This is a genomic window from Pseudomonas sp. KCJK9000 (assembly GCF_046230725.1).
Lineage (GTDB): Bacteria > Pseudomonadota > Gammaproteobacteria > Pseudomonadales > Pseudomonadaceae > Aquipseudomonas > Aquipseudomonas promysalinigenes.
Window position 1 is genome coordinate 1 of sequence record NZ_JBJJLN010000003.1, and the last position, 57,069, is coordinate 57,069.

Below are 57,069 nucleotides of genomic sequence, written 5' to 3' on the forward strand. Positions count from 1 at the left end.
CCCCTCGCCACTGCCCCGGCCTCGGTGAGGTACGGCAGTCAGCATCTGCCTCTGGGCAATGGCCACATACCGACGGCAAGACCGCAGACGGAAAGGGTTGCATCGACTCATCTCATGGATTGGGCCATGACTTTGCGATAGCATTCGTCACCGCCGACGCCGGACCCGGCGGCTGGCGCAAGGCCAAAAGGGGAGAACGCTGAATGGCTCGGATAGGCGCGGAAGAACGCAGACAGGATTTCATTGAAGCGACCATCAAGGTGATCGCAGAACACGGCATAGCCAACGCCACGACGCGGCGCATCGCGGCAGCGGCAGATTCGCCGCTGGCCTCGCTGCATTACGTTTTTCACACCAAGGAAGACTTGTTCTATGCGGTCTACGAGTCCTTGATCAACATGCCGCAGCGATCGCTGCAGGCTCCGGCAAACGCTCTCCCTGCCGAATCGGTAGGGGAAATGCTGCGCCAGTTGGTCAAGTGGTTCATCGCACACCCCGAGCGGGCCATAACCCAGTTCGAGCTGTTCTTCTGGAACCTGCGCAATGACCCGGAAATGGCAGCGAAGATCTATACCGTTTCCATCGAAGCCACCCAACAGGCCATCCAGAAGGCGACCGGCGATGCGCTGGATCAGGCCGCACTCACCACAGTCAGTCGGCTGCTCATCAACCTTTTCGATGGTTTGCTTCTCTCCTGGACCGCCCACGGCAACCTCGAACGCCTGGAGGCTGAGACAGAAACGGCTTGCCAGGCGGTTAAGCTGCTGGTGGCCAGCTACTGAGACGTCATTCAGATTGCCGTGGTCCGGTGTGACACGGCAATCCGGTATCCATAGGGTCTGACAGACAAACGGACTGTCGCCTCTTCCCACACAAACCCACATACGCCCTGTCATAACGACGCCAAAACCTGGAGTCGTCCGACGCGCAATACCCCCTACCCCAATCCCACCAGGTTCAAATCGTCCCAAAAAAATTGCTTCTCGGTGCATTTTGCACCTTGCCCCGGGTAATCTGTCGTCTCATCATGGTCAAATGATCAAGTCAAAAGATCAGCCCTATAACACAATAATGGGAAGCCCTATGTCCTCGCACACTGCTCTTCCGGTTGAGCCACTCGATATATTGATCATGGGAGCCGGTGTGTCTGGCATCGGCGCGGCCGCCTATCTGCGACGCCATCAGCCTCACAAGACCTTCACGATTCTCGAGTCCCGTGAGCGAATGGGCGGCACCTGGGACCTGTTCCGCTATCCCGGCATCCGCTCGGACTCCGACCTGTACACCTTCGGCTTCGACTTCAAGCCCTGGACCAAGGCGAAATCCCTGGCGGACGCCGCAGACATTCTCGAGTACCTGCGTGAAGCGATCGACGAGCATGAGCTGGAATCCTTGATCCAGTACAAGCAGAAAGTCATCTCGGCGAACTGGCAAACGGATAAGGGCTTGTGGGCGGTGCGGGTGGAGGACGGTCACCTGGGGCAGGCCCGCACAATAGAATGTCGCTGGCTGTTCAGCGCGGGCGGCTACTACAGGTACGACCAAGGATTCAGCCCCCGCTTCGAGGGAGCCGAACAGTTCAAGGGGCAGATCGTTCATCCGCAACACTGGCCAGAGAACCTGGATTACACGGGCAAACGTGTCGTAGTGATCGGCAGCGGCGCGACGGCAGTGACCCTGATTCCGGCGATGGCGGACAAAGTCGCCAGCATCACCATGCTGCAGCGTACGCCCTCCTACATCATCAACCAACCAGCCAATGATGCGATTGCGGCGTTTCTGCGCAAGGTCCTGCCCGAGCAAACCGCTTACTCTCTGACACGCTACAAGAACGCCAGGATCACCCTGGCCTTCTGGGCCTTCTGCCAGCGCTTCCCCAAGCTTTCCCGCAAATTGCTGCTGTGGCTGACGCGCAAGGAGCTGCCGAAAGGCTACCCGGTCGACGTCCATTTCAATCCGCCCTACAACCCTTGGGACCAGCGCTTGTGCACGGTACCTGAAGGCGATCTGTTCAAGGCGATCAGCGCGGGTAAGGCCGACATCGTCACCGACCATATCGAGCGGTTCACCGAATCCGGCCTGTTGCTGAAATCCGGCAAGGCGTTGGAAGCTGACATCGTAATTACCGCCACGGGGCTGAATGTGCAGATGTTCGGGGGGATCAGTCTGTACAAGGACGATAAGCCAGTGGTGCTGAGCGACACTCTCGCCTACAAAGGAACCATGCTATCCGGTGTACCCAACTTCGCGTTCGCGGTGGGCTACACCAACTCCTCCTGGACCCTGAAAGTGTGCCTGCTGTGCGATCACTTCTGTCGCTTGCTGGGTTTCATGGACAACCACGGCTACAACGTTTGCGAACCCCGGGCGCCAGACGGTATCCAGACCCGTCCTCTGCTGGATTTCGGTGCCGGTTATGTGCAACGCGCCTTGGACAGCATTCCGCGCCAAGGGCCAAGCGAGCCCTGGGTGATGTCGATGGACTACTTCCGCGATACCAAACTCCTGCGCCGCGGCGCTGTGGCTGACAAGTGCCTGGCGTTCTCCTCCGTACCCAGCACGCCCCTGCGCGCGAACGTCGAGCTGCAACAACAGGGTAGCCGCGGATGAGCCCCGATCGCTTCTGCGAACTGCCTGGCGAGCGCCCCCTTTGCTATCGCAGCCACGGGTCCGAATCAGCGCCAGCGGTGATGCTCATCGTCGGCCTGGGGCTGCAATTGACCTACTGGCCGCAACCGATCATCGCCGGCCTCGTCGAGAGGGGGTTTCGCGTCATCACGCTGGACAACCGAGACTCGGGCCGGTCGTTCTTCACCGACGTGGTGCCTCCCACGGCCATGCAGCAGTTCTTGCGCAAGCGCACCCCCGGCTATGACCTGGGTGACATGGCCAACGACGTGATCGGGCTCATGAACGGCCTGAACCTGGCAACGGCGCACGTGGTGGGTATGTCGATGGGCGGCATGATCGCCCAGACCCTCGCTGCCCGTTACCCCGAGCGTATCAGGACGCTCACCTCGATCTTCTCGACCACCGGATCGCTGCGCGTCGGCCAGCCGGCGTTGAAATCCATTCGGCAGCTGCTGCGCCGCCCGCCGCGCAGCGAGCAGGAAAGCGTTCGCGACTACCTGGACATCATGCGCCTGATCGGCTCGCCCCTGGAGTGGAATGAGCCCGCCTTCCGTGACTATGCCCTGTTGGCCTGGGAGCGAGGCGGTGGCGAGGCCAGCAACATCGGCACGGCCAGGCAGATCGGCGCGATCATCAATTCCGGCGACCGCACCCAGGAACTGCAACGGATTCGTTGCCGGACCCTGGTCATCCATGGCGATGAAGATCTCATGGTCGCGACCAGCGGCGGGTACGCCACGGCTGCAGCTATCCGTGGTTCCAGCCTGGTGCTGCTGCCCGGGATGGGGCACGACTTCCCGCCTTGCCTGTCCGGCACGCTGCTGTCCCTGCTGGCAGGACACATGCTGTAGCACGATCACCCTTTCAGGGGCGTGCAGCTTGGCCGCCCCTCTTTCCCCCCGAAGGAGGCATTTGACCACAGGTTCAAGCAAAACCCAGAACAACAAAATGCTGGCTTGCGCGAAATGCCAGGCCACACATCACCCGCTCGAGCTGTTATCCACGGCCTGGCGCAAGTGCTCCTCTACTGCCCTTTCAACAATGACAACAATTGAGCAAGAGGTACGTATGGACTTCAAGTTTTTACTCCCCAGCAAAGTTGTGATGGAACCTGGTCTGCGCGAGCGCACCGGTGAACACCTGCACTCACTTGGCCTGGCCCGCGTGCTCATCGTGACCGATCCTGGGGTCAAGGCGGCGGGCCTGCTGGACAGCGTCTACGCCAGCCTGAAGAAGGCAGGCATCGCCTTCGAGGAAGTGTCGGACATCAAGGCCAATCCGCGCAGCGAGGACGTCAATCAGATCGCGCAGCGATACCGCGGCAAAGGTATCGATGGCTTGCTAGCCATAGGCGGTGGCAGTGCCATGGATGCGGCCAAGGCCATCAGCGTACTGCTCAGCCATGAGGGTCGGATCGAGGACTACGAAGGGTCGTTCACGCTCACCCATGCCATCCCGCCTATCGTTGCCATTCCGACCACGGCCGGCACCGGCAGCGAAGTAACCTGCTTCTCGGTAATCACCGACACCGCCCGTCATTACAAGATGAGCGTGCATGATTACCGACTCGGGCCAATTCTGGCCTTGCTTGACTCTCATATCCTCGACACGCTGCCCGCGTCGATTGCCGCCGCAACCGGCATGGATGCCCTGACCCACGCCATCGAAGCCTACACCTGCCGCGTGTCGAACCCCATCAGCGACGGCCTGGCGCTGCATGCCATTCGCCTGATCAGCCAACACCTGAGGCCCGCCGTGCTGGAACCCGGCAACCTGCACGCCCGCGAGCAGATGCTGGCGGCCAGCCTGATCGCCGGCATGGCCTTCGGTAATGCGGACGTAGGTAGCGTGCACTGCATTTCCGAAGCCATAGGTGGCATGTACGACACGCCACACGGCGTGGGCAACGCGATCTTCCTGCCCTTCGTGTTCGGCCATAACCGCGATGCCGACATCATTCGCCACGCGCAGGTCGCCTACGCACTGGGCATCGACCCCAACCTCTCGCCGGCCGAGGCCGCCGAGGCCGCCGTCGGCTACCTGTTCCAGATGAGCAAGGACCTGGGCATCCCCCGCTTCGCCGAGGTGAAAGGCGTGCGCGAGGAAGACTTCCTGGCCATCGCTGAAAAGTCGAAGAAGAACTTCTCCGATGGCAGCAATGCGAAGGAGATGACCGTGGAAACCTACCGTGAAATCGTCGCCACTGCTTACCACTTCGTAGCGTGAGGGCTGCCAGTCATGAGCGAATCAACCCCCAGCGCTTCGCTGAAGCGCACCCTGGGCCCGTTTTCGGTCCTGCTGTTCGGCCTGGCCTTCCTCGCCCCGTTGATCGTCTTCGGCACCTATGGCGTGATCTCGCAGGCCAGTGGCAACACCACGGCGATGGCCTACCTGATCGCAGCGACCGGCGTGGTGTTCACGGCGTTGAGCTATGGCCGGCTGGTCAGGGTGTTCCCGGTGGCCGGGTCGGCCTACACCTATACCCGCAAGATGCTCAGCGCCAACCTCGGCTTCATGGTGGGCTGGGCCGCCCTGCTCGATTACTTCTTCATCCCGATGCTGATCTGGCTGCTCGGCGCGAGCTACCTCAACATGGCGTTTCCAGAAGTGCCGCAGTGGGTGTGGATCGTCGGGTTCATCGTCTCCACCTCGCTGCTGAACGTGCTGGGTATCCAGGTTGCCAACCGTTTCAACGTGCTGTTGATGGTCGCGCAACTGGCCATCATCGTCGTGTTCATCGGCCTGTGCGTGCACTACATCGTCGCGGCCAACGGCCCTGGCGGGCTGTTGTCGGCCAAGCCGTTCTTCAACCAGGATGTGCCCTTCGCCACCAGCATGGCCGGCGCCGCCATTGCCGCGTACTCGTTCCTGGGCTTTGACGCGCTGTCCACGCTCAGCGAGGAAACCCGCGACCCGGGCCGCACACTGCCGCGCGCCATCCTGCTGGTCGCGTTGACCGGCGGGGCGGTCTACGTCGGCTCCTCGTACTTCATGTACCTGGCGCACCCCTCCCCCACCTTCGAGTTCGTGGACGGAGCTGCCTTCGAGATCGCCCGCATGATCGGCGGCGACCTGTTCTTCGCCGTGGTCCTGGCGGGGATCATCATCGCCCACTTCGCCGCAGGCATGTCATTCCAGGCCAGCGTGGGCCGGCTGCTGTACGCCCTCGGCCGGGACAACCAACTGCCACGCAAGCTGTTCGGGGCGTTGCACCCTCGCTACAAGACCCCGGTCTTCAACATCCTGCTCTGCGGCATTTTCGGCACCGCAGGTTTTGGCCTGACGATCGCCACCGCGACGTCCCTGGTCAATTTCGGCGCTTTTCTGGCCTTCACCGCCGTCAACCTCTGCGCGTTGCGGCTCACCTTCGACGCACGCGTCAAGGACGGGGCTGGCCTGCTACGCGGCGTGCTCTTCCCACTCATCGGCCTGGTCACGGCCGGCTGGATGCTGGCCAGCCTGGATAAAGACGCACTGATCATGGGTTGTAGCTGGCTCGCCCTGGGCGCGGTTTACCTCGCCTGCCGGACCAGCTTCTTCCGCAACCCAGTGCCTGACGCGCTGGCGTAGCGGCCACCTTTCAATCGAATGCCCTGACGACAACCACAAGGCAAGGCCCTGGCCTTGCCGTTCAATGGCGAGAATCGACATGCAAACCAAACTCTTGATCAACGGTGCCCTGGTGGCCGGCGAAGGCGAAAACCTCGACGTGTACAACCCGTCCCTGGGCAGCGTCCTGGTACAGACCACCGAAGCCAGCCGTGCCCAGGTCCATGCCGCGGTGCAAAGCGCGGATGCGGCCTTCGATGCCTGGTCGCAAACACCGCCCAAGGACCGGGCGGCACTGCTGCTCAAGCTCGCTGACAGCATCGACGCCCAGGCGCCGGTGTTTGCCCGCCTGGAGGCAGACAACTGCGGCAAGCCGTTCACCGCCGTGTTGCAGGATGAACTGCCTGCCGTATCCGACGTGTTCCGCTTCTTTGCCGGTGCCGTGCGCTGCCTGCAGGGCTCGGCGGCGGGCGAGTACATCCCGGGCCACACCTCGATGATCCGCCGCGACCCGGTGGGCGTGGTCGCCTCCATCGCGCCGTGGAACTACCCCCTGCTGATGGCGGCCTGGAAACTGGGCCCGGCCTTGGCCGGCGGCAACACCGTCGTGCTCAAGCCGTCGGAACACACACCGATGAGCACCTTGAAACTGGGCGAGTTGCTCGCCGACATCTTCCCCGCCGGTGTGGTCAACATCGTCCACGGCTGCGGCGCCTCGGTGGGTGAGCCACTGACCAGTCACGCCCAGGTACGCATGGTGTCGCTGACCGGCTCGGTGCGCACCGGTAGCCGCATCATCGAAGGCACCGCCGACAGCGTCAAACGGATGCACATGGAACTCGGTGGCAAGGCGCCGGTGTTGATCTTCGACGATGCCGACATCGACGCCGCCGTCGAAGGCATCCGCGCATTCGGCTTCTACAACGCCGGCCAGGACTGCACCGCCGCGTGCCGCCTCTATGTGCAGAAGGCGGTGTACCCGGCGTTCGTGCGCAAGCTCGGCGAAGCCGTGTCCAGCATCAAGTGCGGGCTTCAGGATGACCCGGCGACCGAGATGGGCCCGCTGATCACCCAAGAGCACCTGGAGCGTGTCGAGGGCTTCGTGAACCGTGCCAAGGAACTGCCTCACATCGAGGTGGTCACCGGCGGCAAGCGCGCTGCGGGTGGCGGCTTCTTCTTCGAGCCGACGGTCCTGGCCGGCGCCACACAGGAGGACGAGGTGGTGTGCCGTGAAATCTTCGGCCCGGTGGTGACGGTTACGCCATTCGAAGACGAAGCCCAGGCACTGGCATGGGCCAATGAATCGGACTACGGCCTGGCCTCGTCGGTGTGGACCGCCGATGTAGGGCGCGCCCACCGCCTGGCCGCCCGCCTGCAATACGGCTGCACCTGGGTCAACACCCACTTCATGCTGGTGAGCGAGATGCCCCATGGCGGCGTGAAGCTGTCCGGCTACGGCAAGGACCTGTCGATGTACGGGTTGGAAGACTACACCGTGGTTCGCCACGTGATGTTCAAGCACTGACTGCCCACGCCCCAGATAGCCCAGATCATTTTTTCAAGAGGTTTGCATGAACAACATCGAGACGTTCGAAAGGCTCGAGTCCAACGTGCGGATGTACTGCCGTGACTTGCCGCTGGTGTTCGATACCGCCCAAGGCAGCAAGATCCGAGGTGAAGACGGCCGCGAGTACCTGGACTTCTTCGCTGGCGCCGGAGCCCTGAACTACGGCCACAACGACCCGCGCATGCGCGATGCCTTGATCGCGTATCTGTCGTCCAACGGCGTGACCCACGCCCTCGACCTGCACACCACCACCAAGCGCCAGTTTCTCGAAGCGATCGAGCGCGACCTGTTCAAGCCACGCGGCTGGGACTACAAGGTGCAGTTCACCGGCCCGACCGGTGCCGACGCCGTCGAGGCGGTGTTGAAACTAGCGCGCAAGGCGACGGGGCGTACCAAGGTCGTCTCGTTCTATGGGGCTTACCACGGAATGACCGCCGGCGCCCTGGCCGTCACCGGCAACCGCACTCGCCGTGGCCCTGGGCTTTCCACCGACGTGGCGTTCGTGCCGTACGAAGACAGCCCCTACGGCGAATTCGACAGCATTGGCTTCCTCGAGCGCCTGGCCAACGACCAGGGCAGCGGCTCGGAGCTGCCAGCTGCGGTGATCGTCGAGTCCGTGCAGATCCAGGCCGGCGTCTACCCGGCTTCCAACGAATGGCTGCAACGCTTGCGCAAGTGGACCAGCGATCACGGCGTGTTGCTCATCTGCGACGAAATCCAGGCCGGCTGCGGGCGCACCGGCGACTTCTTCGGCTTCGAGCGCTCCGGGGTGGTGCCAGACCTGATCACCTGCGCCAAATCGATCGGCGGCTTCGGCCTGCCGATGGCGATCGTGTTGATTCGCGCCGGGCTGGATGTGTGGCAACCGGGCGATCACATCGGCACCTTCCGCGGCAACCAACTGGCCTTCTTGACGGCCCAGATCGCGCTCGGCTATTGGCGCGATGAGTGGTTCCTGAAGTTGCTGGCCACCAACTGCGCGGCCATGGAGCGCGCGGTCGCCGGTTTCGCGGAAATTCCTGGCGTCGCCTCCGCGCGCTGTCGCGGCATGATCGCCGGCATCGACTTCGGTCGCGGCAACGTCGCATTCGCCAAGGATGCCCAGCAGCGTGTGCTGCAGGCGGGTGTGCTGGTCGACCGCTGCGGCCCGAACGGCGAAATCATCAAGCTGATGCCACCGGTGAACACCCCGACCGACCAGCTTGAAGAAGGCCTGAAAGCCTTCGGCGAATCGGTCGCGGCAGCGTTTAGCCAGTAACTGCACGGGCCTGCGGTGCGGCCTGTATCGATACAGCGCCGCATGCAGGCTCATCGCATGCAGTCGACAACCCGTCCGTGGCAGGAAATCACACCAATGAGCAACGTCACTTCAACCATCCAGAATGACTTGGCTTCATTCATACACCCCAACACCAACCTGGCGCAGCACCAGGAAATCGGCCCCCTCGTGATCGCCGGCGGCGACGGCGTGCGGGTCTTCGATGAGCAAGGCAACGCCTACATCGAGGCGATGTCGGGCCTGTGGAGCGTTGCCTTGGGCTTCAGTGAAAAGCGCCTGGTCGACGCCGCCGTCGAGCAGTTCAGGCAACTGCCCTACTACCACAGCTTCAGCCACAAGACCAACGCCCCGGCGGCGGCGCTCGCCGCCAAGCTGGCCGAGCTGGCGCCGGGCGACCTGAACCATGTTTTCTTCACCAATTCAGACTCCGAAGCCAACGACTCGGTGGTGAAGATGCTGTGGTACGTGAACAACGCGCTGGGCAAACCGCACAAGAAGAAATTCATCTCTCGCCAGCAGGCCTATCACGGTGCCACCATCGCTGCCGGGAGCCTTACCGGCATCCCCTCGATTCATCGCGACTTCGACCTGCCGGCCATCCCTGTTCACCACCTGACGTGCCCGAACTTCTACCGGTTCGCCCGGCCAGGGGAAACGCAGGAAGCCTTTTCGGCCCGCCTGGCGAACGAACTGGAGCGCTACATCCTCGCCGAAGGGCCGGAAAGCATTGCCGCCTTCGTCGGCGAACCGGTGATCGCAGCGGGCGGCGTGATCCCTCCTCCCACTGGCTACTGGGCGGCGATCCAGGCAGTGTGCAGGCGCTACGACATTCTTGTGGTGATCGACGAGATCGTCACCGGTTTTGGCAGGCTGGGCACGATGTTCGGGGCTCAGCTGTACGACATCCAGCCCGACATCATGGTGCTCTCCAAGCAGCCCACCTCTTCCTACCAGCCGCTGGCGGCCGTGGTGGTGTCCGATGCCATCAACGATGTACTGGTGAGCCAGAGCCAGCGCCTGGGGGCATTCGCCCATGGCCTGACCTGCACGGGCCACCCCGTCGCCACCGCGATTGCGCTGGAAAACATCCGCATCATCGAAGAGCGCGACCTGGTTGGCCATGTCCAGCGCCTAGCCCCCATGTTCCAGCGCCACCTGCGCGCGTTCGAAGACCACCCGCTGGTCGGCAACGTCCGAGGCGTCGGGCTGATGGGCGGGATCGAACTGGTTGCGAACAAGGCCACCGGCCAACCGTTCGCCCAGCAAGGTGCACTGGGTGGCTACGTGTTCAAACAGGCCCACAAGCATGGGCTGATCATTCGCGCCCTCTACGACACGATCGCGTTCTGCCCGCCGTTGATTACCACGCAGGGCGACATCGAAGCGATCTTCAGCGCCTTCGAGCGCACGTTGGCTGACGCAACAGACTGGGCCCGATCGCAGAACCTGCGGTGAGCAAAGGCTCTCCCGTGGGGCCTCACATAAAACAACAATCAAGAGGCTTTGAACGTGCGCGAACAAAATGATGAAAGTTTCGAGTTTGATGTGTCCGTGGTCGGGCTCGGTGCGATGGGAACGCTCATGGCACACGCGTTGCTCAAGCAAGGCAAACGCGTGGCGATCTGGAATCGATCACCCGGCAAGGCTGCGTCGCTCGTCGCCGCTGGCGCTCACCTGTGCGACAGCGTTGAAACCGCGCTGGTTGCAAGCCCGGCCACGATCTTCGTGCTCCTGGACAACCACGCGACCCACGAGGTGCTCGGGATGCCAGGTGTGATGCATGCACTGGCCAACCGTACGATCGTCGATTACACCACCAACGCCCAGGACGAGGGACCGGCGCTTCAGGGCCTCGTCAATCGGGCGGGCGGCCATTACGTCAAAGGGATGATCGTGGCCTACCCGCGCAACGTCGGCCATCGCGAAAGCCACAGTATTCATACCGGCGATCTTGAGGCCTTCGAGCAGCACCGGTCGCTGCTTGAAGGGCTCGCCGGCCATACGGTGTTCCTTCCCTGGGGCGAAGCATTGGCCTTCGCGAGCGTGCTCCACGCCCATGCGTTTGCCGTGATGGTTGCGTTCTTCGAGGCAGTGGGTGCGAGCGAACGGTTTGGCCTGTCGGTTTCGAGGACAGCCAGGCTCCTGCTCGACACGTCACGCTTTTTCGTCGCCGACGCACTCGAGGAAGCGGCACGCCGGCTCGAAGCGCAGGATTTCGCAGGCGACCAGGCGAGGCTCGATGTACATGTAGATGCCTTCGCGCACATTGCCCAATCCCTGCATGCACAGGGGGCCTGGACGCCAGTGTTCGACGCGGTATGCCAAGTCGCGCAGCGCGCGGCATCAATGGGCTATGGCGACCAGGACATTGCAGTCATCACCCAGTCATTCGCCCACGACAAAGCGCCTGGGCACTAACCGCGTGATACTGGCCTTTCGGATCGAACCTGAAGACAACAACAATAAAAATCGCTGGAGGATCATATGCGCCGATTTGGTTTTCTACTGGCCGTGTTGACGCTGGCCGTTTTCCTGAGTGCCATGCTTGCCCCCAGGCCTTCTCTCGTCAACCGAGCGGCGGCGCAGCACATGGGGCATCCGATCACCAACATCGGCGAGATTTTCAGGGGATATTAACGAGGTATCACCTGGCCGCTGGCACGCATCCGCCAGCGGCCGCAGGTAATCAATGATCGACCGCACCGCTGGCGCCAAGGCCGGTCTGGCCCCTTACGAACTGGTCGGCGAACGCCGCCCTTTCTGCCTTGGCTCGCGCAGTCCGGTCTAGCCGGGAAACGCCATACGCCACCGCAAACGCCAGCGGCATGGAGAACAGCGCAGGCTGGGTATAGGGGAACAGCGGCTCGGCAAAGTGCAACACATCCACCCACACGAGCTTGGAAAGCACCACGAAGCCCATGGCGCTGATCAACCCCACGTAGCCACCGGCCAACGCGCCGCGCGTGGTCAACCCCGACCAGAACATCGACAGGAACAGCACCGGGAAGTTGGCCGACGCTGCGATGCCGAACGCCAGCGCGACCATGAAGGCCACGTTGATGTTTTCGAACACGATGCCCAGAGCTATCGCCACCAACCCAAGCCCGAGGGTGGCCAGCTTGGTCACCCGCAGCTCCTGCGACTCGCTGGCTGCGCCCTTCATGATCACCCGCGCATAGAGATCATGGGCGATGGCGGAAGCACCCGCAAGCGCCAGGCCTGACACCACGGCCAGGATGGTGGCGAAGGTCACGGCAGACAAAAAGCCCAGCAGCAGGTTGCCGCCTACCGCCTTGGCCAGGTGCATGACCACCATGTTGCCCCCGCCCAGCAGCTTGCCACCCACCAGCCCGCCTTCGAAAAACTGAGGCTGCTGGCTGACGATCACGATCGACGCCAGGCCCAGCAGGAAAATGACATTGAAAAAGTAGCCGATGAATCCGGTGGCATAGAGCACCGACTTGCGCGCCTCACGGGCATCGCTCACGGTGAAGAAGCGCATCAGGATATGCGGCAGCCCGGCAGTGCCGAACACCAGCCCCAGGCTCAGCGACAGCGCGGTCAATGGGTCGGCCAGCAGGCTGCCGGGCGCCAGCAGGCGCTCGCCCAGGGTATGGGTGTCCATGGCCTGGGTGACCAGCGTGTCATAGCTGAAGTCGAACTCGCGCAGCGCCAGGAACAGCACCAGCGTACCGCCTACCAGTAGCAGGAACGCCTTGATGATCTGCACCCAGGTAGTTGCCACCATGCCGCCAAAGGTGACATACAGCATCATCAGCGCGCCAACGATCACCAGGGCGATGTGGTAGTCCAGGCCGAACAGCAGCCTGATAGCTGCCCGGCCCCGACCATCTGCGCCACCAGGTAGAAGCACACCACGGTCAGCGAGCCGATGGCGGCCATGGTGCGCACCTTGCCTTGGTCGAGGCGGTACGAGGTGATGTCGGCGAAAGTGAAGCGGCCCAGGTTGCGCAACCGCTCGGTCATCAACAGCAGCAACACCGGCCAGCCCGCGAAGAAGGCGATGAGGTAGATGTAGCCGTCCATGCCGGAGGTGTAGATGAGCGCGGTGATCCCCAGCAACGTCGAGGCGGACATGTAGTCACCGGCCAACGCCAGGCCGTTCTGCCAGCCCAGGATGCCGCCACCGGCGCTGTAGAAGTCCGCCGTCGAGCGGGTGCGCCGCGCTGCCCACCAGGTGATGCACAAAGTGAAGAGCACGAACACCATGAACATGCCGATGGCATGCAGGTTCAGCGGCTGACGTTGACCCGCGTCGAGCGCAGGCGATGCCAACAGCAGGCCGGAGTGCAGCAACAAAGCCAGAGGCAGTAGTGTCTTCATGCGCCCTGCTCCTCTTCCAACCCGGCAACCAACGCCTGCGTCAAGCGGTCGAACTCGCCATTGGCCCGGTACACATAGAACGCCGACAGCGCACAGAAGAACACGAACAGGAAACCGCCGGCCGCGACGCCGAAGGTCATGTTCGACCCCTCGGCCAGGCGCCTGGCGATCAGCTCGGGCCAAAACGATACCAACGCGATGTAGCCATAGAACGTGGTCAGGATCAGCACGAACAGGCTCAGGGTAAAACGGTTTCTGCGCGTCACCAGTTGCTGGAACCGGGCACTGGCGCGAACACGCGCGTATAACAGGCTGGACATGGGACACCTCGATCAATGTACTTGTTGTTATGGGGTGTGCAGGTGTTGCCGCTCGATCATGGCTCGGCGTCGGCGGTCTGCGCCTCCTGTTGCCGGGCCCACTCGCGCAGGACGAACTTCTGGATCTTGCCGGTGGCGGTCTTGGGCAGCTCCGTGAGCGACACATGTCGCGGCGCCTTGAAATGCGCCAGCCGCTCACGGCACCAGCGGATCAGGTCCGCTTCGGTGACCGTGGCCAGCGCATCTGGGCGCAGGGTGACGAACGCATGAGGGGTCTCGCCCCAGCGCGAATCCGGGCGCGCCACCACTGCGGCCTCGACCACATCAGGGTGCTGGTAGAGCACTTCTTCGATCTCCAGCGAGCTGATGTTCTCGCCGCCGGAAATGATGATGTCCTTGGCCCGGTCCTTGATTTCCACGTAGCCATCCGGGTGCAGCACGGCCAGGTCGCCCGTGTGCAGCCAGCCGTTGGCCAATGCGGCCCGGGTGGCCTCTGGGTTGTGCAGGTAGCCTTTCATCACGGTGTTGCCGCGCACCACCAGCTCGCCAAGGGTAAGGCCGTCGGCTGGAACCGGGCGGCCGGTATCGGTATCCAGCACCGTGGCCTCCTCGAGCATCGGGTGGGCGACACCCTGGCGGCTCATGAACTGCGCCCGGGCCTCAAGTGGCAACTCGTCGACCCCCGGCTGCCACAGGCACAATGTGCTGGGGCCGTAGCTTTCGGTCATGCCATAGGCATGGGTGATGTTGAAGCCACGCGCCTCCATCGCCGCGATGACCGCACTGGGCGGGGCAGCACCGCCAGTGATCACCGATACCGGCACCGGAGGGACACTGGCATGCTCGGCGTGGATCAGCATCGACATCACCACCGGGGCGGCGCTCAGGTGAGTCACGGCATGCTCGGCGATGGCGGCGTTGATCGCATCAGGCTGGACCTTGCGCAGACACACGTGGGTGCCACCGGACAACGTCACCGCCCAGGTATGGCTCCAGCCGTTGCAGTGGAACATCGGCAAGGTCCACAGGTAGACGCTGCGCGGCCCCAACTGGAAGATCAGCGCCCCAGCGCAGGCGTTTAGGTAGGCTCCGCGGTGATGCAGCACCACGCCCTTGGGGTTCCCCGTGGTGCCGGAGGTGTAGTTGATGGCGATCGACTGCCATTCGTTCTGTGGCGCACTCAAGGGTCGCGCGGGGTCGCCCTGGGCCAGGAACGCTTCGTAGTCCAGGTCGAGGGCCAGGTCGGCGCGCTCGGCCTGATCATCGTCGATGCCCACCAGCAAAGGCGGCGCATCGAGCATGGCCAGCGCCTGACTGGCCACGGCACCGAACTCGCGATCGCAGATCAATACCTTGGCCGCGCAGTGACGCAGAATGAAGGCAATGCTGCGCACCTCCAGGCGGATGTTGATGCACACCAGCACCGCCCCGGCACCGGGCACGCCATAGTGGGCCTCGAGCATTTCCGGGATATTCGGCGCCAATATCGCCACCCGCTCGCCCGGCTGAACACCGACCCGCTCCAAGGCACTGGCCAGGGCGCGGCTGCGCTCATGCAATTGACGGTAGCTGTAGCGCCTTGCGCCATAAACCACCGCATCGCGCTGCGGGTACACCTGGGCGGCACGCTTGAGGAACGACAGCGGGGACAGCGGGACATGGTTGGCTTCGTTGGGAGCAAGCTCATGTTCGAGGGTTGGAACCATCATGGCAGGCACCTCATCGACACATTGCTCAGATTTTGCACGCACACACCTATCTCCTGTTCTTGTTGTTATTGCGCCAGGGCGCGTTACAGGCTGCTGCACAGATGGCCGCCATCGACCACGATCTCAGCGCCGCTCATTGCCCGCCCAGCATCGCTGGCGAGCAGCAGCAAGGCGCCGTCCAGGTCCGACGGCACGCTGAAGCGTCGGCTGGGGATACGCGAACGCAACTTGTCACCGGCCTCGCTGGCCAGGAAGGCCTCGTTCAAATCAGTCATCACGTAGCCGGGCGCTAGGGCATTCACCCGGATGCCATGGCGCGCCAACTCCAGCGCCATGGCGCGGGTCAGGTGGGCCAAGCCGGCCTTGGCCGCCAGGTAAGGGCCGACGGCACCGGCCACACGGCAGGCGAGGATCGAGGTGACATTAATCAAGCTGCCCCCCTTCCCCGCCACCACCATGCGCCGGGCGCTTTCCTGGGCCACGGCCCAGGCGCCCTTGAGGTTGGTGTCGAGCACGTGGTCCCAGGTTTGATCATCGCAGGCCAGCAAAGGCTGGCTGTCGCTCACCCCCGCATTGTTGACCAGGACATCCAGTGGGCCGGCGGCATCGAGCACCCGGCAGATGTCCTCACGGCTGGTCACATCGAGGGCAAAGGCCCGCGCCCGCCCTCCAGCCACCTCGATGGCCTCCACCAACGCCCGCAGCGGCGCCTGGCGCCTGGAGGTCACCACCACCTCGGCGCCTGCAGCGGCCAGGGTCATAGCGAAGTGACGGCCCAGGCCGCTGGAGGCCCCGGTCACCAGGGCGCGACGCCCGTCAAGGGCGAACAGTCGGACAAGGTTCGGCTGCATCAGTGGACCTCCAGGCGCTGGTCGAGCAGCTTCTTCGCCAGGCTCATGCGGTGCACTTCGCTCGGACCGTCATAGATGCGGAACGGGCGAATGTCGCGGAAGATCCGCTCCACCACGGTGTCCCCGGTCACCCCGCGGCCACCCAATACCTGGACGCAACGATCGACCACCCGCCACAGCGCCTCGGCGCTGATCACCTTGGCCATGCTCGAATCGACATTGGCGCGCCGGCCCTGGTCGAGCACCCAGGCGCAGTGCCAGACCGCCAGTCGCACCACGTGCAGGTCCATCATGTTGTCGGCGAGCATGAAGCCCACGCCCTGGTGCTCGCCCAGCGGCTTGCCGAAGGCGTCACGGGTGCGCGCATAGTCGCAGGCGATGTCGTGGGCGCGGCGCGCGGCACCGAGCCAACGCATGCAATGAGTCAAGCGTGCGGGCGCCAGGCGCACCTGGGCATAACGGAAGCCCTTGCCGATCTCGCCGAGGACATCGCTCGCCGGGATACGCAGGTTGTCGAAACGCAGCTGCCCGTGACCGCCGGTAAAACAGCTGTCCAGCGAGTCCAGCTGACGTTCATGGATGATGCCGTCGCGCTTCATGTCGGTCAGGAACATGGTCGCCGTGCCATCCTCCATGCGCGCCATGATGATGCCGAAGTCGGCGCCTTCGGCCCCGGTAATCAGCCACTTACGGCCATTGATCAGGTAGTCGTCGCCATCGCGGGTGGCGGTGGTGCGCAGCATTGAGGGGTCCGAGCCGGAGCCGGGCGCGGGCTCCGTCATGGCGAAGCAGGAACGGGCATGGCCCTGGACCAGCGGGCGCAACCAGCGGTCTTTCTGCGCCTCGGTGGCGACCACGTCCATCAGGTGGATGTTGCCTTCGTCCGGCGCATGGATATTCAGCGCTACCGGGCCCAGCGGCGAGTAGCCGGCTTCTTCGAAGACGATCGCCTTGGCCACATGGCTCAGTTCCAGACCGCCCATTTCGCGGCTGGCGTGAGGCGTCAGCAAGCCAGCGGCGCGGGCGCGGGCCACCAGGTCCTGGCGCAGTGCGTCGCTGGGGCCGTGGCTGTCCTGGCGGGGGTCGTTCTCGAATGGGATGACCTGTTCGGCAATGAAGTCTCGAGTCGTGGCCTGCAAGGCGAGCAGTTCGTCCGGGAGAGTGAAGTTCATGGCTGTCCTTGTGTGTTCTTGTCTATCGGAGGAATGGGGTGGTCGATTCGGTTTCAGGGCAAGGCCTTGGGGTTGCTGATCGCCAATCGGGCAACGGTGATCTGGCGCAATGTCTCGACCAGGGTGCGCCGGGTTTGCGGGGCGTCATGGCTGCCCTGGCGAATGGCGCGAGCCAGTTGGCGGCGCAGGTCGGGCAATGTCGACGGCGCGTCATCGACCAAGGCGGCCAGACGCGCGTGTTCCTGATCCTCGGCCTGAGCACCCAAGCGGTTTTCGCGGGCCGCAATGGCCATGGCGTTCGCGATCATCAGGGCCGGGTAACGCAACTCGCCAGGCAGCGCTGGCAGCAGTTGTTCCAGAAGCGTCGCGCGGGCAATCTCGAGCAATTCGTGGGCGTTGGGTTGGGTCATGGCGCTTCGGCTCCGGTCATGTGCAGGATGTCGAGTTCGAGCTCCGGCAACAGCCGGGCTGTCAGTGCCAACTCGAGCGACGGTTCTTCACCGGACAGATGGCGCTGCCCTTGCTGCAAGGCAATCACCGCCCAGCGCAGGGTGGCCATGACTTGCCAGTAGTGGAGCTGACTGCGCTCGATGCACAGCGAGGAGACCTCGTGATAACCCCGCAGGAAGTCTTCCAGCTGGCCGATGCCACCGGCTTCGAGGTCTGGGCGGGTGAAGCGCCAGCAGCGGGCGGTGAACCAGCCGAGGTCCTCGCAAGGGTCGCCCCAGCCGGTGAACTCCCAGTCGAGCACGGCCTCCAGCCCGTCTTCGCTGGTCAGGTAGTTGCCGGTGCGGTAGTCACGGTGCAACAGGCACAGGGTGCTGCTGCGCGGCGCATGCAGCTCGCACCAGCGCAGGCCCCATTCCAGCACCGGATAGGCATCGGCGAGGGTGTCGAGGTAGCGGCGGTAGGCATCGATGGTCGCCAGGGCCGGCGAGCTGTCCGGAACGGACAGGAAGCCCAGCGTGGCGCACGGCGGGCGGACCTGATGCAGACGCGCCAGGTTGGCGCCAAGCTGCGCCGCCAGTTGCACCCGGCCCTGAGGGCCGGCGCCGGCGCTGAGCGCGCGACCGGCAGCGATACCCGGCACATACTCCATCAGGAAGAACGCCCGCCCATGCACGCGCACATCGCGGCACAGCCAGAGCGGTCGTGGCACTTTCACGCCGGCCTGGTGAACCACCTGCAGCACGGCGAACTCCTGTTCACGGTCAAGGCTGGCGGGTAGCGCTGAAAGCGCATCGCTGCGCAGTACCCAGCGCCGGGCACCGGCCCACGGGCCGCCTTCGATCAGCAGCTCCAGCAGCCAGTTTTCCTGGATGGCGCCACCGCTCAGGCGCTTGCGCGCCTGGATGACTACCCGCGTTGCCGAGGCCTGCTCGCGGATGAACTCGGCCAGGCGATGATCGTCAGTCATGGCCGCGAACGTATCGCTGGCCTGGGAAATCGTTGGTGAACTGCTCATGGGTCTGTAGGCCCTGCCTTTGGTTTCTGGGTTGGCACAAGCCCAAGAGCAAGGCCTGGGCCAACTCGTCAAGCGTCAGCCACAGGCCGCATGCAGCCTGGGTTCTGACAACTCACCGATGAGCGAAAGTCAGGCTGCTCGTTGCATATTTGCAAGCTATTGATTCATTATCGAAACATTTCAAATATGAACAGGCCCCGTGATGGATGCTCTTGCCTCCCAGGTCGTCGTGCTGATCAGCCACTTGCAGCGCCCCCAACAACGGAGCCGGCTCGCCCATGTGGTGGCCGGGCTCACGACGGACTACCCCGATACCCGTATCGAAGTCCTCGACACCTCGGTGGCTGAAGCACTGCAAACCGCCCGAGAACTGGAGCAGGCAGGCAAGGTCGATGTGTTCGTCTGCGCCGGGGCGACCGCCGCCTACCTGCGCAAACACCTGACACGCCCGGTATTGGCGATGCGCGTGGGCAGTGGCGACCTGCTACGGGCATTGGGGCAGGCCCGCGAACGCTCCTCCCAGGTGGCCGTGCTCAGCTACAACCACATCAACCACGACCTGCAAGCCATGGCCGCGCTCTTCACCGTCCAGGTTCACCAGGCCGCCTACACCTCCCTGGAAGAGGCGCGCCAGGCCGTCGAACAGGCGGCCCAGCTAGGCTGTCGCAGCATCATCGGCTCGTCGACGGTGGTGGAGCTGGCGGAGCAGGCAGGGCTGCATGGCGTGCTGTCGCTGAGCGAAGAAACCGCGCGCAAAGCGCTGGAGGAAGCCCTGGGCATTCTCGACACTCAACGCGTCGAGATCGCCAAACGGCGGCATCTGAATGCCGTGCTGCGGCATATCCCCGACGGCGTTGCAGCGGTCGACAACCAAGGCGTGGTGCAGTCGCTCAACCCGGCCCTTGCGCAGCTGCTGGACCTGCCGGTTAGCGCAGCGTTGGGCCGGCCGCTGCAGCAGCTGTGCCCGGAACTGGACATGCAGCAGGCGCTGCAGGAAGTCACGGGTGAAGAAAATCGCGTGATGCGGCTCGGCTCGCACGTCGTGGTGAGCAATTTACTGCCTATCCTGGAGAACGGCGAACGTACCGGCCTGGTCCTGACCTGCCAGGACATCACTGTTGTGCAACGTGCCGACCAGCGCATCCGATCCACCCGCCGCCCCGGTGCTTTCACTGCCCGTTACCGGCTCGACCAGCTCAACGGCAACAGCAAGGCCAACCGCGAGATGCTGCAGTTGGCCAAGCGTTTTGCCACCAGCCATTCGACCATCCTGATTACCGGTGAAAGCGGCACCGGCAAGGAATTGCTCGCCCAGGGAATCCATAACGAAAGCCCGCGCCGGCAAGGCCCCTTTGTCGCCATCAACTGCGCGGCGTTTCCCGAGTCGTTGCTGGAAAGTGAATTGTTCGGCTATGAGGAAGGCGCCTTCAGCGGCTCGCGCAAAGGTGGCAAGCAAGGCCTGTTCGAAGCGGCACACCGCGGCACGCTGTTCCTCGACGAGATCGGCGACATGCCGGTTTCGCTGCAAACACGCCTGCTGCGCGTGCTGCAAGAGCGCGAAGTCCTACGCCTGGGCAGCACCGAACCGATTGCCATCGACGTGCGCATCATTGCCGCCACCCACCAGGACCTGCGCAGCGCCATGGACGATGGCGATTTCCGTACCGACCTGTATTTCCGGCTCAACATCCTGCGTCTGCAGACCACCCCGCTGCGAGAGCGCCCTGAGGACATTGCCCTGATCTGCCGGGGCATCAGCCAGCGCCTGCTCGTTCAGGGGCAACCACCGGGAGCTGCAGACATCCCCGCCGCACTGCTGCCGTACCTTGAACGCTATGCCTGGCCGGGCAATGTCCGGGAACTGGAGAATGTGATCGAGCGCGCGATGCTCTCGGCACGCGAACTGCTTGAAGAACACCGCGTGAACGAGCAGTACCTGGCACGCGTGCTACCTGAACTTTGCGAAGGCCCTCCCCCTTCACCCGCCCGGAAAAAGTCGTCAGGCGAAACGGACCTGCACACCATCGGCAAGGTCGCGCAACTACGCTATGTAAAGGAAACGTTGGAAAGCTGCCACGGCAACCTCGACGAAGCCGCCCGCCGTCTCGGCATCAGCCGCACAACCTTGTGGCGGCGCTTGCGATCTGCCAACTGAATGAAAGCCCCAACCCCATGTTCAACCCATGACGTCTGGTTGGACAGTCTCAAGGCCCGATACCGTCTAATCATCCGCCAACTTGAATGGCTCGACGTACATCGCCGGGTTGCTAGCGACTTTGTTGTGGGGGGCGCTCAACCTGTTTAGTTAACTGGAGATACTCATTCTGCGAGCGCTTCGCCCTATATCAGATCCGGCGACTATGCGCGGTGTGCTGTATCGTCCGGCATTCTTGCTCAGTCACCTGAGGACCATGCTGATGCAGTCGGAGCAGTCGGAGTAGGACAGTATGGCGCCCGGAGGTGCGTTTTCGCGATGTGCATGTTCAGCCGGTCTGGACGCGACTGACCGCTTTCGACCTAGGCTGTGTGAAAACGGGCTGGAGGCAGTTAACTAAACGCAATGCACACTGGTTCCATCTCTATCTGCGCATTTTCACAAGCACCTACGAGATCTCGCACGCAGTAAAGTCTCCATCCCTTACCCGATCCCCACTTTGCCTCGACAGTTTCAAGCGAAGACTCTTCCTCCTTCGTTGCCCGAGCCCAATCATCGTGCCCGATCTCAACGATCAATTGCGCCTGGTAGACCTTTAAAAATGGAAGCAAGCGTTTCGCCTGCTCTACTTCTATAAGGACAAATTCGGCTGTATCGAGTTGCTGTTTGACATTTTCGACTAGTTCGTGAGCCTGCAATGGGAGTGCATCTAACACTGCCTCCAAGGCTGATCCCGATTTGTCGGCACTTTGGAAGGTGCCGCAGATGATGTTCCCTCCTGCCATATCCTTTTCCCTATCGTGGCTTCGAAGCCATCGTTAACGAACTGTTCGGCGCAGTATTCGACCCTGACACCCGCCTGCCGACATCGAACTTCGTAGCTGGCGCTCACATCAGGGTCCTGAAAGCGCCCCCAACGACTTACGTCATAGACCAGAACCACAGAGAACTCGGACTGACCCACGTCAACGTCTCGGAGTAGCTGCTGAAGAGCCTCCCGACCATCCAGGCTCAAGCCACTTTTCCCTGCATCGGTGTACACCCGGACGATCTCCAGCTCATGCGCTGCGGCATAAACGCGAATCGCATCCAGCTGGTTCTCAGTGGAGTACTGCTGGTGTTCCGTCGACATGCGGACGTAGGCAGCGGCTCTATTGCTGCCCTCTGCCAGGGATAGCTGTGCTCGTCTCATTTGTTGATCGATGCCCCCTCAGCGGCTTGGGGTCTACACCCAGGCCAAGCCGTAGATTGCACTACGCCTACCGGCCTTCGTCAGATGCTCCACAAACGAATATAAATAGGAGCCACAGAAAAATGATCGCGAAAATGGGCAATCCTTTTCCAATCAATGCAGAAATCTACGCCGGCGCCGTAGCCGCTGCCTTACGTACCGAATTAGGCACGTCACATCGCGCAATCAAGATGCTGCGCAATTGGACCGATGCCAGTGAACGCACCGCTAAGCACTGGCTGGCGGGCAGCCATGGTCCCAGCGGCCTTCATTTGGTTGAATTAATGCGGCATTCGGACCATGCGCTTCAGGCAGTGCTTGAATTGGCACAGCGGAACTCGTCCGTGGCAGTGGTCTGGCTTCCCGCTTTGCGCGAGCGTTTGCTTGACGTCGCGGAAATGATCGAGGCTTGCCTGGGGCCTGGCAGCCCTCAATGACAACCCTTTGCGCGGTCTCCCGGTCTCTATTGCTGTAGCCTGAATCCTCCGTGCTCAGAAGATTCCAAGCCATTTAGAGTCTGTAGATTCAACATTTGAAGAGTGCGGGATGCCCAAGGCTAAAAGGCTGGTGGCGGGACTGCGTTTCAGCTGAATGATCGCAGTTAGCCGATTGCTGTCGCTCTCCACAGGCAGCTTTGGGTCGATAACGGCCCTTCACGATCATGGATATCGTCATGCCGACCTCTTCGTTATATTAGGCCTGATAAGCCACAGGTTATCCGAACCTATTGCACCGTTGAGCGAGAAGACATTGACAGAACCGATAGCGATGCCCTCCTCCTCGCCTTTAGTGTCGGCGGAACTGGCCGCCAGCACCCGTGCCGCCGCCGACGCATTCATCGCCGCCGGTACTGCGACCAACACTGTGCGCAGCTACCAGAGCGCCCTTGCCTATTGGTCCGCCTGGCTGCAACTGCGCTACCGACGCGCACTCGGTGATGGCGCCTTGCCCCCGGAGGTGGCGGTGCAGTTCATTGTCGACCACCTTGCCCGACCCGACGGCGCGGGCGGCTGGAGCCACCTGCTGCCAGCGAATCTCGATGCCGCGCTGATCGCCGCCGGCGTCAAGGGAAAACCAGGCCCGTTGGCGTTCAGCACGGTCAGCCACCGTCTGGCTGTCCTGGCCAAGTGGCATCGCCTGCAGCAGTGGGAAAACCCGGCAGAGAGTCAGGTCGTAAAAACCCTGTTGCGTGAGGCCCGTAAGGCCCAGGCTCGCCACGGCGTCTCGGTGCGCAAGAAAACCGCCGTGGTGTTGGAACCGCTGCAAGCGATGCTTGCTACCTGTACTGACGGTATTCGCGGCCTCCGCGACCGTGCTCTGTTGCTGTTGGCGTGGAGTGGCGGCGGACGCAGGCGTTCAGAAGTGATTGGCCTGCAGGTTCAGGACCTCCGTCGCTTGGACGCAGACACTTGGCTCTACGCGTTGGGGGCGACGAAGACTGACACCGGTGGCGAGCGGCGGGAAAAGCCCCTGCAAGGGCCTGCGGCCCATGCACTGCAGGCGTGGCTGGAGGCGGCGCCCGCGCAGACCGGCCCACTGTTCCGTCGGCTGTACAGAGGCGGCCGGGTCAGTAGCACCGGTCTATCAGGCGATCAGGTGGCGCGTATCGTCAAGCGTCGAGCGCAATTGGCCGGGCTTGAAGGGGATTGGGCAGCGCACAGCCTGCGCTCGGGCTTTGTCACCGAGGCCGGGCGCCAGGGAGTGCCACTGGGAGAGGTGATGGCGATGACCGAGCACCGCAGCGTCAATACCGTGATGGGCTATTTCCAGGCCGGCACCCTGCTGGGCAGTCGTGCAACCAACCTACTTGGCCAGGCCCTCACACCTCAAGCGAACGTCAGCGCGCCTTCCGATGAATAATCGCCTCGATCAGTGACATCCTTCATCCCGCACAGTGCACTGAACTCAAAATACAAAGGCGCTCGCCAGGATTTCGAAACCGAACAGGAACTTTGGCTGGGCATCGGTATGAACTGAAACGGTGCCGGCAACGTGGGAAATCCGCAGCAACGCATCGGTGCGCCCGTGGTTCATGAGCTTGCGGAGCACCGGCAGCCCGGCAGGCAAGTCGATAATGATTTCATGGACCCGTCCTCGGATGCTCTCACCGAGGTAGTCGCTAAGCGATGGCGTTCTGCTCAGAAAGGGCGTGAAGAAGAAGCGAGAATCAACACGGACAGAAAAACCGTTGCTATGGGCACTGCGATACCACAGCCGGGAAAGCAACCGATAAAACATTACTTTGAAATAACTGCGTAGGCTACTACGCGTGAAGCCCAACTCACTTAGACACTCCAGAGCCGCGTCAGACATGCAAATGCGAGTATTTGAAATAGGCAATGTTTCAAATTTCTGCCGAAACAGCATCAGCGTGAGCGCAAACACGCACGATCCCCGTTCGCGGATCCCCAGGCAACTGTTGGCGTTATGCAGGCAATGACGATGGCGCCGAAGTAGCCTCGACCTCCAGAATGACACAAACCGTCGATAGACCACATCCACCTGCCGCGGTTGTGTCAAGCTATCCTCACCCCCTCTCATGTCTAATGCCACCCGGTATCGCCGTAGGGTCGAGTCTTCTTCGAACGCGTCATAAAAACTATGAGGTTGAATCAGAACGGGAGGATCTATAGGACCCTCCCCCAACCGCATGGTGTCTAAAATACCCAAACGCTGAAGACGCGCCAGGGTGCTAAATAGCCGCAAACTATGAGCGGCACGCTGAGCACAGAGACCCGAGCGCAAGCTGTCGAGGATCACTTTCAAGCTGGGCACGGAATAACCGCAGGTGGCACATGGCTGACTGTTCCGATCGGGACAAAAAGCCGCGGCATCAGCACATTGCGCGCACAAAGATTTGAGTTCAACCCGATGCCATGGACACCATCGGACGCATCGCAAATGGAAAAAGAGCGAGAGGTAACCTGAGTCAGCGGCACACAGTGGGCAGTACTGCAACTTATCCATGGCACGCGGGGAAAAAAATTGTGCAACGCTGCCAATGAAGTGCGTATTCGCCAGGTAGGGGCGCCCGGGCGCGTACAACCCTTGAATCGTTGCGCTGGCCACGCTGCCGTGGCGCCATCGATGGTCGCCTTCGCCAGGACTGAAGGCCAGCAACAAAGCGCGTGCCGGCACCCCGTTGATGACCGCAGCTTTTTGCACAGTAGCAAAGGCCGCTTCGAAGGGCGTGGGAAACCCATCGGGAAAGAAATAGCCACGGTTATAATGCATCACAAAAAGCCCGTAGGTTGCTTTTTTGCACGGCCTCACTCACCCAGTGAGGATCAAGCTCCATGGAGGTGCTGTCCTTGGCTGCAAGGCTGAGCAGTAGATTGAGTACCGACTCACACAGATGGTCCATGGGAATGTTGTTTGTATAATTCCCGGAAGTACTGGCCGACAATTCGAGCCATAGCGACTCGGTAGCAAGTGCCAAACGAAAACCTGCCGAGAAGGCCTTGGGTATAAAATGCGCGGTATAGCTCGTTCCTGAACCAGAGGGGAACTCGGAGCCCGTATCGTAGGCATTCAATATCACGCCGAGTTCGTCGACCCCACGACAGCCAGGATAAGTCAATATCTCGGTTAAAAACCGTGCGATCAACTGCTGGTCACGACGCTTATTAATCATAGTAACTTGTTCATCGATATGCGGCTGAGCAAAGGCAATCAACGTCATGCAGATGTTCTTCACCTGTAGCAAATTGTAGATATCCGCCAAGTCAAAGTAATCCACCGGCAACAATCTTTGAATCTCATCTATAACCAAAATATATTGCCCAGCCTGCTGCCCGACCAATAATGATTCCACATGAGCTACCAAATGATAGCGCAGATCCACACGCTCCTTTGGATGAATACTTTCAGAATAACAAAGTTCCCTAAGCAAGTTAGGGCGCGAATCTTTCCGCTTCAGCGCTATGTGCAAAACAACATGGCATTCAGGAAACTGTTTTTTTAGCTGCTCGGCCACAAACACAGCGCAGCGACTTTTACCAACCCGTGAATGCCCACGAAACATCACTGCGGAACGTCTCATTGCAACCCGATCAAGACACAATCGCACCGCCCAAATGAACGCAGGCGTGATAATTTGCGCCTGCTTGCTGATTAAGGGATGCGTAATATTCATGATCCACCTCGGTTATCGGCATGCCCAGCTGAGGGAAGACCAGGATATTCTTGACCCGGCTGAAGCAGGTAATCCTTCACCGGTTTTTTCACAGGCACGACGGCGCGCGGCAATGTCGACAGGCTCGGATCCTCGGCCTGCTTAACCAGTAGCGCCCGGTTGGGTTCGTTGTGGCGAATGAAATAATCACAGATCTGCTGACTGGGTGGAAGATCCTCAGTGATAGTCAACGCTCGTTGAGCAATCAACGAATTAACCAAACGTCTAATGTACGGCGTATGCCTAAAGGTCGCCCACCAACCGCAGGCGTGGAGTACACCTATTGCAGCACCATTGGGTAGGAAAGCGTTGACAGCGCGATAATCATGTTCATCAATTTCCACACACAATCTGAGCCCGATCAGATCAAAGTTGGCCGCCAAATGCTCACTGGTATACCTGACCCGATCCAGCATGACGTATGGTCGCCGCCCTTCCGCCAAGCTTCCGCGCACCGTGACATACTTAGTAATCAAGTCGACTTTCAGCCGTTCACGACGCTCAACGGCAATGCGTGGTAGTATGGCAGCTTGATTCATATACTGTCGAATCAAGCCCAACGGCGAAAACATGCCAATACCTTCCGACGGTTCCGTATTATAATTGGCTAGCGCGACGTCCAATGCTTGGATAAATCGTGTCAGATCCAACTGATAATCAACGGCTTTTTCCTGCGCGCCATCTGCTCTGCCATGACGAGGGTTACTACCGGTTGTCGAAGGTAATAAAGCTGTGTGTCGTACAACCTCCGCAAAAAGTCGCTCGATCTTTGCGCGCGTTTCAAAACGTCCGGTTGGCCCCAAGTAATGATGGAAGCCGAAATCCTGCCGCGCTTGAAGCGTAATTTTCTTAGCTATATTGGATAGATGCGAGTCAACACTAAGTACGCTGAACGTGACACCACAACATTCCTCAATCACACTAGAAGGAAAACCAGCATCGACCTTATAGGGAAAATTGGTGTTTTCCAGTGTTTGCGCCTTCCACCCCCCCAAGCTTGCTCGCACAAGCACTTCGCGAACATCACTGGCTCCAGGCTGGCTTCGCAAGACCAATTTGTACGCAAGCACAGCATGGGAATATTGATCAATAGCAGCGAGTAACCACATACGGTCTAACGGAATCGGTAGCATCAAGCCATTTACTTGCTCAACCAACAAAACAAAAAAAGCACTGAGAAAATGGCCATCCAATTCCACAACATCGAACGGTCGCTGCGCGACAAGGTATGGCCGATGCCCGGTACCCGTGACAATATGCGCTCTCGCCTCGGGACTGCCATGCGCGTTAATGTACGAGGCCGGAAATTGGTTGCGCAGAGCGAGAATATAGCGGCGTATGCTCACACGCCCCTGATACTTAGTCGAATACGGCCAACCACGATGGTCAGGGGCAACGGCGTGCAAAATCTGCATGAACTTTTTGGCAAGGAACGCAATTGCGTTCCTCTGATCATCAAGCGTCTGTGCGGAATCTTTGATAACCGCGATCATCTGCTCTTCAACTTCCGGATATATTTTAAGCAAATGCTGAAGACAGCCCGACATCCCTCCCTGCTGGCCACTATATTTGTGACCCGATGGTTTGCGTCGCTCGTAGGATTTGAGATGAATATAGGGAAGCAAAGCTCTTTCGCCAATACACTGGCCTTGGTCATCCAAAGTCAGAAAGCGGGTCGCTAACCGATTAACCTCCCACCCTTTTAGGTGGGTCTTCTGCTCAATTACGCGCAAAGCGTGACCTTCAATGTACATCTGCACTGCAGTGCGACGCTTACAGAACAGCTCCCAGTGCTCCTCGGGGACTGCCGAGGCTGGCAGTCTCGGCCAGTTCCCAGCTTGCACGCTCTGGGGTATCACAACCCGCTTCATGGCCGTTCAACTTTGCAAGACCATGTGGTCTGCAGGTTTGGGGTGAAAGCATCAATCGTTAACTTTACCTGCCCTTTGATTGCCAAACGGCTGAGCCCGCCGACCAACTCCGTCATGTCGAGGTTAGGTAACATCTGCGCCAAACTACCGATAGTACCGGTTCCATTTCGCCCGATGAGTTGAAAAAGAAGCGCTTCTGTTGTGTTGATATCTGCACTCCAGCGCGTCAACGCCACGAAATTTGCCAATCTTAGTAAGGGTATAACTTCATAGTGACGGGCGCTTCGTGTTGACTCATCGAAAAGTCGGTAAAGAGCCCCTGCAGCCCGCGCCAACTCCTTCTGAACTTTCAGTTGCTCATGCGCCTCTAGATCATCAATGTATCCGGACTTCACCTCATGCCACTCGATCAAGCCCTCGGCATTCGTAGCAATCGCATCAAGTTTTACCTTGCGCCCACCTCGCTGATCTGCATTAAATTCATCGCCGCGTGGCTTCCAGAAACTTACTATTGATGAGTCAAACTCAAGATAAACCAACCAATGCGCGACTTCACGATGGCTTTCTAGGATCAAGTCATTATTGGCTTTCAAACTATAAACATGCCAAATGCTGCTGCGGACAGAGCCACGGTTACGCATCTGAGCAATCAAGGCATTGCTGGGCGTCGCTTGCTTCGCGATTTTTTTAGACATATCTACACCCTCAACATAGACTTCATGCTTAGGTAGATATGCCAACCCCTCGCGGAGGTCTTCTATGACGGATGGGGGGCGGATTCCACAATGTGATAATCGCACAGTTGCCCTGCACCCATAATGCCTATTGGGAATAAAAGGTACCGCATAGCGTAAGAAAAACAATAAGCCGCTACGGAATCACAAGCATAGAGGAAGCGACCCGATGAAAACATTATCCATGCCAGGCCCCACACCCTCCCTATTAGACCGTCAAACAATGGGTTATATACGTGATTTCCAAAATTACTATGAAGGTGGCCTTCCCTGCACAGCTGAAGAATTGTGCCTCTATCTGTTGCGTAGCTTCCGAAGTACCCCTACCGAAATCAGTCGGATCATAACCGCGCTCTCTCGCTATCATCGGACACTCGGATTTGCAGATCCCACCCAATGCCCCTCCGCGTTAAGGCTCTGCAGGGAGTTCGAGAAGGTAATATGCTTACAAGCACCCATATCTTCACAGACGACTCCTACATTTCATTGTGTCTCCGAACTGACTAAAATGTTAAAAGGCGAGATCCATCGCCACCGACACGAGCTCAAAAAAGCCCGCGCCCTCCTGAACCAAGACAGAGCACGCCTGATGCATCATAAACTCCTCACATCAGTGCGTAATCGAGCGATATTGCTCGTTTCTTACTGGTACGGATTGGAGATGAATGAGACTTGCGCACTGAGCCTAAAGGACGTGGTGGTGACGCCAAAAAAAATGCAGATAACAGTTCGCCCAACCCCAAAATCGCTTAAGTCGCCGCCCCAGCTTTTGACTATTGGCTATTTACCTCAGCTATGTCCAGTGCGAGCAACTCACGCTTGGCTAGGACTTTCCAAACTTAGCGAGGGACTCCTGTTTCCAGACATTAGAGCAGGCGAATTACTAGCTAACACGCCCGCAGTTAACCTACAAAATCATTTCAGATCCCGAGCAAAGCGCATTACACCTGATGCATTAAAAGGACGGATTATGTGGAGAAACGGATTACTGGCTTTTCTGCTGGATTGTGGATGGTCAGCAGCAGACATCACGCAGTGCTTACCCCAGTATCGGAGAAAGCACATTCGGCATCTTCAAAAGGAGTTCCAAAAACAAGGACGCAATCGACAGGACTTACCAATAGATAGGGTCCTGACGACCATCTTGAGTCATTACACCCGACCAGCAGAAAACTATATATCCTCAAGAACCTAAAGCAGCAATTCTTATTGCGTAGCTGCATGCTTATTCGCCAACTTTTAGTAACAACGCTCCAGCTCAACTAAACCCTCACCTCGAAAGCACCAAGTAAATATTAAAATCCGCGAGCTGACAGGAACGCAAACCATTGAAATGCCGAGATTATCGACTAGCCAGAAATTGGAAGATTTAGTTAAGATGACTCTTCGCTATGATCACGAGGCGTTCGTTTTTCTGATTATCTGGATACCTGATGCTGACTGCCCTGCTGTTCGATCTCGACGGAACCTTGACCGACACCGATACCCTGCATTTGCAGGCATTTCGCCAATTACTCAACGCCTATGACGGCCGCGAACTGACCCAGGAGCAATTTGACGCCCAGGTCAGTGGGCGCGCCAATGGCGCATTGTTCGCTGAATTGTTTCCACTGGCGAGCACAAGCGAGCGCCAGGCGCTTGCCGAGCGCAAGGAGGCGCTGTTCCGCGAACTGTCCACTGAACTGCACCCCCTGCCCGGCCTGCTACGCCTGATGGACCATGCCCGAGCCTGGGACATCGGCATGTGCGTGGTCACCAATGCGCCGCGGCTCAATGCCGAGCACATGCTCAACGCCATGGGGTTGGCAGCTCGTTTCGAGCACGTATTGGTAGCGGAGGAGCTGGCGCGGCCAAAGCCTGATCCGCTGCCGTACCTGACCGGCCTGTTGCGCCTAGAGGCGCTGGCGAGTGAAGCGTTGGCATTCGAGGACTCGTTGCCGGGGGTTGCTGCGGCAAGCGGCGCCGGAATATTCACCGTCGGGGTTGCCACCACGCAGACGCCAGAGCGCCTGCTTGCGGCTGGAGCAAAACTGGTTGTGAAGGATTTCGATGATCCAGCGCTCTGGGCGTTGATCGAAACCCTGCACGGTTGAACCTAGCAATGAGGTCGCCTTGTGTCTTTCATGGAGGCGGCAACCGGGCGCCGCGCAGGCGGCGCTCGACCTTACTGGCAGCAGCGTTTTAGCCAAGCCCACCCATTGACCGCTGTTCAGCCTCTGACGCCGAGCATTCCACGCTCGACGATGAAGTCGATCACCGCCTGCAAACCCTCACCCTTCTTCAGGTTGCTGAAGGTCCAGGGCCGCTGGGGCCGCATGCGCTGGGTGTCACGCTCCATCACTTCCAGCGAGGCACCCACGTAAGGCGCCAGGTCAGTCTTGTTGATCACCAAAAAATCCGACTTGGTGATGCCGGGGCCGCCTTTACGCGGGATCTTTTCACCCTCGGCCACGTCGATGACGTAGATGGTCAGATCGGCCAGTTCCGGGCTGAAAGTGGCGCTGAGGTTATCGCCGCCACTCTCGACGAAAATCACCTCAAGGTTGCCGAACTTGCGCGCCAGTGCTTCTACCGCCGCAAGGTTCATCGAAGCGTCTTCACGGATGGCGGTGTGCGGGCAGCCGCCGGTTTCTACGCCGACAATCCGCTCAGGCTCAAGCGCGCCGGCTTCGGTGAGAATACGCTGGTCTTCCTTGGTGTAGATATCGTTGGTGACAACGGCGATCTGGTAGTGGTCACGCATGGCCTTGCACAGGCATTCGAGCAGTGCGGTCTTGCCAGAGCCGACCGGGCCGCCGACACCGACGCGCAGGGGTTGCTGATAGCTTTGCATGGAGGCAGTCCTCAGGAGCGGAATAAACGGGTGTATTGAGTTTCGTGACGTGATGAAGCGATCGCCAACAGCGGCAGCCCCCCGCCTAGCTGGTCATCAGCCAGCGTCAGGGCCCGGTCCAGCACGCACGGCAGTTCGGCGCCCAGATCCCGCAGAAGAGTCTGCGCTGCCTGCTGGCCGAACGGCACCAGCTTGACCCCGGCCATCACCGCCCCTTCCAGCCAGGCGAAAGCATGGCCAAGGGCGAGTTGCCGAAGGGGTATCTGCCAGTGCGCGGCGAGCCATGCCATGGCGCCCAGCTGGCTGAGTTCAAGGCTGCTGCGCCAAGCAGGCTCCTGACCTAGCTGCCAACCATCGAGCATCCGCGCCAGGGCCGCGCCGCGCTGCTGTTCTTCCAGGCGCAATTCGGCCGTTTCGCGGTTGGCCAGCAAGAATTGGCTCCAGCGAGTGAACGCGTGTGAATCGCCGGCCTCGCAGGCGTGGTACAGGCGCGCCAGCACAGGCCAGTCGAGGCAGGCCAGGGTGTCGTGGATCTGTTCGCGCTGCCAGGCGCAGAAGCTGGCGGTGTCACGCACCCAGCCAGCCTCGACGGCCCACTCCAAGCCCTGTGAGTAGGTGAAACCACCCACCGGCAGGCCCGGGCTGGCCAACTGCAGCAAGCGCAGCAGTGCCAGGTCGCTGTTCATCACCCAGCGAGCACCAGAGCAGCACCGGCCAACATGCCGCCGCCGAAGGCTTTCTGCAGGCCGCTGTGGCGACGCAGCAGGCAACCTACCGCGAAACCGGCCAGCAACAGCAGGCCGCTGACGGTGACGAAGCCTGCGCTGAACATCCAGAATGCGCTCGGGGTAGCTTCAACGCCATGGGCCCAGCCGTGGAACAGGGCGAACACCGGCATGGCCAAGGCCAACACCAATTGGCGGCTTGGCAGCAGGACTGCGGCGGCGGCAACCAGCACCGAGACGGCAATCATGGTCTCCATGCCCAGCACGTCGCCGAACAGGTGGCCGCACACCGCACCGGCGAACATCGACGCCAGGGTGGCCAACGGCAGGGTCAGGTTGCGCCGGGTCAGTGCGGCGAGCACGCCTGTGCCAAGCAGCATCAGCAGGTGGTCGAGCCCGGTCAGCGGGTGCAGCAGACCATCATGCAACGGGTTGCCATCGTGGCCGGGGTGAGCGAAAGCCGGCAACGCGACCATCAACAGTGCAAGGGCGAAAATCTTTTTCATGGTGGACTCCTACGGGGAACGTTTCAGGAATGGGCAGGCAGGCGCACGAAGGGGTGGTCATTGCCATGGCTGTGGCTGTGGCCGTGCGGCGCACTCTGGTAAGCGCCGGCTTCAGGCTCGAAGGGAGCCTGCTCGGCTTGTACCGTCAGGCCCAGGCCCCGCAGCATGTCATCGAGCACATGGTCGTGCTGATAACGCAGCAAGCCCGGTTCGATCTGCAGGGGAACATGGCGGTTGCCCAGGTGATAAGCCGCGCGCGCCAGCAGGTGGGGGTCGGCGCAACGCACTGTCGATACCGCTTCTGGTGCCGCCAGCACACGCACCACTTGGCTTGCGGCATCATCGGTGAGCAACTCGCCGCCACGCAGCAGGTGGCCACGTTCGAGCATCAAGCCAGCTTCACGGCCATCGTCGAGGGTTACCCGCAAGCGGCTCTTGATGCGGCTGTCGACATCCAAGGTGACGCTTGCAGTGACATTGTCGGATGCCTCGATTCGGCGGGTCAGAACAATCATCTTCACTCCTTCAGAACAGGAAATAACGCTGGGCCAGCGGCAGTTCGCTGGCCGGCTCGCAGACCAGCAACTGGCCGTCGGCACGAACCTGGTACGTCTGCGAATCGACTTCGATCAGCGGTTGCAGGGTGTTGTGGACCATGTCGGCCTTGCGCACTTGGCGGCAACCGTGCGCTACGCCAATCAGGCTCTGCAGCCCAAGCTCCTGGTGCAGGCCACGGTCCATGGCGGCCTGGGGCAGGAAGGTCATGCGCGTGGCATGTCGCGCCGCCCCCATGGCGCCGAACATCGGCCGGTAGTGCACAGGCTGCGGCGTCGGGATCGATCCGTTGATGTCGCCCATGGGCGCAGTGGCGATCATCCCGCCCTTGATCACCAAGGCAGGCTTGACCGCAAAGAAAGCCGGCGCCCACAGCACCAGGTCGGCCAGCTTGCCGACTTCCACCGAGCCGACTTCATGGGCGATGCCATGGGTCAACGCCGGGTTGATGGTGTACTTAGCGATATAGCGTTTGACCCGGAAGTTATCGCTGTAGGCGGTGTCCGGTGCCAGCGGGCCACGGCGCAGCTTCATCTGATGGGCCACCTGCCAGGTGCGCAGCACCACTTCGCCCACCCGGCCCATTGCCTGGGAGTCGGATGAGGTCATGGCAAAGGCGCCCATGTCGTGGAGGATGTCTTCGGCGGCGATGGTCTCGCGGCGGATGCGCGACTCGGCAAATGCCACGTCCTCGGCAATGCTCGGGTCCAGGTGGTGGCAGACCATCAGCATGTCCAGGTGCTCGTCGACCGTATTGATGGTGTATGGCAGGGTCGGGTTGGTCGAGGACGGCAACACATTGGCCTGCCCCGCCGCGCGAATGATGTCAGGGGCATGTCCGCCACCGGCACCTTCGGTGTGGAAGGTATGGATGGTGCGGTCGCCAATGGCCGCCAAGGTATCCTCGATGCAGCCGGATTCGTTGAGGGTATCGGTATGGATGGCCACCTGGATGTCCATCTCTTCGGCCACCCCCAGGCAGCAATCGATGGCAGCCGGGGTCGAGCCCCAGTCTTCGTGCAGCTTCAGGCCCACCGCACCCGCGGCGATCTGTTCGCGCAGCGCTTCAGGGCGCGACGCATTGCCCTTACCCAGCAGGCCGATATTGATCGGCAGGCAGTCGGCGGCTTGGAGCATGCGGGCCAAGTACCAGGGCCCTGGCGTACAAGTAGTGGCATTGGTGCCGGTAGCGGGGCCGGTGCCACCGCCGATGAACGTGGTGATGCCACTGGTCAACGCCTCCTCCACCTGCTGCGGGCAGATGAAATGGATATGCGAATCGATCCCGCCTGCGGTGACGATCTTGCCTTCGGCGGCGATCACTTCGGTACCCGGGCCCACCGGCACGGTCACGCCCGGCTGCACATCCGGGTTGCCGGCCTTGCCAATGGCTGCGATGCGCCCGTGCTTGACGCCAATATCGGCCTTGACGATGCCCCAGTGGTCGATGATCAGGGCATTGGTCAGCACCAGATCCATGGCGTGGGCGGCAAGCATCTGGCCTTGGCCCATACCGTCGCGGATCACCTTGCCACCACCGAACTTGACCTCTTCGCCATAGATGGTGAAGTCCTGCTCGACCTCGACCCACAGCTCGGTGTCGGCCAGGCGTACGCGATCGCCCACGGTGGGGCCGAACATATCGGCATAGGCCCTACGCGAAATACGACTCATGCCTTGCCCTCCAGTGGGCCATTGATTTTGCCCTGGAAGCCATACACCTCACGCTTGCCGGCGTAGGCCACCAGCTGCACGGTGCGCGACTGGCCCGGCTCGAAACGCACCGCGGTCCCTGCCGGGATATCCAGGCGCATGCCACGGCTGGGATCGCGTTCGAACACCAGTGCTTCGTTGACTTCATAAAAGTGGTAGTGGGAACCGACCTGCACCGGCCGGTCGCCATGATTGGCCACACTCACGCGAACGGTTTCACGGCCGACGTTGAGTTCGATGTCGCCATCGGCGACCTGAATTTCACCTGGGATCATGCTGGGCTCCTGCTTCAGGTCAGACGATAGGGTCGTGTACGGTCACAAGCTTGGTGCCGTCGGGGAATGTTGCTTCGACCTGCACGTCGTGCAGCATTTCGGCCACCCCTTGCATGACCTGATCACGGCCGAGCACTTCGCGGCCAAGGCTCATCAGCTCGGCCACCGTGCGGCCATCGCGGGCGCCTTCGAGCACCGCTGCACTGATCAGCGCCACAGCCTCGGGGTAATTGAGCTTGAGGCCACGGGCCAGGCGCCGCTCGGCCAGCAATGCGGCGGTGAACAGCAGCAGTTTGTCTTTCTCTCTCGGGGTCAGCTCCATGGCGCTCTCTCAAGTGGCCCAGATGCGCGGCGGGCACGCGGCCAGGCCCAGTACGGCCGGGCGCAGCACGTACCACAGGCGCTGCAGGGTCTGTTGCAGATGTTGGTTGTCGTGGTCGAGCAGGCGAATCACCAGCAGCGAGCCGAGCAAGGTCGCGCCGGCGGGGATATCGAGTGCGTCCAGTTGCGCGCGCACCTGCTCCAGTACGAACGGTGTCGCGGGATAGGCGCAAAAGGTAGCGACCAGCGGATGGTCCGCGACTTTGGCCAGTTGCCCGCCTGCGATTCGTAGACGCTCGTGCAGCCCCGGCTCGCCTGGCAGCTCTATGCACAAGCGGCTGTCGATGGCGCCCTGTTCGAAGCGCTCGTTCATCACCGGGCGCCCCAGGCACAAGGTCTCCCATGCCAACAGTTTGGCACCGAGTTCAAGGGTAAAACGGTTATCCAGGCTGGCGCGGGCGCCGTTGAAAAAGATGCTGTCCTGGGGCAGCCATTCCAGGGTGCTGCCTGCCTGCAGGTGAAAATGCTGAGCCAGGCGCGCGGTGGGGCCGATACTGCGGTAGAACTTGCTGGCACCGGGCATGGTGAGCAGCGCGTGGCTACCCGGTTCGAGGTGAATGTCCAGTTCCAGCCGATCACCTGCGACGATGCCGCCAGGTGGATGCAGCACGTAAACATGACAAGGAGCACCCTCCGGATAGAATGGGCGCTGCACCAAAAGTGGGCCGAAATGCCGACGCGCACCAAGGCGGGTCATGCCCTCACCCTCGACAAAGCGCAAGTGCAGGTACGCGCTCCAGCCGGCGTCTGTTTCCAGTGGTTCGATATGCTCCGCGAGCGACATCCTGCGGCCCCTTGATTTCTGTGGCCTTGCGGCCTTTTTGAGGATCATGCGCCGGCCCTTGGAAGCACGCGGACTGACCACTCGATCAAATTTCGTGGGTGGGATATAGCAGGTTGCGGGCCAACTCCGCAGGTGAACGAAGATGAAAGCTTGCAGGCTATGGCTCTGGCATGGGGCACAGCTGTGATGTGCGCCCATTACCGGGGCGCCTCTTGGCCCTGTTTCAGTGCTGCGCTAGAGTCACGTCACGCCCATCGACCCTGGTACCGCTATGTCCCTATCCCCCGCCATCCCGGTCTTGAGGATTTTTTCTGTCGACAAAGCCAAGGAGTTCTACCTCGACTTCCTGGGCTTTGAGCTCGACTGGGAACACCGCTTCAGCCCAGATTTGCCGCTCTATGCGCAGATTCACCGCGATGGCCTGATCCTTCACTTGAGCGAACACCACGGCGATGCCTGCCCAGGCGCCACCGTGTTTGCCCGTACCCAAGACCTGCGCGCACTGGAGCGCGAGCTGTTGGCCAAACAGTACGGTTACGCCCGCCCTCAGGCCGAACGCGTGGACTGGGGCCTGCAAATGCAGGTGCGCGACCCGTTCGGCAACCTGTTGCGCTTTTGCCAGCAGATCGATGAGCAGGCCGCCCAATGAGAGCCATGAGCAAGCGCGTTCTGGCGCGCCTGGAGCGCGAACTGGTCGCCTGTCTGACTGATGCCTGCGAAACGGCCAAGACCGAGATCGTCGGGTTCAGCTGGCTGACCCATCGGCTCGATCCAAACGATATTCCAGCAAGCCTTCGCGTCACTTGGGTGTTCGAGTACGAGGCCGACAAAGCAGCGGCGCTGGCGGGTGGAGCCAAGGCGCGGATGCTTGCGCTGACAGGCCAGGCGCTTCAAGAAGCCGGTGTGCACCTGGACCACTTGGCTTGGCATGTGCGCTTCGACAGTGAGCAGGCCTGTATCGCCAGCCATGCAGGTGACTGGAAACGGCGCCTACAGCAAGGCTGACGTCTAGTTGAGACTGGGCTGGCCTCCTCGCGGGCGAACCCGCTTGCTCAACGAGAGATTGAGTCTGCTTTTGTTTACTCAGCCCGATCTGGGAGCACGGGCACCTCAGGGCTTAAGCAGTTCTTCCAAGAGCGGCTTTAGCCTCGAAGAGGCCAGCCCAGCCAGTGAGCGCTTGCAGATCAGTGCCAATTCGTGACTGACCGTTCCCGATCCGCGACGGATGTATTATCGTGGCGTGGTGCGCATATAACAGCAGCCCGAGCGATCGGGCACTTGCAAGACAATCGAGGGTGTCATGAGTAACGAAAGCATTAACTGGGACAAGCTGGGTTTCGACTACATCAAGACCGACAAGCGCTTCCTGTCCGTATGGCGCAATGGTGAGTGGGACAAAGGCACCCTGACCGAAGACAACGTGCTGCACATCAGTGAAGGCTCCACCGCCCTGCACTATGGCCAGCAGTGCTTCGAAGGCCTGAAAGCCTATCGTTGCAAAGATGGCTCGATCAACCTGTTCCGCCCAGACCAGAATGCCGCCCGCATGCAGCGCAGCTGTGCGCGCCTGCTGATGCCTCAGGTCCCGACCGATGTGTTCATCGAGGCCTGCAAGCAAGTGGTCAAGGCCAACGAGAAGTTTGTCCCTCCCCATGGCAAAGGCGCCCTTTACCTGCGCCCGTTCGTCATTGGCACTGGCGACAACATCGGCGTGCGCACCGCCCCAGAGTTCATCTTCTCGGTGTTCGCCATCCCTGTGGGTTCTTACTTCAAGGGCGGCATGAAGCCACACAACTTCCAGATTTCCAGCTTCGACCGTGCCGCCCCTCAAGGCACGGGCGCAGCCAAGGTCGGCGGCAACTATGCTGCCAGCCTGCAACCGGGCGCTGAAGCCAAGAAAGCCAACTTCGCTGACGCCATCTACCTCGACCCTTTGACCCACACCAAGATCGAAGAAGTCGGTTCGGCCAACTTCTTCGGTATCACGGCCAACAACGAGTTCGTCACGCCTAAGTCGGCCTCGGTGCTGCCGGGTATCACCCGCCTGTCGCTGATGGAACTTGCGCAATCGCGCCTGGGCCTGACCGTGATCGAAGGCGACGTCGAAATCAACAAGCTCGACCGCTTCATCGAAGCCGGCGCTTGCGGGACTGCCGCAGTGATCACCCCCATCGGCGGCATCGAGTACAACGGCAAGCTCCACGTGTTCCACGACCTGGAGAAGGTCGGCCCGGTTACCCAGAAGCTTTACAACGAGCTGACCGGTATCCAGAGCGGCGATGTCGAAGCGCCGGCGGGCTGGATCGTCAAGGTCGCCTGATACGCTGCGCCATGCTGACCGACGGGGCATGCCAGACACTGGCATGCCCCGTTTGGTTTAAGCCGGCGTAGATGAATTTTTCTTAAATCGCCGTTTGGCTATTCTTTGGCACAATCGAGTCTCCAACTAGACGCCCAGGAACGAGCATGCCACGCGTATTGACCATCGAAGACGACGCCGTCACCGGCCAGGAAATCGTCGCCGAACTCTCAAGCCACGGCCTGGAAGTGGATTGGGCCGATAACGGCCGCGAGGGCTTGGCCAAGGCCATCGCCGGCGGTTACGACCTGATCACCGTCGACCGCATGCTGCCCGAGGTTGATGGCCTGACGATCGTCACCACCCTGCGCAACCTGAAGATCGCCACCCCGATTCTGATGATCAGTGCCCTGTCCGACGTCGACGAGCGCGTTCGCGGCCTGCGTGCAGGGGGTGACGACTACCTGACCAAACCATTTGCCTCCGATGAAATGGCGGCGCGGGTCGAGGTACTGCTACGACGCAACAGCGTGCCGATGACCCAGACCCGCCTGCAAGTGGCAGACCTGCAACTGGACCTGATCAGCCACGAGGCGCGCCGTGGCGAGCAAACCCTGAACCTGCTGCCTACCGAATACAAATTGCTGGAATACCTGATGCGTCACAGCGGCCAGGTGATCACCCGAATGATGATTTTCGAGGAGGTCTGGGGCTACCACTTCGACCCAGGTACCAACCTGATCGACGTCCATATCGGCCGTCTTCGCAAGAAGATCGACTCCCCCGGCCAATCGCCGCTGATCCGTACGGTACGGGGCTCGGGTTATGCCATTGCTGAACCCGTCTAAGGGCTGGAGCTCCTCGACGAGCCGCCTGCTGGCGCTGTACAGCTTCCTGTTCGTGGCCTGGAGCTGCATCCTCATGGGGGTGCTGTACTTCGAAGTGTCCAGCTACCTGAACAAACTCACCCGCCATTCCATGCTGCAGCGCCAGCACCTGTTCGCGCACATGAGCGGCAAGCAACTGGACGACGCTCTGGTGGCAAGCCAAGCGTTCGAAGAGCGCAGCTTCGATGCCTATGGTTTGTTCGATGCCCAACTCAACCCTGTGGGCGGGCGGATTCGCACCATACCTCCTGAACTCGGGCTGGACGGTAAAGTGCACGAACTCAAGCGCTGCCTCGATGCTGACGACCCCCATGTGCCGCGCGACAGTTGCGATGCCGTGGCGATCAAAGTGCAGGATGGCCGCTGGCTGGTGCTGTTTCGCGACAATGGCTCGTTGTTCGTGGTCACGCGGATCATTCTCGATGCCCTGCTATGGGGTATCTCGCTGACGCTGATTCCAGGCTTTGCCGGCTGGTATCTGCTGCGCCGCCGACCGCTCAAACGTATCCGCGCCATCCAGGCTCAGGCCGAGCTGATCGTCGCAGGTGACCTCACCCATCGCTTACCGCTGTCTGCACGCCGCGATGAGCTGGACATGCTCGCCGCCATCGTCAATGCCATGCTCGACCGTATCGAGCGGCTGATGCATGAAGTCAAAGGGGTCTGCGACAATATCGCCCATGATCTGCGCACGCCCCTCACCCGCCTGCGCGCCCAGCTCTATCGCATTCGCCAGCACAGCGAACACGACTCGCCCCAGGCCGAGGCGCTGGACCAGGCGATCGGCGAAACCGACACATTGATGGCGCGGTTCCGTGGATTGCTGCGCATCAGCGAACTGGAAGACCGCCAGCGCCGCGCCGGTTTCGTTCAGCTGGACCCACATGAGCTGCTGGTGGAGCTGCATGATTTCTATCTGCCCTTGGCCGAAGATGGCGCGATCCGCCTGAACCTAGAGCAGCCTGCGCAGTTGCCGGCACTGCATGGCGACCGCGAGCTGTTGTTCGAAGCCTTGGCCAATCTGGTGGGTAACGGCATCAAGTTCACACCTGAAGGCGGCCGGGTTGCCATCACCGCTCACCAGGATGATACAGGCGTGCACATTGCCATCGAAGACAGCGGTCCCGGTATCCCTGAAGAGGAACGGGCTGCGGTACTCAAGCGCTTTTATCGCAGTGAGGAAGGCCACCGCCACGCAGGTTTCGGCCTGGGGCTGTCGATCGTTGCGGCGATCGTCGACTTGCACGGGTTCGGGCTGGAGATTGGCGAGAGTGAGCTGGGCGGGGCAAAGCTGGTATTGCACTGCCCGCTGGCCGGCGCGAGCAAATAAATTCGGGGCCGCTTTGCGGCCCCTTCACATCGGTCAGTCCGCCAGGCGCCAGGTCGTTGCGCCCTTGCTGTCTTCCAGCACCACACCCATGGCGGTGATCTGGTCACGGATCCGGTCGGACTCTGCCCAGTTCTTGTCCGCACGCGCCTGCAGACGCGCCTGGATCAACGCTTCGACCTCAGCTGCATCGACCTTGCCCTCGGCACCGGCACGCAGGAAGTCATCGGCTTCTAGCTGCAGCACACCCAGCACATCACCCAGTTCACGCAGGCGACCGGCCAGCCCCGCTGCGGCATCGACATCGCTGTCACGCAAGCGATTGATCTCGCGCACCAGGTCGAACAGCACAGCGCAAGCTTCAGGGGTACCGAAGTCGTCGTTCATCGCCACGCTGAAGCGCTCGACGAAGGCTTCACCACCCTTGGCGGCTACCCGCGGCAGGCCACGCAGGGCGTGATAGAAACGCTCCAGGGCGCCCTTGGCATCGCGCAGGCTGTCTTCGGAGTAGTTGATCGCGCTGCGGTAGTGGCTGGCCACCAATAGGTAGCGCACCACCTCCGGGTGATACTTGGCGAGCACATCACGGATGGTGAAGAAGTTGTTCAACGACTTGGACATCTTCTCGCCGTTGATGCGGATCATGCCGCAGTGCATCCAGGCGTTGGCGTACTGCTTGCCAGTGGCAGCCTCACTTTGAGCGATCTCGTTCTCATGGTGCGGGAACTCGAGGTCGCTGCCGCCACCGTGAATATCGAAGCTCTCGCCCAGGCAGCAGGTCGACATCACCGAGCATTCGATGTGCCAGCCCGGACGGCCAGGCCCCCACGGCGAATCCCAGTACGGCTCGCCTGGCTTCACGCCTTTCCACAGAACGAAGTCCAGTGGGTCCTGCTTGGCCTCATCGACCTCGATGCGAGCGCCGATGCGCAGGTCTTCGACCTTCTTGCGCGACAGCTTGCCGTAACCGACGAACTTGCCGACGCGGTAGTAGACGTCGCCATTCCCAGGGGCGTAGGCATAGCCCTTGTCGATCAGGGTCTGGATCATCGCGTGCATGCCGGCGATATGGTCGGTGGCACGTGGCTCCAGGTCCGGCTTGAGGATGTTCAGCCGGCGCTCGTCCTCGTGCATCGCGTCGATCATGCGCGCGGTCAAGGCGTCGAACGCCTCGCCGTTTTCATTGGCGCGGTTGATGATCTTGTCATCGATGTCGGTGATGTTGCGTACGTAAGTCAGCTCGTAGCCGCTCTTGCGCAACCAGCGGGTGACCAGGTCGAATGCCACCATGCTGCGGCCATGGCCAAGGTGGCAGTAGTCGTACACGGTCATGCCGCATACATACATGCGCACCTTATTGCCGTCGAGCGGTTTGAAGGCTTCCTTGGTCTTGCTCAGGGTGTTGTAGATGGTAAGCACGGCGGTTCCTCAACTCCCCCAGGAGTCACGCAGGGTGACGGTGCGATTGAACACCGGGCGCCCCGGCTGGCTGTCTTTGAGGTCGACGCAGAAGTAGCCTTCGCGCTCGAACTGGAAGCGGTCCTCAGGCTGCGCCTGACCCAGCGACGGCTCGGCGCGGCAACCGCTGAGCACTTGCAGCGAGTCGGGGTTGATGTTGTCTAGGAAGCTGCCGCCTTCTTCGGTTTTTTCCGGGTTGGCGGAGCGGAACAGGCGGTCGTACAGGCGCACTTCGCACTCGACGCTGTCTTGGGCAGGCACCCAGTGAATAACGCCCTTGACCTTGCGGCCTTCAGGGTTTTTGCCCAGGGTGTCGGGGTCGTACGAGCAGTGCAGCTCGACGATGTTGCCTTCGGCATCCTTGATCGCCTCGTCGGCACGGATCACATAGCTGCCGCGAAGGCGTACCTCCCCGCCCGGCTCCAGGCGCTTGTAGCCCTTGGGCGGCTCTTCCATGAAATCGTCGCGGTCGATGTACAACTCACGGGCGAACGGCAACACCCGCACACCCATGTCTTCTTTCGGGTGGCGCGGCAGTTCGAGCTGCTCGACCTGGCCTTGCGGGTAGTTGGTGATGACCACTTTCAGCGGGCGCAGCACGCACATGGCACGCGGGGCAGTACGGTCCAGATCGTCCCGGATGCAGAATTCGAGCATCGACATGTCGACCACGCCGTCGGAACGGTTGGTGCCGATCATTTCGCAGAATGCACGGATCGATGCCGGGGTGTAACCCCTACGGCGGAAGCCCGACAGCGTCGACATGCGCGGGTCATCCCAGGCGGTGACGTGCTTTTCGTCGACCAACTGCTTGAGCTTGCGCTTGGAGGTGATGGTGTAGTTCAGGTTCAGGCGGCTGAACTCGTACTGACGCGGGTGCGCCGGTACCGGCAGGTTGTCAAGGAACCAGTCGTACAGCGGGCGGTGACCTTCGAACTCGAGGGTGCAGATCGAGTGGGTGATGCCTTCGATGGCGTCCGACTGCCCGTGGGTGAAGTCGTAGTTGGGGTAGATGCACCACTTGTCACCGGTCTGGTGATGGTGAGCGTGGCGAATGCGATACAGGATCGGGTCGCGCAGGTTCATGTTCGGCGAAGCCATGTCGATCTTGGCACGCAGCACGCGCTCACCGTCCTTGAACTCGCCAGCCTTCATGCGTGCGAAGAGGTCGAGGTTTTCTTCGACGCTGCGCTCGCGGAATGGGCTGTTCTTGCCAGGTTCGGTCAGGCTGCCGCGGTATTGCTTGGCCTGATCAGGGGTCAGGTCGCAGACATAGGCCTTGCCACGCTTGATCAGTTCAACGGCCCAGTCATGCAGCTGGTCGAAGTAGTCAGAGGCAAAGCGCACCTCGCCTGCCCAGTCGAAGCCCAGCCACTTGACGTCGCGCTGGATAGCGTCGATGTATTCCTGGTCTTCCTTGGCCGGGTTGGTATCGTCGAAGCGCAGGTGGCACACGCCGCCAAACTCCTTGGCCAGGCCGAAGTTGACGCAAATCGACTTGGCATGACCAATGTGCAGGTAGCCATTGGGCTCCGGCGGGAAACGGGTGACGATGGTGCTGTGCTTGCCCGAGTCCAGGTCGGCCTGAATGATTGGCCGCAGGAAGTTCGCAGGGACAGCGGGGGCGCCTTTGGTAGCGGCGTTGGGCGCGTTGTCGGCAGTGGGCTTGCTCATAGGATCCTTGAATGCACGTGTCCGGCCTGGGTAGGCCGATTGAATCAAAGGGCCTATCATAGCCGAAGCAGTCAAGCTGCTGACAGCCGGGCACCGACAAACTGGCGCGATTTATCGCCAGCCGTGCAAAATGGCCGCTGCGGGCCATGCACATGTGTCGCGCTTGGCCGATGCTTCGTCTGGTCACTACACGCGCCCAGCGCAGCCTATTTTCCTGTATGCCTTGAAAGAGCGAATTTCAGCATGTCCAAAGTCAAACTGACCACCAACCACGGCGACATCGTTCTGCAACTGAACGCCGAAAAAGCCCCACAGACCACCGCAAACTTCGTTCAGTATGTCAAGGACGGCCACTACAACGGCACCGTTTTCCACCGTGTGATCAAGGGCTTCATGATTCAGGGCGGCGGCTTCGAAGCCAGCATGAAACAGAAGCAAACCCGCCCTAGCATTCAGAACGAGGCTGACAACGGCCTGAAGAACACCAAGTACAGCATTGCCATGGCCCGCACCATGGAGCCGCACTCCGCCTCCGCGCAGTTCTTCATCAATGCCTCCGACAACGACTTCCTCAACCACAGCGGCAAGAATGTGCAAGGCTGGGGTTACGCCGTGTTCGGTGAAGTGACCGAAGGCCGTGAAGTTGTCGATGCCATCGAAAAAGTCGCCACCGGCTCCAAGGCTGGCCACCAGGACGTGCCCAAGGATGACGTGATCATCGAGAAAGCCGAGATCATTGAGTGATCCTGCTGATCTCCGATCTGCACTTGCAAGAAGAACGCCCGGACATTACCCGGGCGTTTCTTGATCTGCTCGACGGGCGCGCCCGTCACGCCAAAGCGTTGTACATCCTCGGCGACTTTTTCGAAGCGTGGATCGGTGACGATGCCATGACCCCGTTCCAGCAGTCGATCTGCCAGGCCCTGCGCCAACTCAGCGACAGCGGCACGGCGATCTACTTGATGCATGGCAACCGCGACTTCCTGATTGGCCAGGCGTTCTGCAGCGCTGCCGGCTGCACACTGCTGGCTGACCCGAGCGTGATCGAGCTGGGCGGTGAGCAGGTGTTGCTGATGCATGGCGACACCCTGTGCACGCGGGACGTCGGCTACATGAAGATGCGCCGTTACTTGCGTAACCCGTTAAGCCTTTGGGTTCTGCGGCACCTGCCGCTGGCCACTCGCCAGAAGCTGGCACGCAAACTGCGCAACGAAAGCCGGGCACAGGTGCGCACGAAGGCTACCGACATCGTCGACGTGACGCCGGACGAAGTGCCGAAAGTGATGGCAGCCCACGGGGTGCGCACGCTGGTGCATGGCCACACTCACCGGCCGGCGATTCACAAGTTATTAGTTGAAGGTGAACCGGCACGGCGCATCGTGTTGGGGGACTGGGATCGCCGGGGCTGGGTTCTGCAGGTCGATGCCCAGGGCTTTGCTCTGGAGCCATTCGAGTTTTCCTGACCTGCCGACACTGCCCCGTCGCCGGTTGACCCGCGACGGGGGCAGTGTCGGCCAGGGCCTCAAGGCTGGCTAGCCACAGCATCCTTGTCCCGCTCGCTGATTGCATACTGACGGTACCCTGGGTCCGCCTTGATCTGCGCCTCGGTGAAAGGCAGCGGTGCCAGTTGCTTGGCGGCGAACGCCTTGGTCTGGTCGCTGAAGTGCGCCGAGCCCGCTTCGCTGGACTGCGAAAACGCCAGTAGCCCACGCGCCTGCGGCCCCTGCTCGGTGAAACTCACCAGTTGCAAATAGCTGGTGCCGCTGACCACCAGACGTTTGCCTGGCCCATTGGGCACACTGAACATTGCGTTATAGACCCCCAGCTGTTGCGGCCCACCTGGCACCGGCGTGCCATCGGCAGCTTGCTGAATTTGCCCCCAACGCCGCCCCGGCGCCACACCGGCCTTAGCCACCTGCTGCATCGAAGCCAGAGCCGCATCGTGCAACAGCTTGCGCACCGATGCCTGCTCGACCGCCAGGCCACGCGGTGTGTGTTGCGGGTCTGCCGGGTCGAAAGGCACACGCCAGCTTTGCGGATCTCTGGCCAACGCCTCGAACAAGTTCTGGAAGTGCATCAGGCCCACGCCACTGTCCAGGTCCGCCTTGCCATTCCAGTCAGCAAGGCTCGAGCACACGCCCTGCACGTCTTGCCCTTCCCCTTTGCACCACTGCAGCAGGTCGGGCAGGACCAGATCGGCCAGGTACACCTGGTCGTCCAGCACCATGCGCTGCAGGTCGTCGACACTGAGCTTGGTGTTGCCTTGCAAACGTTGCAGAGCGAAACGCCCGCGCATACCCAGCGGCTGATCGTTACGACTGATCAACGGCGAAAAGCCCATCAGTGGCTGAGCCGGGTTGGTCATCCAGGCCGGGTCATTGGAGTTCTGCACATAATCACTGCGCTCCAGGCTGGGCAGCATCGCTGCCGGAAAAATACCAGGCTGCGCGGCCTGGGCATCGACCTTCCACCGACAAGCACTGCGAGCGCCATCCAGCACTACCAGCGGCCCTTGCCCTGCGGGATCGCCGCATTCGCTGAGCAGTTGCTGATCGACATAAGGCACCACGGACTGGTTGAGGTAAAGCGCGGTGCCTTGGGCATCGACGGCCAAGGTGTTGACCCATGGAATACCTTGCAACTGTTCGATCGACCCTCTCAGCTCACCCAGGCTGTCGGCGCGGTTGATGCGGTACCACTGCTGCAGCACACGCGTGTTGTCCAGGTTGGCATCGCGCAGGCTGAAGGCCGCTTGAGTATCCCAGTCCAACCGGCCTGGCCATTGTACGATCGGCCCGAAATTCGAGCTGTAGACCTGGCGGTCAACCTGGTGGAGGGTGCCATCGGCGGCCTTGACCGTGACGCTGATGGTTTCCTGCGCCATCGGCACCGATTTGCCGTCCTGCAGGTAGTGAGTCGGGTCTTTGGGGTCCAGTTGCAGGCGGTACAGGGTGAAGTGCTTGGAGGTGTCCACCGTATGGGTCCAAGCCAAGTGACGATTGAAGCCGATGTTGACCACTGGCAGGCCAGGCAGCGCAGCGCCCATCACGTCCAGTTTGCCGGGAATGGTCAGTTGCATCTGGTAGAAACGCATGCCGCCTACCCACGGAAAATGCGGGTTGGCCAATAGCAGGCCTCGGCCGTTGGCTGAGCGCTCAGCGCCCACCGCTACCGCGTTGCTGCCGCGCTCGAAGGCAAAGCGCTGCTGCTGGGCCATTGCCACGTCGAAGCTCTGAGCGGCCTGCTGCGCGGCCTGCTTGGGCGGTTGTGCCCCCGCCAGCGCTTCGGCGAACTGGCCCAGCCCGCCTTCTGCCAGCATCCGGCGCGTCAGTTTGATCAGGTCTTCACTACTGATCGGCCGTACCCACTGGCCATCGCCGCATTCCGCTGGCAGGCCTTGGCGACGACGCTCGGCCAGCGCGCGGTTGAACCCGTTGGCATAGCCCTGGAGCAACTCACGTACTGCGCCAGGCTGAGCCTGCAGGAAGCCATCGACCGCCGCTGGCTTGTTCAGCCAGGTGAAGAACAGGTCGCTGGCAAGGTTTGCGCGTTGTTCAAGCGTGACGCCCTCGGCGCCAAAGTAGCGCGAGCGCTGGCCATTGACCGTGAGCACTTCGTTGGCCAGCAGGCACAGGTTGTCCTCGGCATAGGCATAACCAATGCCATAGCCCAGACCACGCTCGTCCTTGGCGACGATGTGGGGGATGCCAAAACTGGTGCGGCGGATTTGCGCAGCGTCATCGCTGCCCGCCTCCCGCGCCTGTCCTGCGGCACTAAAGGCGACCAGGGCAGCGGCCAGGCTGGCACAGGTCAATGGACGCGATATTGGCAACACAGGCACTCCTCGGATTCAGGGGGGTATCCCTGGTCAGACGAATGGCGCGATGAAAATTTACGCGCTCAGCCTGCGCGAGCCGTCTTCATGAACGCAGGGCAGATTTTTATCAGCCACAGACTGCAGATTTGCCGTGCTCATTCGTCCTATCAGTGAGCCACCGAAATTTCGGGAAAGTCCACGAAAAGGAGCATTCACATGTACAACCCGCGACTCACAGCGCACACCGGGGGTAGTCCAGGCAAGCCGGTAAGTGCAGCGGCGGCCTGCGTGGACGAGCGAACCGGCAACGAGCAGATTCGCGAACTGCTGCGCAGCTACGGCCTGCGTACCAGCCTGATTCGCCTGAAGGTGATCGACGCGCTGTACAGTGCACAGCGCAGTGGGCGAAGTATCGGGGTGCGGGGGGTACACGCGCAATTGGAACAACTGGACATACCACTGTCGTTCCTGAGCGTACGAGAAGTGCTCAAACGGCTCTGCGCCGAAGGCGTGATCAGCCTGGGCAGCGACAAATGCTATAGCCTCGAACCCGAAGCGCGCGCCGTGCTCGAGCAGGCCTTACCGCGCTGATCCTAAGCTGGCGTCAGGGTTTGACCTTGCGCCGCAGAATGCCGTTTACCACCACCACAACCACGGCAATGGCGATGGCCAGCATCTGGAAGGTCTGTTCACTGATCGTGCCTTGCTTCTGCAGGTGCGACAGGCCCAGCATCAGGCCCAGCACCACCAGTATGATCAGAAGCGAGTATTTAAGGCGCTGCACGTGTGTCATCGAAGATTCCTTCAACATCAGGGTAATTGGCTCGCAACGAGCGAGCGCAATGATACAACGGCGATGGCTTGAAGCGGTGTATTTCCTGCTTAGCGCGATCATCGAGCCCTGAAAGCATTAGGTTTCACACCCCATGCTGGAGGGACTATGCGCCATCTACCGCTGTTGATCATGCTACTCACCCCGTCACTTGCCATCCATGCCCTGGAGACGCAACAAGCCCCGCCCGAACAATTGCACAAGCTGGGCAGCCAGTTGGCGGCACAGGCCGGCAATAGCCAATGGCAACAGCTATGGCAACGAACCCGTGCTGCTGGGCACCTGCAGGCCACCTCCGGGCATGCCTACTTCACGGTGCCTCACCCACTGCTGCCAGGCCTGGCCAGGCAGACGCTGGCGCGGGCGGATCAGGTCGAAGCCCTTGGCAATACCCTGGCGCGTTATCGGCGAAGCTTTCCCGACAGCGTGATCGGCCAGCTCGATGGCCGGCCTTTGAACAGCTTATGCCTGGTCATCGACTGGCGCACATTGCCCCAGAGCAACGCCAGCGAACCCCATGCCTTCCTTGGCAGCGCCACCTTGCTAAAGAGCTATCCATGCGAATAAGGGTACGGGCAACCGTCTGCATGCTGGAAACACAACCCACCGTGAAATGGGGGCTGCAGGGCATCGCTAGGGCATCGTCCTACATTGCGCGACACCGTTGCCTGCGAGCCTTACTCACCGAAGCTACAACTGCCAGCCCACATGGCGCCTAGCGACCCACTTCGTCGCTCACCGAGAATTCCCCCATGCCAACGACAGGCATCGCGCCCCATCCACCGCGAGGAAGTCTCTTATGGAACTGCCAGATCTCACATCCATCGACATCGGCCAGTTACCGCATTCGTTGCAGGCCCTGATCGAATGCATCGGCATTGAAAACGCTTACTTGCTGACTTGCGCCTACGGCGGAAGGCCCAAGTACATACCCAAACATCGAGAACGCACCAAGCTTGCCGACGTGCTGCCGGCCGATGCCCTCGACGCCCTGATCAAACGCTTCGCAGGGGTCGCCCTGGAAATCCCCAAGGCTGATCACTTTCTGCGCCAACTGCGCAACCTGCAAATCCAGAGAGAAAGTGCCAATGGCTTGTCCCGCAGCTTGCTGGCCAACAAGTACGGCTTGAGCCTTCGCCAGATCGGCAACATCCGTCGCCAGGAGCAATGTGCCCGCTGACGGCCCGCTCGGCCCACAGCGGCCGTGTCCTCAACCCTAGAAAGAAGAGAGATCAACAATGTCCATCGACAATAGCCTCATCGGCTCGGTCATCAATGCTCTGCCCATGGACCGCATGATCGCTGCACCCCTGCAGGCCATGGTTCAGGCCCAGGTCACCGCCAGTAAATCCTATGCAGACTTCCTCATGCAGGTCTGTGTCCAGGATGGCAAGGCGGTAGCCATTCAGTTCGACTACGACGAAACCATCGTTGACGAACAAGGCGAGTACAAAGGCGTCGTCAGCAAGTCCATGAAGGTGCCGCTGCTGGCAGCCATCACGCACCCGAACATCACCATCGAACAAGGCAACGTCGAGTTCGAACTGACCATCAGCCAGATGGCCGAAGACTTCAGCGAATCGAACAAGTCCGGCGAACTTGCAGCGTCCCTGGGCTGGGGGCCATTCAAGCTGGATGTCAAAGGCAGCATCAGCAGCAAATCCACGCAAACTCGCAAGACCGATACCCGGGCACGCTATGCGTTCAACACCTCGCTGCGTCGCCAGGACCCGCCAGAGGCCATGATGCGAGTGATCGACTTTCTCACTGAAGCCGCTACCAAACCGACCGTGGTGAAAACCTCGACACTCGAGAGCCAGGACTCGATCTCCCAGGCCGACACGCTCAAAGCGCTGCCTGGTGAGCAACAACCCGCTGGCAATAGCGCCCCCACCCCTTGATTGTCAGCTCGTCGCTTGACCGGTTGCCCCGCTACCGACAGCGGGGCTTCTTGCTGCCTCAGGAGCCCAAACCTTGGACAACTCACCCGCCCCCATGACCGCCATCGACCTGCGGGACATCACCCGTGGTCTGCAGGAAGCCGCTGCGGCTACCAACAGTTTGATCGCCCAGCAGTACATCAATCTTTTCGACCAGTTCTTCGATTGTGATACCCAGGCATTGGGCAGCCCGATGAAGGCCAAGATGGTCGAGGTTGCCATGGACGACCGGCACATCATGCGCGTGCCATTGTTCGCCCTGGTGGCTCCCAAGGGCCTGACGCTCGAGCGCATGCAGGTAGACCTGTCGGTACGGGTCAACGCTACCGAAGAGTTGCGCGCCCTACGCGAAGAATGTGACAAAGCCAGCACGGCCAGCTTCAAGGTGACCATCGGCGCGCAGGGTCGCCAGGGCGAAGCCCGGGACCCTGATGAAGTGCAGATCCGCATGCAGTTTCATGCCAGCGAACCCCCTGAAGCGCTCAACCGCTTGATCGAGGAATACACCAAGCTGATCACGCCGACGCGCAAGCCCGACACGCCTGCCCCCGAGCCAACCAACGAGTTCGTCGAAGCCGCTACAGTGCGTTGATGCCTCTTAAAAGTCGCGCTTGTAGAAGATATCCAGGGAGCTTGCCAGCCCGCTGGCGGCCTCCAGATAAACCTTCTTGCTCATTTTGTAACGCAACGCAATGGTATTGGCCGGCTCGAAAACCCCTACGCCATAACGCAGACTGAGCTTTTCGGTCAGGTTGCCGCTGGCCACCACGCTGGTGCTGTTACCAGAGCCTTCGGTATCCAACTGGAAGTCATCGATCCCCAGGCCAGATGCCAGCTTGCCGGTGATGCCCGCACTACCGGCCAAGCCCAAGCCCAATGCCGCTTCGGCCAACATGTTGTTGTCCTCTCCAGAGTTGCCTAGCGGGCGTCCGAGGACCAGATACGACAGTGCTTGCTCCTGGCTCATGGCTGGCTCGGAGAACACGGTAGTCGTGGGTTGCTCGGCACTGCCACTGAGGCGAATGCCCGCGATCACATCGTCGACGGTGCGGATCGCCTCGATATCCAGATAAGGCTGATCTATCGGCCCTGCGAACAGCAGCCGGGCGCGGCGTATGGTCAGGCGTTGACCATAGGCGCGGTAGCGGCCGTCGGCCAGGCTCAGTTCACCCCGGGTGTCCATGTTGTCACCGATGTGCACATGGCCCAGCAGGTTGGCAGTCAGGCCAAAGCCGCTGAACGACAGCTTGTCCTGCCCCACCGCCACGTCGATGTCCATTGCCATCGCCATGGACGGCTTGCCTTCTTCGGTCTGTTGGCCAACGATGACCGTATCATCCGAGACTTTGACGGTCGAAGGTGGCAGCTCGCGAACGGTAATCTTACCTTTGGGCACCAGCACTTTACCGGTCACCGCGAGCTTGTCGTCGATCAGGCGCAGGTTCAGATCTGGGGCGACTTCAAGGGTGGCGTAAGGCTCGACGGTCACGGGCAACTGCTGCCCCTGCAGCCGCAGGTCCATACCCAGAGCCTGCCCCCAGGTCAGTTGGCCGTTGAGCTGGCCGCGCCCGGCATCGCCGCTGCGCCAGTTGCCATTGAGCTGCACCTGCTCACCGGCAATCAGCGCCCGTAACGACAAGTCATGCAGGCTGACCGGTAACTGTGCACCACTGACCTGGCCGCCACTGAGCTCCAGGTTGCCGTTGACCTGCGGCGCCAGCAGAGTCCCGGTCAAGCGCCCACTGCCATTGAGCTGCCCCGTCAACTGTTCGACCATCGGCACGAACGGCCGGGCGATCGACAGGTCCAGACCCGACAGGCGGAAATCACCCGACAGCGGCTTGTTGGTACCCAGCGGATCGATACGCGTGTTCAGGCTCAACTGGCCCAGGCGTTCACCGCGAAACTCCAAGCGGGTATCGACCCGGCGCGGCGCCAGCGTGCTGTCTACACGCAGGGCCTGGTAGGGGAAGTCGATCCAGCGCCCCTGGTCGCGAACCCGTAACGTCCCACCACTGGCATCGACGCGAACGTTACCTTTCGGGCCGCCAGCCGGTATATCCAGGTTTACGTCTGCATTGAGCAGGCCTTGCCAGGCGAAGTCTTTGGGTAGCCATTGCGCCAGGCTGTCGAGCGGGAACTGCTTGAGGTGATAACGCAGGCGAGGCTCGGGGGCCAGGCGCTGGTCCTCACCGCACAAGCTCGCCTGGCCAGAGCGCCAGCAATGGGCGCCGAAATCCAGCTGACCATTGGCCAAGCGCTGCAAACGGGCCGGCCCCTGCAACTGCCAGTCCTGGCCGCCGGCCTGGATCCTGCCTGTGGCCAGCCGCCCGCGCCAATCACCTTTGTTCAACTGGCCATCGAGCCCCAGGTTCAACTTCAGCTGAGGCCCCTCAAGGGCCAAGGTCAACGCCTGCTGACGAATATCGCCCTTGCCATTGGCTTGCAAGGTACCCAGCACGGTGTCACCCGAGCGGATGCCATCGGCTTTGAGCGCAAGCAGTGCGCGCTGGGCGCTGTCCAACTTCGCCTGCAGATCGAGCCGCTGAATGCGGTTATCTTCTTGCGCCAATTGCTGGCCCTGCAAGGTCAAGTTGCCCTGTGGCGCATCCAGGGTGCCACTGACGTCCAAACGGCCCTTGATCTGGCCCTGCAGCCTGGGCCATAGCTGGCCCAGGCGCGGCAGGTCGAGGTCGATGCGACCGGCAAGACGCTGCTGCAAGCTGCCGCTGCCGTTGATGCGGTTATCTCCCAATTGCACTGCCAGGGCGCCAAGGGTCCAGTCCTGGCCGCCACCCTGCGCCTGGACTTTGAGCAGCGCTGGTTGCCCGCGCAGGCGCCCTTTGAGGTCGAGCTGGGCATCCAGGCTCAGGTGCTCACCCTTCATTTCCCCCTTGCTGCGCAAAGGGCCTGCCAGGGTGCCCGGTAACTCAGCGAGCCAGTACGCAGGGTCCAGGGCAGACAACTGCAAGTCGACGTCCCAGGCCAGGGCGTCGGCGAAGCGTACCGCGACGCTGCCAGCCGCTTTGCCCTGCCCGGCAGTCAGCGCCAGTTGCGGCAGGCGCACTTGGCCCAGGTCACCCTCGAATGGGCTGGCCAGGTTGAACGCACCTGCCGGCCCATCGAGATCACCATTGAAGTTGCCGTTGTAGGTACCGTCGCGGTAGTGCACCTGAGCGTTCAGCCGCTTGAGAGTCACCTGCGGCGCAGCCTCAAGCGGATAAAGCCGCAGCCATGGAAAGTCCTGCCAGTCGAGTTGCGCATCAGCCTGCAGACCTTGCTGCCAGTCCGCTTTGGCCTTGAGCTTGACCTGTTGAGCTTCGCTGGCGGTCAGGTCCAGCGCATCGAGCTGAGCGCCTTTGGCATCTACCTTACCCGCCAGAGCCAGTGCAATTGGGCCCTGTTCGGCGGGCAGACTGGCAGTGCCAGACAACCGGTAGCCATCGAGCAAATCGCCTTGGGCGTTCAGTACCAGCTGATCGAGCTGCAAGGTGTCAGGCAGCGAGGCCGCAGGTTTGAAGGCATCTGAACGAATCTGCAAGGTCGCCGGTAAATGTTCGGCCAAGGCCTGGATCGACCCGCTCAGGCGGGCATCGAGATAACCGCTGCTGGTGGCATCGAGGCTAAGCGCTTTCTGAAGCTCACCTTTGGCGCTCAGCGCCAGTTGCCAGGCCTTGCCATCAACTGCCGGCAACTGCACCTGCCCTTGCAGTTGCAGCGGCCAATCGCCGTCAGGCTGCACATCACCTTGCAGGTCCACGCGCAAGTCCTCACGTTGCAATTGCAGGCTGTCGATACGCAATCCAGCGCCGGTCCAATGGGCCGCCAGGTGCAGATCGGCCAAAAGGTCGCTGCCATCCAGACGCAGCTGACCAACCCTGACCTCCCCCACTTCGATCCCCAACGGCAAGCGCAGCGTCGGCAATTGTACGGGGCCGGGCTCGGCTGGCGTGTTGCTGGGGGCAAACGCCATGTCGATTCGCTCTGCACGCAGTTGCTCGATGCACAGCGTGGCACGCAGCAGGCAGGCCGGCGACCAGTTCAGCAGCGGCGCCTGCACCTGAACCAGGCTATCACCCTCGCGCCAGCTCAACTGGCTGGCCTGCCAGGTGCCGGCCAGGCGCCCCTGGAAGTCATCGACCGTGAGCCCAGGCACGCGACTCAGCGCCCAGCGACTACCACCTTCGGTGCCCAGTAGCAGACTCAAAACCACAGCCACCAGCAGCACAGCCCCCACTACGCCCAGCAAAACCAACTTCAACGCACGCTTCACAGCTCAGGCCCCATGGAGAAGTGCAGGCGTATACCGCCATCGTCATCGAGCGCTTTGGCCAGATCCAGGCGCAACGGCCCTACCGGCGAGACCCAGCGCACCCCGAAACCCACCCCGGTCTTGAGGCTTGGCAGCTCCAGGGTATTGAACGCGTTACCTTGGTCGATGAAGGTTGCCACGCGCCATTTTTCGGTCAGTGAATACTGGTACTCCACACTGCCTGCGACCAGATAACGGCCACCGATACGATCGCCATCGCTGTTCTTGGGCGATAGGGTCTGGTAGTCATAACCGCGCACGCTTTGGTCGCCACCTGCGAAGAAGCGCAGCGAAGGTGGGATGTTGTTCTTGTAGCCGTTGGTGGCGCTGCCCCCGAACTGCACCCGGCCAAGCAAACGATGGTTGTGGCCCAGGGTGGTCAGGCCCTTGAGCAGAACATTGGCATGCAACAGATTGGTATCGGACACCAGACCTTCCTTTGCCACCTGGGTGTCGAACTGCAAGCGATAACCGTTGTGCGGGTCGATGCGGTTGTCACTGCGCAGATAGGAAAAACTCACACCTGGCATCAACAGGTTGCTCAAGCCCGAGTCATCGCCCAGGCGATACTCCTCGCGCTGGTATTTGAGCGAGATGACCCGTTGCCAGCCGCTGGGCAATTTACTGTGCCACTCGGGGCCGACGGTCAGCAGCTTGCTGAGCGTATCGGTGCCAGCGATTTCTTCGTTTTGATAGCCGCCCGCGAAGCGCAGCTTGTCGGTCAAGGGTGGATCAAGCGGCACGTCATACCACAACCCGACGTTTTGCCGCGGCGCCGACAGCTCTGTTTCCCAACCATAACTGTGCCCCTGGGGGTTGACCCAGTGCCGGGTCCAGTTGGCCTTGCCACGTGGGCCCACGTCGGTGGAAAAGCCCAGCCCGAGGCCTAGGGTACGTGGTTTGCGGGTTTCGAGATGAACATCCACCGGGATGTCTTCGCCCACCGCCGCAGTAGGTGCGGCATCGACCCGCACCCCTTCGAAGTAGCCACTCGATTGCAGGTCGTTGTTCAGGCCGGCGATCAGTTCCGAGTCGTAGGGCGTGCCAGGCTTGAACGAAACCATGCGCTGCAGCAGGTCCTGGTCCAGCGGGGTGTCGCCACTGAATGTCACCGCCCCCAAGCGATAGCGCGGGCCACTCTGGTAAACCAGCTCGATGTCGGCAACCCCGGCCTGTGGGTCGACGGCCAGGCGCTGTTGCGTGAAATGGCCAGCAAAAAAACCATACCGCGAGGCCTGGTTCTGGATAAGCCGTTTGGCATCTTCGTAGAGGCCATGATTGAGCTGCTCGCCCGGCCGCAGGGCCTTGCTGTCAGGTACGCGGAAGGCTTTGAGCTCACTGGCCGGCCCCTCGATGCGTACGGTTACGTTGCGCAAGCGCACCGGCTCACCTGGCTCTATCTTGACGACCAGTTGAGGGGGTTGGTCTGCTTGGGCAGGCGGATTGACCTCGGTGTCGATCTGCGCCTGATAATAGCCAAGTGCCTGCGCGGCTTTGCGCGCCTGCTCCTGGGCACCGCGGCTGAAACGCAGCAGCGCTTCTTCGTCGCGGTCCCCCAGGGTGCCGATATAGCCTTCGACATTGGCCTTGAGTGCTTTGTTGGCTGGCTTGACCTTCACCAGCAACTCGCTCTGGCCCCATGCGGCAAAACTGGCGGCCCAGAAAACCAGGCCCCAGGTGAATCTTCCTGAATACGTCA

The 57,069-nt window shown here is 61.1% G+C and carries 51 protein-coding genes and 2 pseudogenes (1 of these 53 only partly in view); 26 read left to right on the forward strand and 27 right to left on the reverse strand.

Going from position 1 to position 57,069, the window contains the following annotated elements:
* Positions 1-203: 203 nt before the first annotated feature.
* The 10 genes from ACK59H_RS02155 (at position 204) to ACK59H_RS02200 (ending at position 11,663) form a co-directional block, all read left to right on the forward strand.
* Positions 204-782: a TetR/AcrR family transcriptional regulator gene (locus ACK59H_RS02155; protein ID WP_213660804.1), complete on the forward strand. Its 579-nt coding sequence runs from the start codon at positions 204-206 to the stop codon at positions 780-782.
* Positions 783-1,083: 301 nt separating this feature from the next.
* The gene (locus ACK59H_RS02160; RefSeq protein WP_085663859.1) at positions 1,084-2,610 is read left to right on the forward strand and encodes an NAD(P)/FAD-dependent oxidoreductase; all 1,527 of its coding nucleotides are present in this window, start codon (positions 1,084-1,086) and stop codon (positions 2,608-2,610) included.
* Positions 2,607-3,482, forward strand: coding sequence for an alpha/beta fold hydrolase (locus ACK59H_RS02165; RefSeq protein WP_213660803.1), 876 nt, complete (start codon positions 2,607-2,609; stop codon positions 3,480-3,482). Before ACK59H_RS02160 ends, ACK59H_RS02165 begins: the two co-directional genes overlap by 4 nt.
* Before the next feature lie 217 nt (positions 3,483-3,699).
* A complete protein-coding gene (locus ACK59H_RS02170) occupies positions 3,700-4,857 on the forward strand; it encodes an iron-containing alcohol dehydrogenase (RefSeq protein WP_213660802.1) in 1,158 nt (385 codons plus the stop codon).
* A 12-nt stretch (positions 4,858-4,869) separates the two neighbouring features.
* Positions 4,870-6,201: an APC family permease gene (locus ACK59H_RS02175; protein WP_213660801.1), complete on the forward strand. Its 1,332-nt coding sequence runs from the start codon at positions 4,870-4,872 to the stop codon at positions 6,199-6,201.
* Positions 6,202-6,280: 79 nt separating this feature from the next.
* Positions 6,281-7,705 carry a gamma-aminobutyraldehyde dehydrogenase gene (locus ACK59H_RS02180; RefSeq protein ID WP_213660800.1) on the forward strand — a complete coding sequence of 475 codons (1,425 nt, stop codon included), beginning with the start codon at positions 6,281-6,283 and terminating at the stop codon, positions 7,703-7,705.
* 46 nt (positions 7,706-7,751) lie between these two features.
* On the forward strand, positions 7,752-9,005 hold the full coding sequence (locus ACK59H_RS02185) for a diaminobutyrate--2-oxoglutarate transaminase (protein ID WP_213660799.1): 1,254 nt from the start codon (positions 7,752-7,754) through the stop codon (positions 9,003-9,005).
* A gap of 96 nt (positions 9,006-9,101) precedes the next feature.
* The gene (locus ACK59H_RS02190) at positions 9,102-10,481 is read left to right on the forward strand and encodes an aspartate aminotransferase family protein (RefSeq protein WP_213660798.1); all 1,380 of its coding nucleotides are present in this window, start codon (positions 9,102-9,104) and stop codon (positions 10,479-10,481) included.
* A 54-nt stretch (positions 10,482-10,535) separates the two neighbouring features.
* On the forward strand, positions 10,536-11,444 hold the full coding sequence (locus ACK59H_RS02195) for an NAD(P)-dependent oxidoreductase (RefSeq protein ID WP_213660797.1): 909 nt from the start codon (positions 10,536-10,538) through the stop codon (positions 11,442-11,444).
* A 66-nt stretch (positions 11,445-11,510) separates the two neighbouring features.
* Positions 11,511-11,663: a hypothetical protein gene (locus tag ACK59H_RS02200; RefSeq protein ID WP_213660796.1), complete on the forward strand. Its 153-nt coding sequence runs from the start codon at positions 11,511-11,513 to the stop codon at positions 11,661-11,663.
* A gap of 49 nt (positions 11,664-11,712) precedes the next feature.
* Here ACK59H_RS02200 and ACK59H_RS02205 read toward each other — a convergent pair.
* The 7 genes and pseudogenes from ACK59H_RS02205 to ACK59H_RS02235 form a co-directional block, all read right to left on the reverse strand.
* A pseudogene (locus ACK59H_RS02205) lies at positions 11,713-13,370 on the reverse strand (cation acetate symporter).
* Entirely contained in the window at positions 13,367-13,690 is a 324-nt protein-coding gene (locus tag ACK59H_RS02210; RefSeq protein ID WP_213660794.1) for a DUF485 domain-containing protein, read from the reverse strand. Before ACK59H_RS02210 ends, ACK59H_RS02205 begins: the two are co-directional and overlap by 4 nt.
* A gap of 56 nt (positions 13,691-13,746) precedes the next feature.
* A complete protein-coding gene (locus tag ACK59H_RS02215; RefSeq protein WP_409264239.1) occupies positions 13,747-15,396 on the reverse strand; it encodes an acyl-CoA synthetase in 1,650 nt (549 codons plus the stop codon).
* An 86-nt stretch (positions 15,397-15,482) separates the two neighbouring features.
* The gene (locus ACK59H_RS02220; protein ID WP_192440023.1) at positions 15,483-16,250 is read right to left on the reverse strand and encodes an SDR family NAD(P)-dependent oxidoreductase; all 768 of its coding nucleotides are present in this window, start codon (positions 16,248-16,250) and stop codon (positions 15,483-15,485) included.
* Positions 16,250-17,422 (reverse strand): acyl-CoA dehydrogenase family protein, encoded by a 1,173-nt coding sequence (locus tag ACK59H_RS02225; protein ID WP_213660793.1) that lies wholly within the window; start codon positions 17,420-17,422, stop codon positions 16,250-16,252. Before ACK59H_RS02225 ends, ACK59H_RS02220 begins: the two co-directional genes overlap by 1 nt.
* Before the next feature lie 53 nt (positions 17,423-17,475).
* The gene (lvaB, locus tag ACK59H_RS02230) at positions 17,476-17,832 is read right to left on the reverse strand and encodes a 4-hydroxypentanoyl-CoA kinase subunit LvaB (RefSeq protein ID WP_213660792.1); all 357 of its coding nucleotides are present in this window, start codon (positions 17,830-17,832) and stop codon (positions 17,476-17,478) included.
* Positions 17,829-18,887: a phosphotransferase family protein gene (locus ACK59H_RS02235; RefSeq protein ID WP_213660791.1), complete on the reverse strand. Its 1,059-nt coding sequence runs from the start codon at positions 18,885-18,887 to the stop codon at positions 17,829-17,831. Before ACK59H_RS02235 ends, lvaB begins: the two co-directional genes overlap by 4 nt.
* A 202-nt stretch (positions 18,888-19,089) precedes the next feature.
* On the opposite strand from ACK59H_RS02235, the gene prpR reads away from it, so the two are divergent.
* A complete protein-coding gene (prpR, locus tag ACK59H_RS02240) occupies positions 19,090-21,042 on the forward strand; it encodes a propionate catabolism operon regulatory protein PrpR (RefSeq protein WP_213660790.1) in 1,953 nt (650 codons plus the stop codon).
* Positions 21,043-21,434: 392 nt separating this feature from the next.
* Here prpR and ACK59H_RS02245 read toward each other — a convergent pair whose 3' ends face one another.
* On the reverse strand, positions 21,435-21,827 hold the full coding sequence (locus ACK59H_RS02245; protein WP_186711847.1) for a hypothetical protein: 393 nt from the start codon (positions 21,825-21,827) through the stop codon (positions 21,435-21,437).
* 26 nt (positions 21,828-21,853) lie between these two features.
* Positions 21,854-22,174 (reverse strand): annotated as a pseudogene (locus ACK59H_RS02250) (recombinase family protein); the annotation flags it as partial.
* A gap of 182 nt (positions 22,175-22,356) precedes the next feature.
* Here ACK59H_RS02250 and ACK59H_RS02255 point away from each other — a divergent pair.
* Together ACK59H_RS02255 and ACK59H_RS02260 are read left to right on the forward strand one after the other, a co-directional pair.
* Complete coding sequence (locus tag ACK59H_RS02255) at positions 22,357-22,710, forward strand: hypothetical protein (RefSeq protein ID WP_213660789.1); 354 nt, start codon at positions 22,357-22,359, stop codon at positions 22,708-22,710.
* Positions 22,711-23,041: 331 nt separating this feature from the next.
* Complete coding sequence (locus ACK59H_RS02260) at positions 23,042-24,133, forward strand: site-specific integrase (RefSeq protein ID WP_213660788.1); 1,092 nt, start codon at positions 23,042-23,044, stop codon at positions 24,131-24,133.
* A 45-nt stretch (positions 24,134-24,178) separates the two neighbouring features.
* On the opposite strand, the gene ACK59H_RS02265 is transcribed toward ACK59H_RS02260, so the two are convergent.
* From ACK59H_RS02265 to ACK59H_RS02280, 4 genes are all read right to left on the reverse strand, one after another.
* Positions 24,179-25,507, reverse strand: coding sequence for a hypothetical protein (locus ACK59H_RS02265; protein ID WP_213660787.1), 1,329 nt, complete (start codon positions 25,505-25,507; stop codon positions 24,179-24,181).
* Positions 25,497-26,408, reverse strand: a complete 912-nt coding sequence (locus ACK59H_RS02270) for an ATP-binding protein (protein ID WP_213660786.1) — start codon at positions 26,406-26,408, stop codon at positions 25,497-25,499. The genes ACK59H_RS02265 and ACK59H_RS02270 overlap by 11 nt, the downstream gene beginning before the upstream one ends.
* Positions 26,405-28,201: a hypothetical protein gene (locus ACK59H_RS02275; RefSeq protein ID WP_213660785.1), complete on the reverse strand. Its 1,797-nt coding sequence runs from the start codon at positions 28,199-28,201 to the stop codon at positions 26,405-26,407. Before ACK59H_RS02275 ends, ACK59H_RS02270 begins: the two co-directional genes overlap by 4 nt.
* A gap of 113 nt (positions 28,202-28,314) precedes the next feature.
* Complete coding sequence (locus ACK59H_RS02280; protein ID WP_090342397.1) at positions 28,315-29,013, reverse strand: hypothetical protein; 699 nt, start codon at positions 29,011-29,013, stop codon at positions 28,315-28,317.
* Between the two features lie 1,472 nt (positions 29,014-30,485).
* On the opposite strand from ACK59H_RS02280, the gene ACK59H_RS02285 reads away from it, so the two are divergent.
* Positions 30,486-31,145, forward strand: coding sequence for an HAD family phosphatase (locus ACK59H_RS02285; protein ID WP_060476542.1), 660 nt, complete (start codon positions 30,486-30,488; stop codon positions 31,143-31,145).
* A gap of 116 nt (positions 31,146-31,261) precedes the next feature.
* Here ACK59H_RS02285 and ureG read toward each other — a convergent pair whose 3' ends face one another.
* The 8 genes from ureG to ACK59H_RS02325 are packed head-to-tail and all read right to left on the reverse strand — an operon-like array spanning position 31,262 to position 36,824.
* Positions 31,262-31,885: an urease accessory protein UreG gene (gene ureG, locus ACK59H_RS02290; protein WP_027916761.1), complete on the reverse strand. Its 624-nt coding sequence runs from the start codon at positions 31,883-31,885 to the stop codon at positions 31,262-31,264.
* A gap of 11 nt (positions 31,886-31,896) precedes the next feature.
* Positions 31,897-32,571, reverse strand: coding sequence for an urease accessory protein UreF (locus ACK59H_RS02295; RefSeq protein ID WP_060476543.1), 675 nt, complete (start codon positions 32,569-32,571; stop codon positions 31,897-31,899).
* Positions 32,571-33,116, reverse strand: coding sequence for a HupE/UreJ family protein (locus tag ACK59H_RS02300; RefSeq protein WP_186477096.1), 546 nt, complete (start codon positions 33,114-33,116; stop codon positions 32,571-32,573). The genes ACK59H_RS02295 and ACK59H_RS02300 overlap by 1 nt, the downstream gene beginning before the upstream one ends.
* A gap of 23 nt (positions 33,117-33,139) precedes the next feature.
* The gene (gene ureE, locus ACK59H_RS02305; protein WP_060476545.1) at positions 33,140-33,631 is read right to left on the reverse strand and encodes an urease accessory protein UreE; all 492 of its coding nucleotides are present in this window, start codon (positions 33,629-33,631) and stop codon (positions 33,140-33,142) included.
* Between the two features lie 10 nt (positions 33,632-33,641).
* On the reverse strand, positions 33,642-35,345 hold the full coding sequence (gene ureC, locus ACK59H_RS02310; RefSeq protein ID WP_060476546.1) for an urease subunit alpha: 1,704 nt from the start codon (positions 35,343-35,345) through the stop codon (positions 33,642-33,644).
* Positions 35,342-35,659: an urease subunit beta gene (locus ACK59H_RS02315; protein WP_060476547.1), complete on the reverse strand. Its 318-nt coding sequence runs from the start codon at positions 35,657-35,659 to the stop codon at positions 35,342-35,344. Before ACK59H_RS02315 ends, ureC begins: the two co-directional genes overlap by 4 nt.
* A gap of 19 nt (positions 35,660-35,678) precedes the next feature.
* Positions 35,679-35,981, reverse strand: coding sequence for an urease subunit gamma (locus ACK59H_RS02320; protein ID WP_060476548.1), 303 nt, complete (start codon positions 35,979-35,981; stop codon positions 35,679-35,681).
* Positions 35,982-35,990: 9 nt separating this feature from the next.
* Complete coding sequence (locus ACK59H_RS02325; RefSeq protein WP_409264223.1) at positions 35,991-36,824, reverse strand: urease accessory protein UreD; 834 nt, start codon at positions 36,822-36,824, stop codon at positions 35,991-35,993.
* A 271-nt stretch (positions 36,825-37,095) separates the two neighbouring features.
* On the opposite strand from ACK59H_RS02325, the gene ACK59H_RS02330 reads away from it, so the two are divergent.
* The 5 genes from ACK59H_RS02330 to ACK59H_RS02350 all read left to right on the forward strand — a co-directional run bounded on the left by ACK59H_RS02330 (position 37,096) and on the right by ACK59H_RS02350 (position 41,340).
* Positions 37,096-37,473 carry a glyoxalase superfamily protein gene (locus tag ACK59H_RS02330; RefSeq protein ID WP_060476550.1) on the forward strand — a complete coding sequence of 126 codons (378 nt, stop codon included), beginning with the start codon at positions 37,096-37,098 and terminating at the stop codon, positions 37,471-37,473.
* Positions 37,470-37,829, forward strand: a complete 360-nt coding sequence (locus tag ACK59H_RS02335) for a hypothetical protein (RefSeq protein WP_060476551.1) — start codon at positions 37,470-37,472, stop codon at positions 37,827-37,829. Before ACK59H_RS02330 ends, ACK59H_RS02335 begins: the two co-directional genes overlap by 4 nt.
* 295 nt (positions 37,830-38,124) lie before the next feature.
* On the forward strand, positions 38,125-39,144 hold the full coding sequence (locus ACK59H_RS02340) for a branched-chain amino acid aminotransferase (protein WP_060476552.1): 1,020 nt from the start codon (positions 38,125-38,127) through the stop codon (positions 39,142-39,144).
* A 146-nt stretch (positions 39,145-39,290) separates the two neighbouring features.
* Entirely contained in the window at positions 39,291-39,971 is a 681-nt protein-coding gene (locus ACK59H_RS02345) for a response regulator transcription factor (protein ID WP_060476553.1), read from the forward strand.
* Complete coding sequence (locus ACK59H_RS02350; RefSeq protein WP_060476554.1) at positions 39,949-41,340, forward strand: HAMP domain-containing sensor histidine kinase; 1,392 nt, start codon at positions 39,949-39,951, stop codon at positions 41,338-41,340. Before ACK59H_RS02345 ends, ACK59H_RS02350 begins: the two co-directional genes overlap by 23 nt.
* 33 nt (positions 41,341-41,373) lie before the next feature.
* Here ACK59H_RS02350 and cysS read toward each other — a convergent pair whose 3' ends face one another.
* Together cysS and ACK59H_RS02360 are read right to left on the reverse strand one after the other, a co-directional pair.
* Entirely contained in the window at positions 41,374-42,756 is a 1,383-nt protein-coding gene (gene cysS / locus ACK59H_RS02355; RefSeq protein ID WP_060476555.1) for a cysteine--tRNA ligase, read from the reverse strand.
* Between the two features lie 9 nt (positions 42,757-42,765).
* The gene (locus tag ACK59H_RS02360; RefSeq protein WP_060476556.1) at positions 42,766-44,469 is read right to left on the reverse strand and encodes a glutamine--tRNA ligase/YqeY domain fusion protein; all 1,704 of its coding nucleotides are present in this window, start codon (positions 44,467-44,469) and stop codon (positions 42,766-42,768) included.
* 243 nt (positions 44,470-44,712) lie between these two features.
* Here ACK59H_RS02360 and ACK59H_RS02365 point away from each other — a divergent pair, with 243 nt between their 5' ends.
* Together ACK59H_RS02365 and ACK59H_RS02370 are read left to right on the forward strand one after the other, a co-directional pair.
* Positions 44,713-45,213: a peptidylprolyl isomerase gene (locus tag ACK59H_RS02365; RefSeq protein WP_060476557.1), complete on the forward strand. Its 501-nt coding sequence runs from the start codon at positions 44,713-44,715 to the stop codon at positions 45,211-45,213.
* Positions 45,210-45,932, forward strand: coding sequence for a UDP-2,3-diacylglucosamine diphosphatase (locus ACK59H_RS02370; RefSeq protein ID WP_261745445.1), 723 nt, complete (start codon positions 45,210-45,212; stop codon positions 45,930-45,932). The genes ACK59H_RS02365 and ACK59H_RS02370 overlap by 4 nt, the downstream gene beginning before the upstream one ends.
* A gap of 59 nt (positions 45,933-45,991) precedes the next feature.
* Here ACK59H_RS02370 and ACK59H_RS02375 read toward each other — a convergent pair whose 3' ends face one another.
* Complete coding sequence (locus ACK59H_RS02375; protein ID WP_409264224.1) at positions 45,992-48,304, reverse strand: acylase; 2,313 nt, start codon at positions 48,302-48,304, stop codon at positions 45,992-45,994.
* 198 nt (positions 48,305-48,502) lie between these two features.
* Here ACK59H_RS02375 and ACK59H_RS02380 point away from each other — a divergent pair, with 198 nt between their 5' ends.
* Positions 48,503-48,877: a hypothetical protein gene (locus ACK59H_RS02380; RefSeq protein ID WP_060476560.1), complete on the forward strand. Its 375-nt coding sequence runs from the start codon at positions 48,503-48,505 to the stop codon at positions 48,875-48,877.
* A gap of 13 nt (positions 48,878-48,890) precedes the next feature.
* On the opposite strand, the gene ACK59H_RS02385 is transcribed toward ACK59H_RS02380, so the two are convergent.
* Positions 48,891-49,079, reverse strand: coding sequence for a hypothetical protein (locus ACK59H_RS02385; RefSeq protein WP_060476561.1), 189 nt, complete (start codon positions 49,077-49,079; stop codon positions 48,891-48,893).
* 147 nt (positions 49,080-49,226) lie between these two features.
* Between ACK59H_RS02385 and ACK59H_RS02390 the strand changes: the two genes are divergently transcribed.
* From ACK59H_RS02390 to ACK59H_RS02405, 4 genes are all read left to right on the forward strand, one after another.
* Positions 49,227-49,685: a hypothetical protein gene (locus tag ACK59H_RS02390; protein WP_060476562.1), complete on the forward strand. Its 459-nt coding sequence runs from the start codon at positions 49,227-49,229 to the stop codon at positions 49,683-49,685.
* A 232-nt stretch (positions 49,686-49,917) separates the two neighbouring features.
* Entirely contained in the window at positions 49,918-50,298 is a 381-nt protein-coding gene (locus ACK59H_RS02395) for a Mor transcription activator family protein (RefSeq protein ID WP_060476563.1), read from the forward strand.
* Between the two features lie 58 nt (positions 50,299-50,356).
* Positions 50,357-51,019, forward strand: a complete 663-nt coding sequence (locus ACK59H_RS02400; protein ID WP_060476564.1) for a DUF2589 domain-containing protein — start codon at positions 50,357-50,359, stop codon at positions 51,017-51,019.
* 94 nt (positions 51,020-51,113) lie between these two features.
* On the forward strand, positions 51,114-51,650 hold the full coding sequence (locus tag ACK59H_RS02405) for a DUF2589 domain-containing protein (RefSeq protein WP_207869627.1): 537 nt from the start codon (positions 51,114-51,116) through the stop codon (positions 51,648-51,650).
* 6 nt (positions 51,651-51,656) lie between these two features.
* Here ACK59H_RS02405 and ACK59H_RS02410 read toward each other — a convergent pair whose 3' ends face one another.
* Together ACK59H_RS02410 and ACK59H_RS02415 are read right to left on the reverse strand one after the other, a co-directional pair.
* Positions 51,657-55,319, reverse strand: a complete 3,663-nt coding sequence (locus ACK59H_RS02410) for a translocation/assembly module TamB domain-containing protein (RefSeq protein ID WP_409264240.1) — start codon at positions 55,317-55,319, stop codon at positions 51,657-51,659.
* 8 nt (positions 55,320-55,327) lie between these two features.
* Positions 55,328-57,069, reverse strand: partial view of an autotransporter assembly complex protein TamA gene (locus tag ACK59H_RS02415; protein ID WP_409264241.1) — the 3' portion only. 1 nt of this gene lie beyond the right edge of the window; 1,742 of the gene's 1,743 nt are visible here — the last part of the coding sequence; only part of the start codon is in view: it crosses the right edge, with 2 bases visible at positions 57,068-57,069; its stop codon occupies positions 55,328-55,330.

Coding starts and splice junctions, on each gene's coding strand:
- ACK59H_RS02155 (WP_213660804.1), top strand. CDS start 204: ATGGCTCGGATAGGCGCGGAAGAACGCAGACAGGATTTCATTGAAGCG.
- ACK59H_RS02160 (WP_085663859.1), top strand. CDS start 1,084: ATGTCCTCGCACACTGCTCTTCCGGTTGAGCCACTCGATATATTGATC.
- ACK59H_RS02165 (WP_213660803.1), top strand. CDS start 2,607: ATGAGCCCCGATCGCTTCTGCGAACTGCCTGGCGAGCGCCCCCTTTGC.
- ACK59H_RS02170 (WP_213660802.1), top strand. CDS start 3,700: ATGGACTTCAAGTTTTTACTCCCCAGCAAAGTTGTGATGGAACCTGGT.
- ACK59H_RS02175 (WP_213660801.1), top strand. CDS start 4,870: ATGAGCGAATCAACCCCCAGCGCTTCGCTGAAGCGCACCCTGGGCCCG.
- ACK59H_RS02180 (WP_213660800.1), top strand. CDS start 6,281: ATGCAAACCAAACTCTTGATCAACGGTGCCCTGGTGGCCGGCGAAGGC.
- ACK59H_RS02185 (WP_213660799.1), top strand. CDS start 7,752: ATGAACAACATCGAGACGTTCGAAAGGCTCGAGTCCAACGTGCGGATG.
- ACK59H_RS02190 (WP_213660798.1), top strand. CDS start 9,102: ATGAGCAACGTCACTTCAACCATCCAGAATGACTTGGCTTCATTCATA.
- ACK59H_RS02200 (WP_213660796.1), top strand. CDS start 11,511: ATGCGCCGATTTGGTTTTCTACTGGCCGTGTTGACGCTGGCCGTTTTC.
- ACK59H_RS02210 (WP_213660794.1), bottom strand. CDS start 13,690: ATGTCCAGCCTGTTATACGCGCGTGTTCGCGCCAGTGCCCGGTTCCAG.
- ACK59H_RS02215 (WP_409264239.1), bottom strand. CDS start 15,396: ATGGTTCCAACCCTCGAACATGAGCTTGCTCCCAACGAAGCCAACCAT.
- ACK59H_RS02220 (WP_192440023.1), bottom strand. CDS start 16,250: ATGCAGCCGAACCTTGTCCGACTGTTCGCCCTTGACGGGCGTCGCGCC.
- ACK59H_RS02225 (WP_213660793.1), bottom strand. CDS start 17,422: ATGAACTTCACTCTCCCGGACGAACTGCTCGCCTTGCAGGCCACGACT.
- lvaB (WP_213660792.1), bottom strand. CDS start 17,832: ATGACCCAACCCAACGCCCACGAATTGCTCGAGATTGCCCGCGCGACG.
- ACK59H_RS02235 (WP_213660791.1), bottom strand. CDS start 18,887: ATGAGCAGTTCACCAACGATTTCCCAGGCCAGCGATACGTTCGCGGCC.
- prpR (WP_213660790.1), top strand. CDS start 19,090: ATGGATGCTCTTGCCTCCCAGGTCGTCGTGCTGATCAGCCACTTGCAG.
- ACK59H_RS02245 (WP_186711847.1), bottom strand. CDS start 21,827: ATGGCAGGAGGGAACATCATCTGCGGCACCTTCCAAAGTGCCGACAAA.
- ACK59H_RS02255 (WP_213660789.1), top strand. CDS start 22,357: ATGATCGCGAAAATGGGCAATCCTTTTCCAATCAATGCAGAAATCTAC.
- ACK59H_RS02260 (WP_213660788.1), top strand. CDS start 23,042: ATGCCCTCCTCCTCGCCTTTAGTGTCGGCGGAACTGGCCGCCAGCACC.
- ACK59H_RS02265 (WP_213660787.1), bottom strand. CDS start 25,507: ATGCATTATAACCGTGGCTATTTCTTTCCCGATGGGTTTCCCACGCCC.
- ACK59H_RS02270 (WP_213660786.1), bottom strand. CDS start 26,408: ATGAATATTACGCATCCCTTAATCAGCAAGCAGGCGCAAATTATCACG.
- ACK59H_RS02275 (WP_213660785.1), bottom strand. CDS start 28,201: ATGTACATTGAAGGTCACGCTTTGCGCGTAATTGAGCAGAAGACCCAC.
- ACK59H_RS02280 (WP_090342397.1), bottom strand. CDS start 29,013: ATGTCTAAAAAAATCGCGAAGCAAGCGACGCCCAGCAATGCCTTGATT.
- ACK59H_RS02285 (WP_060476542.1), top strand. CDS start 30,486: ATGCTGACTGCCCTGCTGTTCGATCTCGACGGAACCTTGACCGACACC.
- ureG (WP_027916761.1), bottom strand. CDS start 31,885: ATGCAAAGCTATCAGCAACCCCTGCGCGTCGGTGTCGGCGGCCCGGTC.
- ACK59H_RS02295 (WP_060476543.1), bottom strand. CDS start 32,571: ATGAACAGCGACCTGGCACTGCTGCGCTTGCTGCAGTTGGCCAGCCCG.
- ACK59H_RS02300 (WP_186477096.1), bottom strand. CDS start 33,116: ATGAAAAAGATTTTCGCCCTTGCACTGTTGATGGTCGCGTTGCCGGCT.
- ureE (WP_060476545.1), bottom strand. CDS start 33,631: ATGATTGTTCTGACCCGCCGAATCGAGGCATCCGACAATGTCACTGCA.
- ureC (WP_060476546.1), bottom strand. CDS start 35,345: ATGAGTCGTATTTCGCGTAGGGCCTATGCCGATATGTTCGGCCCCACC.
- ACK59H_RS02315 (WP_060476547.1), bottom strand. CDS start 35,659: ATGATCCCAGGTGAAATTCAGGTCGCCGATGGCGACATCGAACTCAAC.
- ACK59H_RS02320 (WP_060476548.1), bottom strand. CDS start 35,981: ATGGAGCTGACCCCGAGAGAGAAAGACAAACTGCTGCTGTTCACCGCC.
- ACK59H_RS02325 (WP_409264223.1), bottom strand. CDS start 36,824: ATGTCGCTCGCGGAGCATATCGAACCACTGGAAACAGACGCCGGCTGG.
- ACK59H_RS02330 (WP_060476550.1), top strand. CDS start 37,096: ATGTCCCTATCCCCCGCCATCCCGGTCTTGAGGATTTTTTCTGTCGAC.
- ACK59H_RS02335 (WP_060476551.1), top strand. CDS start 37,470: ATGAGAGCCATGAGCAAGCGCGTTCTGGCGCGCCTGGAGCGCGAACTG.
- ACK59H_RS02340 (WP_060476552.1), top strand. CDS start 38,125: ATGAGTAACGAAAGCATTAACTGGGACAAGCTGGGTTTCGACTACATC.
- ACK59H_RS02345 (WP_060476553.1), top strand. CDS start 39,291: ATGCCACGCGTATTGACCATCGAAGACGACGCCGTCACCGGCCAGGAA.
- ACK59H_RS02350 (WP_060476554.1), top strand. CDS start 39,949: ATGCCATTGCTGAACCCGTCTAAGGGCTGGAGCTCCTCGACGAGCCGC.
- ACK59H_RS02360 (WP_060476556.1), bottom strand. CDS start 44,469: ATGAGCAAGCCCACTGCCGACAACGCGCCCAACGCCGCTACCAAAGGC.
- ACK59H_RS02365 (WP_060476557.1), top strand. CDS start 44,713: ATGTCCAAAGTCAAACTGACCACCAACCACGGCGACATCGTTCTGCAA.
- ACK59H_RS02380 (WP_060476560.1), top strand. CDS start 48,503: ATGTACAACCCGCGACTCACAGCGCACACCGGGGGTAGTCCAGGCAAG.
- ACK59H_RS02385 (WP_060476561.1), bottom strand. CDS start 49,079: ATGACACACGTGCAGCGCCTTAAATACTCGCTTCTGATCATACTGGTG.
- ACK59H_RS02390 (WP_060476562.1), top strand. CDS start 49,227: ATGCGCCATCTACCGCTGTTGATCATGCTACTCACCCCGTCACTTGCC.
- ACK59H_RS02395 (WP_060476563.1), top strand. CDS start 49,918: ATGGAACTGCCAGATCTCACATCCATCGACATCGGCCAGTTACCGCAT.
- ACK59H_RS02400 (WP_060476564.1), top strand. CDS start 50,357: ATGTCCATCGACAATAGCCTCATCGGCTCGGTCATCAATGCTCTGCCC.
- ACK59H_RS02405 (WP_207869627.1), top strand. CDS start 51,114: ATGACCGCCATCGACCTGCGGGACATCACCCGTGGTCTGCAGGAAGCC.